The organism is Neochlamydia sp. AcF65, from assembly GCF_018342435.1.
Classification (GTDB): domain Bacteria; phylum Chlamydiota; class Chlamydiia; order Chlamydiales; family Parachlamydiaceae; genus Neochlamydia.
The window spans coordinates 57,672-115,342 of sequence record NZ_JAEMUE010000056.1; the positions used below are offsets into that span (position 1 = coordinate 57,672).

Below are 57,671 nucleotides of genomic sequence, written 5' to 3' on the forward strand. Positions count from 1 at the left end.
TACTTGCTGCCTAGTGATACTATCGATTTCATATTGAATACCCGTACACTTATCGACAAATGAATCTTTCTCGATCTCAAATTCCTTATCTTGCAGAATCATGCGTATTAATAAATTTTTGGCCTTATTATTATCTTTAATGGCCTCATAGTCTATTAATGCCCGCTCAATTATTTGCTGGCGCTCTTGGCTAGGGCATTTATATCTATATTTTTGTAAAGCTATCAACTCTAGCAATATAGCTAGTAAATTAATTTGAATAACCGCCTCTAAATCTTGAATGCAGGCCTTAACTATTTCTTTTTTAGAATAGCTACCCTCCTGCTCGACACCAAAAATGTTGATATATCTTTCAAAAGACAGGACATATTTAATAGAATGTTTTATATATACTTCCAGGTTTTTTTCGTAAGCTGCTTCGCTTTTCTCTATAGAAGGTGAAGGGATCTCATTAAAATTAAAAATTTGATAGATTTCATCATTAGTCTCTTCCTGGAACTGCGTTTGATAAGCAAGGTTATAGTTTGTTTTTTTTAAATTTTTATGTTTTAAAAAATTCTCTCCTTCTTTTAATCGAATAGGAAGGCGGAAATTTAGCTCTAGCATTTGTTCTAGTGTAAAGATAGGATTAGCAAATAAAAATGAAGCATATTGCTGATGCTTGCACAGCTGTAGGGTAATTAATTCTAAGAGTTCTTTTTGCTCATTCTTATCTTCCGGTATGTTAGCCAGCAGTTTTAAATGCTGCTGCGGGTTTATAAGTCCATTCTTGTCTTCCAAAAATTCTATAAATTCAAAGCGATCTATATCAGCAAGCTTTTGAGGATCAAATTCATTTCGCGCGACATCGCGGAGAATAGGCATATATTTCTTAGTCTTATTGATTAAGTCTGGTAAAGCTTCTACAGCTACTGCAAAACCATAAGCTTCGGAAGGTAAAAAATCTTCGATCATTTTGAAATCATCACTCATAAAATCAAAAGCTGCTCTTAGTGATTGAGCTATCTGGGCACTCTTAATTTTTTGGAAATGCTCATGCCTTATCCTATCATATTTGCCTAAATGATCAAGTTGAGAAATTAGTAAACAAGGACTTTGAATCATTAAAAAACTCTGGATACAAAATCCCCATGCCTGCACGGTATGATTTTGCAACAGTTCAGAGCGGCAAAATGATAAGAAATTTAAAGAGGTAAGAAAAATAGTATAGGCCAAAGCGGCTACAGTTTCAGCTAAAGCTAAAAGGCTAGTTGCCACACTACAAGTAATTGATCCTAAAGCAATAAGATTTATGCTGCGAGACTCTAGATAAAAATTCATTAACTTTTGACTAAGTCGATGCGTCTTACTGCTTAAAGGAGTGAAATGAAGGCGGCTAATCGAGTAATGATCTTCTGCGGTGGCTACAGTAAATATATCCATAAAAATTTTACTCCCGGATAAAATAAGCCAGATAGCCTATTTTAAGTGGCTTATCCATTCGTATTGCCATCAAACGCCCCATTTTTTTATGTCAGGTAAATAGAAGTTTGCAGATTAAATGTTTATAATTAAGGCAGATAGAGCGATCTGATCCTAGTAAGTGCTTAGTCGCAATATAATAGAAAATAAATTAAAAAAGCAATCTTTAGTTTCAATTGAGGGAATAAATAAATAAGGCTTCGGCTTATTATTTAGCTTACCTAATCCTCTATCATTTTAAAGATAATTTTTACATGTATCAAATTTGGATTTAAATATATTCAATTAACCTTTATAGTTTTTATAACCTTATTTATTCCTGGAGAATTTTATTCATGCTACCTATGATCCCCAAAGACAAAAAACCATTAGCTCTTAAATCGTGTTGTTCCGATGCAGCAGCATGTTGTGCAACCCCTTCTTCCCCTGACAGCCTCTTAGCTAATGATAAATTTGATAATTTAGCCTCTCAGGAAGGAACTTTTCATTTTGACTACGATGGAAATAAAATTCATTTTATCAGCCTTGGATGTCCTCGTAATTTGGTCGATAGTGAAGTAATGCTAGGTATTTTGTTGAAAGCAGGCTATGAAGTTACCCAGGAATTATCCCAAGCAGATTATTTGGTCATCAATACTTGCGGCTTTTTGGAAGCTTCTCGTAAAGAATCCATGGATACAGTTAAGCATACCTTACAACAGCGCAAAAAAAGTGCCAAGCTAGTGGTCACAGGTTGCATGGTACAAACTCATCACGAGGAAATGGAAAAACAATTCCCAGGGATCGATTATCTTCTAGGATCAGGGGACGTACAAGGTATATTGCAAGCTGTCCAGGCTACTCAAAAAGGTAAACTTGTCTCCAAGGGACGCAGTTTTTTGGAGAATGGGGAGATTCCTCGCCAATTATCCACTCCTAAACATTACGCTTATCTTAAAATTGCGGAGGGCTGCCGAAAGCGTTGTGCTTATTGTGTCATTCCTACCATCAAAGGACCTCTCAAGAGTAAAAGCAAAGAGCAGATTTTAAAAGAGTTTAATTTTTTGCTTAATGAAGGGGTGCATGAGATTATTCTTATTGCCCAAGATCTTGGAGATTATGGCAAAGATATGGGTTCGAGAAATCAAGCAGCCTTAATCGACTTATTACAATCCATGCTAGCCATAGATAAAAAGTTCTGGCTACGTTTACTTTACCTTTATCCCGATGAAATCACCGATGAATTGATTGCTCTTATCAAAAGTGATGCTCGCATTTGCCCTTATTTAGACATGCCAATCCAGCATATCAATAATGTGGTGTTAAAATCTATGCACCGCGCAACTTCAAAAGAAGACATTATTAAAACGATTACCAAGCTGCGTAATGAAATCCCTCATATCGTCATCCGTACAAGCTTAATTGTAGGCTTTCCGGGAGAAACAGCAGACCAATTTGAAGAGCTAGCTCAGTTTATCCAAGATTATCCTCTCGATAATATTGGGATTTTCAAATATTCCCGCGAACCAGGATCTTACTCTTTTGATCTACCTAATCAGATAGAGGAAGAGGTAAAAGAAAGACGTTATCGTAAATTAATGAAAATTCAGCAAAAAGTACTAAAAAAAGCTAATAGCAAGTATGTGGGAAAAAAGTTGAAGGTCATCGTCGAAGGGTATCATCCCGAAACCAATTTGTTAATGGTGGGTCGCTTCTATGGTCAATGTCCTGAAATTGATGGCCAAATTATTATCAATGATAGCCGCAAAGTTAAAGCATTTGGAGAATTATATTTAGTTGAGATCACGGAAGTTGCCGGCTATGATCTAATAGGAAGCGTACTATAGGTATTTACAAGCTATTAAGCTATTAAGGCTAGCATTATAAATTTTAGCCGGTGTCAAGTACGATAAGACAGTCGATTAAAAAGAACTTAAAAGATAAAGATTAAGCAAGCATGATTAGGAAAAGCTTTAAACAATCCTAGGAAAAGTGATTAAGACTTTTCCTTATTCAGCTAAAGCTGGTCTGACCTATTATTATAGGTGTTAGAGCCGATAGCAAGAAAATAACCTTGCTATCGTTAAGCTAAAGGGAAATCTCTTAAGATTCTTTCAAAGCCTAAAGCTATGCATTCACTGCCAGATAAATACAAAATTGTAGCAAAAAACTATTTAAGCAAGCGAATGAATAAAGCTAAAGTGCAAGAGAAGAAAAAAGCGTTCAATAATTAACCCTTACAGCCTGCAAAGACACTTAAACCAGCTTATCTTACTCGCCTCTTTATCTTTAATTGGGTAATAGATATATTGCCTACTTGTCAGTCCCAAATGCACGAGTCCCTCTTTAAAGAAAAAGCCATGAAATAAAAAGCCAAGCTTTCTTTTTTTATAACTAAGCAATAAAAATATAAACTAACGTTGAAAAAATATGAATCCTACTCAAGATAACATAACAACCTCTTCTCTTCCAGCTTATCAGCATCACGAAGAGTTTAAAAATCGTTCGCGTAAGCTCGCTGAGCTAAGAAGCCTTGGAATCGATCCCTACCCTCATCATTATGCACCAACTCACTCAACTCAGGCTGTTATTGAACAATATCAGCATGCAAATATTGGACATAGTGAAGATGCCATGGCAGCTAAGACACCTTCTGTGCGTATAGCAGGAAGATTGGTACTTTTTCGTGCAATGGGAAAAAATGCCTTTGCCCATATTCAAGACGAAACTGGACGTCTGCAAGTCATGTTTAATCGAGACCTTACTGAATTGTCCGGCTATCATCCTGAACTAAGTGAAGATGGCGCTGAACATCTTTCTGCCTATAAACTTATTGAGAAAAAAATAGATTTGGGTGATATCCTCGGCATTGAAGGATTTCTTTTCCATACGAATAAAGGTGAATTGACTATCTTTGTCCATAAAGCAACTTTACTTTGTAAAACACTTTTACCCTTAGCTGATAAATATGCAGGGCTTGCCGACAAAGAGCTTCGCTATCGCAAACGGTGGCTGGATTTGATCAGCAACATGGAAGTGCAAGAAACCTTTCGCATACGCAGCAAGATTTTACGTTTTATTCGCAACTATCTTGAAAGTCATAAATTTATGGAAGTTGAAACCCCTGTATTGCAAAGTATATATGGTGGGGCAGAAGCGCGTCCCTTTACTACTACTTTAAATGCCCTAGAGCAGGAGATGTTTTTACGCATCTCATTGGAAATCCCTCTTAAGAAACTGATCATTGGGGGAATGGATCGTGTATTTGAAATAGGAAAGGTTTTCCGCAATGAAGGGATCGATCGCAATCACAACCCTGAATTTACTTTACTAGAAGCTTATGCGGCTTATTGGGACTATAAAGATATGATGAGCCTCGTTGAGAACCTATTTGAAAAGCTAGCTATAGAATTGCATGGAACAACAAAAGTTGTAGCTACTCTACCAGATTCAAAAGAACAGATAACCATTGATTTTAAAGCCCCCTGGCCAAGAATGAAAATGAAAGAAAGTCTTTCTCATTATGCCCACATAGATGTTGAAAAGCTCTCAGAGAAGGAAATGAGGAGCATGCTACTTGAGAGTGGACACGTAGATCCAAAAAAACTTGCTAATATGTCTAAAGGTTTACTTATCGCCGCGCTATTTGCTGTACATGTTGAACCTCATCTGATCCAGCCCCATCACATCATCGACCACCCTATTGAAACCACCCCCTTATGTAAATTACATCGTGAGGCTGCAGAACGGGCAAATGGTATGGTGGAACGTTTTGAAAGTTTTGTGCTGGGGCAAGAGATCTGCAATGCTTACAGCGAACTTAATGATCCAGAGTTACAAAGAAGCTTGCTTGAACAGCAGTCCCAGCGTCGTGAGGCTGGTGATGAAGAAGCTTCTCCTTTAGATGAAGAATTCATTGAAGCTATTTGCCAAGGAATGCCTCCTACAGGGGGTGTAGGCATTGGCATAGATCGGCTTGTTATGTTGATGACCCACTCTCATTCTATAAGAGATGTGTTATTTTTCCCTTGGATGAAACCACAAGAATAATTTCTTTGCTTTTTAGAAGTGAGCTACTTAATAGATTGTAGCCTCACTTCTCGTAATTCATTAGAATATTAATATTCCTCTAAATATTTGTTTACACTTCTGCCTACTAAACCTCTGCCTCCCTATTTGTAAGTAAAGGAAGAAGAAGTCCTACCTTCTAAACCGACCTCCCCTTGCCTATTCCCCTTAAAGCCAGCACAATGTTTGATTAAGAAAAGTAAAAATTTCCCTTCTTTAAGCCTCTGAAAATGCATGTTAATCAAGCAAATAATAAACTTTGCTATAATTTTAGAAAAATAAATATTTTCTTGACGAGACAGCGAAAACTCATTTAAAAGCTTAAATCAGTGGCGACCAAGCTACTCGCTTGTGGGACGCCAATTTCACCAGATAGCAAGCGGATAGTTACCACTAACAGCCAAGGCGTCCGCCTTTGGGATACCCAAACAGGTGAATGTCTAAAAAGCTTTGAAGGACCCTAAAGTATCTTCCAGACGTATTTCTCTCTAAGCAGCCAATGGATTGCAATCTCCACCACCCACAACGTTCAACTTTAGGATGCTAAAACCGGAGAATGCCTTCATATTTTGGACACCTAGGTAGAATTACCAAGGATATCCTTATCTCCCGATGAAAGACAATTATTGATCTGCCAATTATTTTTGCAGTACTGCATAATCTCATATGACTCGGATTGACAAATTGTTGGAGAGCTTGTTCATTTCCTCCAGGAAGCCTTTGTGCCATAGGTTCGTTAGATTTTCTTTATCCCTCTCTTATAATCCTGAGGGGTATAATTTGCAGCCGCGGATCCTTCCTGATCTTCCTAGGGTGGCTTTGAAAACATTGATCTATTCATTAAGTTGCTCTCGAATAAAGTTTAATTATCTTAGATCCCCCTATCCCTCCTTTATTAATAAACCTTATCTCTATGGGTGCCAGAAAGGCACTTAACAGATTAGTACTAAATGAGGCTCCTAGGTATGGGAAAATCTTTTAAAAGCAACTATTTGATTAAAAAATTTTAATGCAAGCGGCAAGGATACTGTTGAATAAATGAGCGTAAGTAAGTGGTTACAGGATATAGAGGTTCTTTAAATCACAGTAGATAGGGTTGGCCTAGTGCAAGTGGCATATAGGCCATCAAAGGATCATTCTTCTAACAACCGCAGAGCAAGCTGTTCTCCATTTTGGGTAAGATAAATTTCTTCATCCGAAATTTTTTTTATAAAATTTGCTTGTATAAGCAATTTGCAGATAGCTTTAACTCCTTTATGCGTAATTCCTGCTTTTTCCCCCACTTTATAGAAATTTAAAGGGGCCTCTTTATCATTTAGGCCTTCAAGAGCTTGATAGGCGCATATGATAAATCGTTCATCCGCTGTATGAGCTTTACGTGTCATGTATTCCTCATCTATTTTCAATTTTTTTTAAACGGGCACCCTCTGGAGTATCTTCAATAAGATAACCTTTGCTTACAATAAAATCCCTTAGAGTATCTGCTTGTGCCCAGGCTTTATTTTCTCGAGCTTTTGTGCGATTAAGCAGAGCCTGTTGTAGCTCATCTGGAATATCTTCCTCAACTTTTTCGAAGTTAAGCACCCCTAAAACAGAGTCAAATTCGCGCATAGCCTGTAAGACCTCCTGAGCTTCAGTAACGCTCATATTTTGGGTATCGCTAATAGCATTTACTTCTCTAACCAACTCGAAAACAGCAGCTAAAGCTACAGAGATATTTAAGTCATCGGCTAATGCTTGGCTAAATGCGTGGTAAGCTTTTTGCACAAGGGGTCCGACTAAGCCCTTTTCATTACCCTTATTATAAGTTAAAAGTCTTTGAATGAAATCATTGAGTCTTTGCAAAGCAGCTTTAACACTTTCTAAACCAGGAAAAGAAAAATTAAGCTGAGTCTTATAATGCGTCTGCAATAGCATGTAACGCACTTGCTTTCCTGTGAAACCCTTTTCTAAAAGATCCCGCAAAGTATAAAAATTCCCTAAGCTTTTTGACATCTTTTTATTTTCTACCACTAAATGTTCTGCATGCATCCAGTATTTAACAAACATTTTATCGCTATAAGCTTCAGATTGAGCGATTTCATTTTCATGATGAGGAAATATATTGTCTACTCCTCCACAGTGAATATCGATGCTTTCTCCTAAAATTTTTATTGCCATGGCCGAACACTCTAGATGCCAACCTGGACGTCCAGGACCAAAAGGACTTTCCCAAAAAATTTTTCCATCTCGCTCAGCATTATAATGCTTCCAGAGAACAAAATCTGAGGCGTTTTCCTTGTCATATTCATCTGCTGTAAGGCGCTCCGAAGCTCCTGTTTGCAATTCCTCTAATTTGAGGTGGGATAAACATCCATAGCGAGGAAACTTGCGGATAGCATAATAAATACTTCCATCACCTCCTCTATAAGCAACTCCTTTATCTAATAAAGTTTGTATCATTTGGATCATCTCTTCCAAATAATCGGTAGCCGCCGGATAGTGTTCAGCAGGTTCAATGTTAAGGCTTTTTAAGTCCTCAAAAAATGCTTGAATATAAGGCTTTGTGTACTCTTGTAAAGTTATATTATGAGCAATAGCTCCTTTGATAGTTTTATCGTCTACATCGGTGAGATTCATAACCTGCATGACTTTATAGCCGAAAAATTTTAAAGTACGTCTTAGCACGTCCTCAAAAATATAGGTTCTAAAATTGCCGATATGAGCAAAATTATAAACTGTCGGGCCGCATGTATACATACGAACCATTCGATCGTTAAAAGGCTTAAATATTTCTTTGGATCGTTTTTCAGTATTAAAGAATTTAAGAGAAGGTTTGCTTTTCTCGGCTTGTTCTATCATTATTTGCTATGCTCATTTAAGTAACTATTTTTCAAAATCTTATTTTCTAATCATCTTTGCAAGTTTTATCCTAACAAACTGTTAACCCTCTTATGCTTTATTCAAATATTGGTTCTCTAGCTGCCGATAATTGACCTTACCTGTACCCATGATAGGAATGGAATCAATTTTATAGACAGCATTGACTTTGACTAGATTGCTAAATCCTCCTTCTTTTAAAGTCTTGTTCACTTCATCGACCGTAGTCTCAAAACGGGTAAATAGGTAAAGCTTGGTTTTTTCTCCGTCCACTTCATTAGCGCACATGGCCAGTAAAGGTCCCTCGTCTTCTAAACTATCCCAGCCTTTTTCCTCTTTCACATGTAAAAGCACATTTTCAACTGAAGCTAAGCTTATCATTTCGCCTCCTATCTTCACAAAACGCTTCATACGCCCAGAAATTGTTAAAGCATTGTTAGCATCCAAAAACCCTAAATCCCCCGTCTTATACCATTCTTTACCATCTACCATTACAAAAGGATTAGACACTCCTGGATTGAGATATCCAGAAAAAACATTGGGCCCTCGTGCTAGAATTAATCCTTGGGTATCTGGAGGAAGGATTTCGAGGGTTTCAGGGTGAACAATCATTAGCTCTACATTACTTAGGGGCTGGCCTACACCTTTATGGGGCTGATTAGGTCTATTAATAGTTAGTACGGGGGAACACTCCGTAATTCCATAACCTTCGAGAAGGTGATTCTTTTTCCCTATTTTTTCTATTTGCTGAAACAAATCAAGGGGAGCTTTCTCTGCGCCCGTTACACATAAACGCAGTTTCTTCAAGTTTTCAGCTTTAGCCACTTTTAGCATCCCTTTTATAAAAGTAGGTGCCCCACAAATAAGGGTAGCTCCCCATCGTTCAAAAGCAGAAGCAAGCCCTTTTCCATCGGTCGGATTGGGATAAAAGGTGGTTCTAAAGCCCGAAAGAACTCCTAATAAACTACTCACAGTAAATCCAAAAGAATGAAATGGAGGGAGCATGGCGAGAAATACATCATCACTAAAAATTTCTACATCGTTTAGAGAAGCTCTTAAATTAGAAAGAATATTGGCATGCTTTAAAGGAACCCCTTTAGGCATACTTTCCGTACCACTTGTAAATAGAAGAACGGCTACATTTTCAGGATTATTACTAAAGCCTAATTTTTTAAATATTTTCTTATTGCTTTGTTTTGAACGCCATAAGGCCTTGAGCTTTTGCTTAATTCCTAGATGAGGACGTACGTCTTCAAGCATTAAAAGTTTTTCTTCAATACCATTCAACTCTACATTCTCTAAACGATCTAAAAAGGCCCATGAAGTTAGGACCACCTGAATCTTAGAAAGAGAAATTACGGACTCTAAATGACGGGAACCTACTGTCCAATTAATCATTAAAGGAACTTTCCCGGCTAGCTGTACAGCCATTATAAGGATAGCAGTACCTGCAGAGGAAGGAAGAAGGATTCCAATATACTCGCCTGGCAGTTTCCGAATGTATTCGGCAAGGAGAATAGCACGTAGCTTCATTTGAGAATATGTTAGAATGCCTGTACGGTCGTCGCTACAAGCCGGTTGCTTACCCTTCTTTGAACATACATTAAAAAAAGCTTCCGGAATAGTATGACCGGGAGCAATGTAACAACGTGTACGAAATCCATTCACTTCCCATTTAGCAGAAGCTTTTGCATGGGTCTCTGTTATAAGCGGAGTAGTAATTTTTTTTGCGGCATATCCCATGAACTTATTGACCGTGGTTAAATCCGCCACGGTTACTCCCTTAACATCAAACTTTTCATCTAGATAAACTACCAACTCAGCCATATCCAAAGAATCCAATCCTAGATCTGAGGATAAAAGCATGGTAGGTTTTATCTCTTTTGCCTCTATATCAGCCACTTCTGATAACTTATTAATGATTAGATCCTGGATTTCTGTAGAAATAGAGTCTAAAGGGATAACATCTTCAGCAAGAGCTTTTAGTTCGTCTATTTTAGGAATTTTATTATTCCATATACTATAAGGAACGAGCACGAGTGTATCACCAGGAGCTTTGTTATTTTCTTTAGAAAGGCCATCTGGCTGATTATACCAAGCTTCTAAATATTTATTTATTTCAATACGTGTTCCTTTATAAGGAAAATCTTCAGGTGCCACCTCAAAAGAAATGATTATATCTCGTCGAGGGGTAAATAAAATTAAATTTTTGAAGACATGCTTGATTCCCTTTATAATCGTAGGAAACATAAGAGGAGAAGAGCCTGGTGTAAAAGCTCTTGAAAAGCTACTACCCCATAATCCTTTTGTTCTAACCAGCACGACATTTAGAGTAGGAGCTCCTTGTATGATTTTATGAGCCCCTGAAGCCCCTCCAATGATCTCAAGATTAGTATCCTTGGTCTTACCCGCCGGATAAACAAGAAAATTTTGCTTGTTATTAAGGCCGTCTATCACAGCCTGAAAAACCTCTTCATTTTTCTTGCGCTTTAAGCTGTTAGTGGTAGTATGAAAATTGGGCACTGGTAAAGCGTCTACAAGACGAGCAAATCTATTAATCGCCGGATGATAATACATATAGTCTGTAATCATAGGGCGAATGGGAAATTTTTTTATTACAGCCATAGAAACAGCTATTGGATCAACAAAAATGGCAGGATGGCTGGGAAGAAATAAAACCCCTCCTGACCTTTTAAGAGTTTGGGAATTGATGTTTTCGAGCCCTTCTATTTTGATGCGATACCTAAACCATAGCATGCACTTCAATAAATAATAGGTAATAATAAACAAAATTTTTTTCATCATGTGGAAATTCCTTATAAGCTTTTATAGCCGAGCATTTTCATTTAATGGATTAAAATTTACAAGAAGAATTCTAGCTCTTTCCACGCTCTATTAATAGACCAGCCTTCTCTCCTAGCCTAACTCTTCGTTATTGATTAAAGGGGACTAGTTTATATAAAGGAAAAGCCTATACATGCTCAGATTAAGAGATAAGCTTCTTTTTTTCCCAATAGGCATCAAGAAAAAGTTCATAAATAAAAAGTAAACAGGCAATCTAAAAAAATTAGTAACAGTAAATTTCATCCCTCGCATGCTAATTTGCATAAAAATTAATCAACCATTGAGAAACATTCTGATTGACCACTTTTAGCCTAAGGGCATCATCAATATATAAAAAATGGTTAAGTTAAAAAAAATTTATTCCCTCTATCTTACCTATTTCCTACATTTTTTTCTTGCAAAAGAGAAAAAGTATAAATAAACTGCATTCTTATCTTTGTGAAGGAGAAATTACTGATGCAGCTAGCAATACCCTCTAGTTTTACACTTACAGACTCCTGGCTATGCAGGCTTTTGATAAGTTTAGCAGGCTCTTTTTTAATAGCGCTAGGTGCTAAGGTTAGTCTTACCCTCCCCTTTTCCCCCGTTCCATTTACCTGTCAAACTTTAGCCGTTCTTTTTCTAGGAGTAACTTTAGGCTCTAGGCAAGCTGCTGCTGCCACTCTTCTCTACTTACTACAAGGCTCATGCGGATTGCCAGTTTTTAGTCCTTTAATTGCTCAACCTCTTATTTTGATAGGCCCTAAAGCGGGCTACCTTTTGGCTATGCCTTTGCAAGCTTATATAGCAGGCAAAGCCTCTTCCCAGCAATCCATACGGAATAATTTAGTAATTCTTGCTCTTGCATGTTTACTTGTTTTAATCCTAGGGGCTAGTATTTTAGCAATTTTTGTAGGGGGAAAAAATGCAATTTACATGGGAGCATATCCTTTTTTATTTAGCGAGGCTTTAAAAATATTTATCACGATGGGTTATCTAACTTCTCGCAAAATTCAAAGATGAAATTTTTATCTCTTGGTAAAGTTAAGGAAGAGAATCTCAGAAAAGAAATTATTATTTAGCTTGTATCAGATATCCCTTTTTAAATTAATGGGCCTAGCTTCTTTTAAAAATACTCTACACAAAAGTCTTTTGTGTCTTAACCCCCGCCCTGATAAAATGAAAAGCTTTCAACTAATTAAACTTCCGTTCTTATCCCATCCTTGCTTAAAAATCTTAACATATGCCATTCCAAAGTATAAACTCGGTTTCCTTCCTTAAAAAATTTATACAAACTACCGGCGATTCCGCCTTTATAGAGGTATAATAATTTTACTTATCTTTAAAATAGCTCGGAGACTTTGAGAATATCCCTTAAGCCCAGCGAGGTTTGAAAATACTTTATGGCTAACCCTTCTCTACTTTTTTTTCTTATTTTTCTTATAGGCATTTATTCTCTTAAATCTTCACGAACGTCTTTCAAACAAATCATATCGCTATATTCGTTCGCAAACTATAATGGAAAACGCTGCTTTATTTTTTCTGCCATATCTTTCAAAGGATTTTCCGCTAATTCAAGCTCAGTAAGCTGAGACAGCTGCCCGATTTCTGCAGGCAGGCTCGTGAGCTGGTTTTGATTTAATTCAAGCCCTTGCAGCTGAGACAGCTGCCCGATTTCTGCAGGCAGGCTGGTGAGCTGGTTTTGGTTCAAGTAAAGCCGCCTCAGCCGAGACAATTGCCCAATTCCTGCAGGCAGACTGGTGAGCTGGTTTTGATTTAAGCCAAGAGCTCGCAGCTGAGATAATTGCCCGATTTCTGTAGGCAAAGCGGTGAGCTGGTTTTGATGTAAGTAAAGTATTTGTAGCTGAGGCAGTTGCCCGATTTCTGTAGGCAGACTGGTGAGCTGGTTTTGACCTAAGCAAAGCCATTTTAGCTGAGACAATTGTCCGCTTTCTGCAGGAAGGCTAGAGAGCTGGTTTTGGTCTAAGTAAAGCTCTTGCAGCTGAGACAATTGCCCGATTTCTGTAGGAAGGTTGGTGAGTTGGTTTTGATTTAAGTCAAGCCTTTGCAGCTTAGATAACTGGCATATTTCTGGGGGTAAATAAGTCAAGCCTACTCCAGATAAATTTAAAGCCGTGGTATTTTTACAATTTTCTTCAATCCAATCTCTAAGTAACTTTCCTTGTTTTTCTAAAGGTAAATGTTTAATTTCTTCTCGGCTCAAGTATTCTTCCCCACCAGGAAGTTTTTTCCAAGGTAAAAGACGATTAATATTTAAGAGATAAGAAGAGTAATTAGCCAGCGTTAAGCCTCTTTTTTCTTCTGTTTTCTCTTTAAACTCTAAAGGAGAAATAGAGTTAGCTAAGGCAAAAACTTGTTTAAAAACTTGATAAACTTTTTCAGTAGAGATAAGTACAGGATTGAGTTGATAAACTCTAACTAACATAAGAGTTCGCGGGGTAGTGGCATCTCCCCTGGGAAAATGAAGCTGGGCTATTTTTTTATAAAGAGAAGGCATCACTTCAGAAGCCAGCAGATGATGCCATCTTTTACAGACGCTAAATAAGGAAGGACATGCGCAAGCCTCTAAGATAGGAAGCAGCAATTCATTGGGCAAGCTTTCAATAGATACAGAAGAGATAGGATGCATTTTATTTCCTTGGATAGTGATGACTTTTCAGCATTTTATTTATTAAAGGCAATATAAAAAAATTAAAAAAGCAAGTCAAACCAATTTGTATCCTTATCACCAAAGGGGTATTGGCTAACTTGTTAAGCAAAGAGCAAGCTACTATGCCTTATAGGCGATAGCTAGAGATAGAAGATTTTTGCTCAGCTTTGGGCCGACCAGATGTAGTATACTTTTGAGTTGTTATAACTGGAGGTTCGATAATCTGTATATATTTAAGTTTTTTTACAAGCTTATCTAATTGACGTTTAGCATCGTTTGAACATAAAAACTTTTATTGCATGAGCTTAATAAAGGCTTTGGCTTCTTTTGCATTGCCCTTAAGTCATGTTTAGATAAAGTAGGGTATTCTCTTTGATAGGCCGCTTGGCTAAAGATGACTACCCATCTTTGTTCAAGGCCTGCATGGCAAGAGGTAGTCTTAAAAGCCCGACAGCCTTCTACTATCTCTACAGTTTTGGCGTAAGGCGCTTCAGATATGAGTTCTTTGGGAGAAATTTTGATTTTTTTTATTCCTTCGCGAATTATCTCTTTGCTTTTAAGCTGATAATCTTCTCGATATCCGCCATATCTCGTAGGCTCTCGGTCTACGCTGTAGTTTGGAAATATATTATTCATTAACCCTCCTAGCTAAAAAAACAACAAAGTAATTAATAGCTATTTAAATTTAAAAGAATCCTAGTATCTTCCTTAAATCTTTAGATATAAAGAATTGAAAATTAACGATTAGGCAGGAACCTTCAATAAAGATCTGATAAGCAAATGGATCTTAAAAAGAAACGGTTGAAAAAGTTGGATATGCTAGCCTAAAAAAGTGGGTATAATAATTAGAGTCAACAAAGTGCACAGCAAAAAGCTTAAGGTTGTGAGCGATTGGTATTAACAGGGTAAGAAATAGTTTGTCTTTTTTAAAGAAATAGAATAATGGGATCTAAAGGACGATTTGAAGCGATCTGTCAGTAAGCTTAGGAGTGAGCAACTGATATGAAAAGAGGACATTTTTTTCTTGGCCGAATGCAAAGATAAAAAGATTAGCTAAGATTACCTTTAATAAAGAGGGTGTAGATCACCTGCCGTTGGCCGCTTAAATGTAAATTTTATTAGGAATAGCTCTCTTATGCCTCTCTAGGAGGTGAAGAGAGCACATTATCTGCCAGCATACTTTAGTTCATAACAAAATAAAAATTAATTAAGGAATAAAAAAAATGTGTCTTAGGTTAAAACCTAAGACACATTAAAGAAACAATACTCTAAGATGTTTAAGCTTAGAAGTAATATTTTAAGTTTACACCAACGTCGTGGTTGTAATTGCTTCTTTCATGACGACGAGTTGTCGTATCAAAGAAACGATATTCAACAGCTAAATCCACATTGTAGTAGATTGGGTATGCAACGCCAGCAACTGCTTGCCATGCAAACTGATTATCGTTTTTATGGTATCTATGGTGTGCATTACCAGCATAGTTATAATGACGCTCATTTTTAATGTGAGCATAACCAATACCAATACCAACATAAGGAGCCATAGTCCAGTGCGTGTCGAAATCGTATAGGACATTAACCATTGCTGCCCAAGTATCGCGGTGTCCACGATGACGATGGCTAGTTACTAGGTCACCATTGTGATGATGATGGCGTTTTTTACCTTTGTTATATCTGTATGCAACTTCAGCTTCTAAATGGAAGCGATTGCACCAGCGGTATCCCAGATCTACAGTGCCGAAATAGCCTGTATCAAATTTGCCTCTATGTTTTTTAGCATTTTGGAGAAAGTTTGCTGCTCCAGTTGCACCTACATAAAAGCCTTCCATGTCTACTGCTTTCACGCACTGCGGCACGAGAAACGCGGCAAACAATATTGTTAATAGAACAAATTTTTTCATAACGAGTTCCTTGGTTACGTTGTTTTAAGGATGTCTCAACAACTGGTGAACATACCCTATGTTATTAAATTTTTCAATAGAGAAAATTAGTTTTTTTTCCTGAAGTACAATCTTTTCTTAAAAAAATTCTATTTTTTTATAAAGAAAATGTCATTTAATTTTTTTTAGAAGGCTTAAATCTTATTAACAATCAAAGAGATAAAATATTTTTATCTTGCTACCTTCTCTTCATAAGATTTTTTCTTGGCGAAGATAAAACTTTATTACTGATGAAACTTTCTATAGCTATCAATAAAATTGAGGGTATAAGATAGGGATTGAATCGAGATCCTTAAGATCTAAGTTAGCCTCTAAAGTGCAAGCTAAATTCATTGGCTTAAGTTTTAAAAGGAATTATGCAAAAGAACATAGGCACTGCTGATCGAATTATAAGATTTACCTTAGCATTTTTATTGGGCGGATTAGCCTTTCAATTTAAAAGCTGGCTTTTAGGCGTCATGGCACTGTTTACCCTTTATGAAGCATTAGCAAGTTGGTGCCTACTCTATCATTTGATAGGAAAAAACAGTTGCTTTCTGCCTACAAAACCTGAAGGCAAATAAACCCTCTTGCTATTTTGGGGCACCTTTAAAAAGCATTATGGGGATATTTAAAATTAGAAAGCTTTTTTATTTTAGACATGTTAAAAGTTCATATTCTGACACCATACAGATCTCGCTTTAGCATGACGATCACTTTATATGACAAATAAAAGCGAGAAATGAGAAATTTTTGCCCTAAGTATTTTTAAGAAAAAAGCCATTTGAATTAACGACTTAAGATAAAAAGCGACTTAACAATAAGGTTTCAAAGGCTTTTCTTGAGTTGTAGGAAGCATAAAACTTTATAATGCAATTCCTGGCATGGTAACAATTTTTATCTTCTATGCTGCATATAATCAAAACAAGCTTTGATTTTTCTCAATTTGACTATAGATTTTTGTCATGTAAAAATTATTATAAAATCAGTAAGCTCTCAAATTTAGCTTATAAAGAGACTTTTTGGTATGTATGCTCTTTTAGGAATTTCAGCTATACGATTTAAAAATTTTTATGAAAGATTAGGGATAGCTTAATTTAAAAATTTTAAAGTTGTTTTTAATAAGCAAGAAGAGCTGCCTTAGATCTTATTTTGCATTAAATTTGATAATGAATTGTGCTAATTTTCTGCCTACATTTAGTACATCCTCTTGATCTTGGGTGTTTTTTAAATTTCCTTCTTCATTAAATGCTGTATGTGCTTGTGAGATGGATTTCTGTTGAGGGATTATATAACAAAAAATATTGCTAAACATGGAACGTACATGCACAAGTCCCCGCATACCACCAAGGTGTCCGGGCGAGGCACTCAAAAGAGCAACTGGCTTTTCAAAAAAACAAGATAGGAAAGCCTCGTTTTTCTCCGCTTTTCTAGAAGTCCAATCGATGACATTTTTCAAAACCGCAGGTATTGAGCTATTATATTCAGGTGAAGCAATAAGGAAGCCATCATGCTGAACCATTAGGTTTTTAAGTTTTAAAGCATTTTCTGGCAAACCCTGTAGATCTTCAATATCCTGATCATAAAGAGGTAAGGGATAATCTTTTAAATCTATAAGAGTCACTTCGGCTTCAGCCTGCTGAGCGCCAGTTGCTGCAATTTTAATCAGTTTCTTATTTAGAGAGTCTTTGCGTAAACTGCCCGCGAAAGCTAAAATTTTAGGTTTTTTAGACATGACCATCACCTTTTATAATTTTCATTAGCATCATGCTTAGTCGATTAACATATAGAATGTTTAAAAAGCTGTCATCAGATTAATCTAATGACAGCTATGAAAAGAATCAAACAGCAAACTTAATTAACGCGGACAGGGAGTGGGGCAACCTGATTTTCCGCATATATGCTTGTAGTAATATTTGGGCACATATTTAACATGACGATCTGAAACCCATTTTTTGCTTGGTATGCATTCTTGAACATCATAGCATTCGGTTTCATATTTGCAAACAGTCTCGGTATAATACTGGGGAACCATTCTACATTTCTGAACTTCGTAGTATTTTGGTACTTGGCGAGTGCATTTTTTTGTACGATATTTATTCTCCGTTACACAACGTTTGGTATAATAATAACAAGGCTCATAATGAACATATTTACACCAGCATTCGCCAGTAGGAGCATCTGCTGCTCTATCTGCGCAAGGATGATCTTCTCCCTCAATAGAGCAGGCGCCTGGATGCCAACGACGGCCATCATGGCTCCAATAATGCTCTTCGGTAGTATTCTGATTGTTCTGATTCCATTCTTGACCTTTTTGAGAGCTAGAAGCTTGGCTCTGAGCAAAGGCTGCGCCAGCAGAAGCAGCTCCGGACGTCTCTTGTGCATAGCTATGTGAAGCAACAAAGAGACCACACATTGCCAAACCTGTGAGCAAAAATTTCTTCATATTATAATCCTCCAAACATTTTTGAATGTTTACGTCTACAGAATTTATCCTTTCTGTGAACGAATAATAATCTTTTCGCTTGGGCTGCACTTCGCAGCTTTTCGCGGCTAAAGTTTTATCAAACCTCACTTTCAATTTTTTTAAGTTTTGTGTAAATAATTTTTTTAACAATTTAAAAAATATTATTTATGTGATTGCTTTTATATCATTTGAAGAAAACAGTTGATTCCACAGCCATCCCCTTGTTAAGAGATTAGGATAGAATTAACTTTTTTAGACTATAGATATAACTTCAGCCATACAGGGAAAGGATTGGATAATTTAGTAGTAATACGCTTTAAAAAGCTTAGTCTGCCTACCTAACGCTCTGAAATATGCCTCTCTGCTTAACAAAAGGAATTTCATAAATTACGGAGCTGCATAAGAAGGACCTCTAAAGCGAGTAACAGCTAATTAAGAGCTGCTGGCGAGTTTAAAAGCCCTTAACTTGGACATTCTCTACTGAATGATTGGTTTTGATCGGGAGAAAATTAGCAGCTTTTTTATCATTACTCCTTCTATCTTTTAAAAATTAAGAGCCTATCGGAACATTAGAAGTAAGAGACCTAGCACTTGAGAAAACCTTAATAGGCAGCTTAAGCAGGCTATTCACGGAGCAGAATTTAATAGAATTGGTAACATCATTCCCGATAGGCAATTTACCCTGATATCTTGGGGTGATTAGCTAAATTTTTGATTCTCAAATTATTAATAACACTCAAGAAAAACCTTATAAGCCTTAATAATTTGAAGGTAAAGCTCTAGTCAAGCAGATCATCTAAAGGAAAGAGACCCATTTTTATTAGGATAGGAGCAAAGAGTTAAGATGATCTAGCCTTTAATCGCTTGAATTAAATAGTACTTTGTGAGTAGGCAATCATGCAGCTAATCACCCTATCTAACGAGATTCTCGTGTTTCCCATTTCGAAATTTTTAAAAAAAAGTTTTCAATTTTAAAATTATTATTTCAATCCATTTTATTCCGGTAGGCTGCATTCATTTTTTTCTCATGAGCCAAGTTAACGATTACTATCCAGGCCATCAATGCCTAAATGGCTGGGGCTCTTTTTATCCTCCCCGTTAATCTCCTATAAGCTGCAAATAATTGAATTTCAGCTTAAATATATTTCTAAAATAAAAAAATGCAATTAATCAAAATACATAAAAATTTTCTAAAAATTTTGTTAAAATAGATATCAATTATTTAAGGCTTCTGCTATGATAATTGCTTAAACCTAACCAAAAGTTGAAGTACATGACATTTAGCGAATTAAATTTACATGCTGGGATTTTAAAAACTCTTGAAAATGAAGGGCTTACAACTCCCACCCCTATCCAATTAAAAGCTATCCCGAAAGTATTAGCCGGCTACGACTTGCGCGCATCCGCTCAAACGGGTACCGGCAAAACCGCCGCTTTCCTTTTACCTGCTCTAAACCGCTTAACTACCCCCTCTGCGCTTGCTGGGCAAGGACCACGCATATTAATTTTAGTGCCTACGCGCGAGCTAGCCATGCAAGTGGCCGAAGAAGCTAGACGCTTTAGTGCAAATTTATCAAGAGTAAAAACAGTATGCATTTACGGAGGAGCTCCTTATCCTCTACAAAACCGTGAGCTTTCGCGTCCTTATGAAATTTTAGTGGCAACGCCTGGAAGACTTATTGACCATATGAGCCGTGGTCGTATTAATTTTAATCGGATCGAAATGCTTGTTCTTGATGAGGCAGATCGTATGCTTGATATGGGATTTATCGAACCTGTGGAGAAAATAGCGGCAGCTATTCCTAAACAAAGGCAAACCCTTCTTTTCTCTGCTACTCTTAAAGGAAATGTATTAAATCTTTCCAATCGTTTAATGAATAATCCTATAGAAATTAGCGTGATTTCTGAAAATTCTCGCCATGAAAACATTGAACAAAGACTTCATTTCGTCGACGACATGCATCATAAAAGCCGCCTTTTGGATCACTTATTAAATGATCCATCCGTTAACCAAGCTATCATTTTTACGGCAACCAAGCGTTTTGCAGACCAGCTTGTTGATATTCTCTATGAAAATGGACACCCTGCTGCAGCCCTGCATGGAGACATGAATCAAAGGCAGCGTTCAAAGACAATCATGCGTTTGCGTGATGGCGAGATAAGAGTGTTGGTTGCTACCGATGTAGCAGCACGCGGTATCGATGTACAAACAATTAGCCATGTCATTAATTTTGACCTTCCTACTAATGCAGAAGATTATGTGCACCGTATAGGGAGGACAGGAAGAGCAGGGGCCAAAGGTATTGCACTTTCATTTGCAGCTTCTAAAGACATGCGTCTTGTTCGCCAAATTGAGCAATTTACTGGTTATACAATTACGCCTTCAGTGATAGCTGGCATGGAGCCTAAATCAAAGCCTAGCAAGCCTTCTTCATCGTTTAAGCAAAAAAGGCCATTCAAACCGCATTTTAAGCGTGCTCAGCGCTATTAAAGAAGCTAGAAGTGAGGGTTTCCTAGCGTAACCCTTCCTTTTTAAAAAGCTTTTCCTCTCTATAGTTCATCCTACTTTATTGCTAACCTAGGCTCTATCAAGCAATAAATATCTTTTTATACAAGCCTAAAATTAAAGAAATTATACGCTTTAGAAAAAACTTCGCCTGCCTACTCCATCCTCTGAAAGATGTTTCTCTGTTTAACAAAAGGGATTTTATGAAGTATAGGAGTAGATAGGAGTAGCTCAAAAGCGTATTATTAATAGCTAACTACGCAAAGATTGTTTAAAACTCTTGGCCATTTCATAAGTTTAAGAATGTAGTTTTCTTTGCCTTTGTGGCGTTAACAATCTAGTAGCATGTCTTTTAAGGGAAAAGCTATGCTAAGTTTTATTATCTTGGTTAGCGCCCATCATGCTTGGGCCATTCCCTGTTTTTTCTCCACTTCAAAGCCTACAATTTAGCCTATAATTCTACTTACTTATATAAATTAGCTTCCTAAAGCAACAACCTCTTCTTAAGCTTCTTTTAAAATGGTACATCACCTTTCGGCAGGCCATCTTATGCAATAGCCGCCATACTTCTTTTAAAGCTGCCTACCTTCATCGTTTTCTCAAAAGCCTTGAATAACTTTTGAAGCATTCTTTTATTCTTTCGTGTAAAGCTTGTCTCTGTCCTTGCTTTAGCTTTTGTTCTCTCCTAGGAGGCTTTGCAAAAGCTCTAGCTTGCACCTAACGATCCGTTGAAAACTCGTCTGTTCTGCATGCCATCCTCATAAGCAGCACTTACACTTTTTAATAGCTTAAAAAATCATCCAGCTAGCCGCTAAAACATTGGGTTTTAGGCTTTTTGCTAACTCCCTAATCCCCCTGTGGGCTAGGTGAACCCCTCTCCAAGTTCTTCGATTGCCATTGCTATGCTACCGCACTTTCTACTTTCCTTTGCCATCAGTCTTTACGCTATAGGAATCACAAGAGCTATGCCTCTTAAGTGCTTTTTAGGAGCCTAAGCTTTATAGCTCTTAAAGGTTGAAAAGCAATTCTTGCTTACACTTTTTATCATTTAAGCTGCCACGCCCCTTTTTATTTAAATAAAGCCACCCCGATTAAGAATTACTTGCAAATAATTTTTTAAGATCGTATAAGCTTATTATTTATTAAATTTCTTTAAAACCTTATTAGTTTTTATTATGGTTACCATGCTTTTATTATTGATTGGAAGTTTGCTGTCTTTGCCTTTGCAAGCGAGTCAAACTCTCCATAAGGAGATTGATCAAAAAGAATGGCAGGGAAGAAACATTGAATGGGAACAAACAGGCCTTACTCCCTTTAATGAACTCATCGTCTCCTGGGACGCTCAACGACCTAAATATGGCTATTATTTAATTAAGGTTAGCTTATTAACAGACAATAAATGGTCCCCCTGGCTCAACTATGCTTATTGGGGATCCTCTCACCAATACACCTTTAACTGTCATCCTAGAAATTCTTCATGTAAAACTTATCAGGATGTGGCTGAGCCATTAGGCAAGAAAAAAGCTACAGGCTTTAAAATTAGAGTGGATTGCAGCGAAAGCTCTCTACTGAAAAACATGCGTACGCTACATGCCAGTTTCACTAATATTCAAGAGCATAAGGTTAGTTTTGATTTAGCCGCACATCATTCTATTAATCTAAATGTTAAGGGATTGTCTCAAGTTACATTGCCTGATGAACGCCATATGAGACTTTGTTCGCCTACCTCAACAACAGCTGTAATTAATTATTTGTCACCAGGTCTCCATCTATCCGCTCTAACTTTTGCCGATCATGTTAAAGACTCAGCGTTTGATATTTATGGAAATTGGCTCTTGAATACTGCTGAGGCATCTAATCTTCTCGGCCCCTCATGGCATAGCTATGTCGCCAGGCTAAATAATTTTAATCAAATTATGGAGAATCTTAGCAGAGGCTTTCCCGTGGTAGTGAGTATAAAAGGCCCTTTAATGGGTAGTGCCTCCCCCTATAGCTCGGGCCATTTAATTGTGGTCAAAGGTTATGAAGCAGAAAAGCAGCAAGTACTATGCATGGACCCAGCTTTTCCTACTGATCAAAGCACCCTGGTAAGCTATAATCTCAAAGATTTTCTAGTAGCCTGGAACAGAAGAAAAGGAATAGCTTATTTATTTTATAGATAAACAAGCGATCTAATAAGCCACTTCTTCTAAAATCAATCACCTTATCTACTCATTCAAACATTCTCAGAAAAATAATAATAGGCTTTAAAAAAACTTAGCCTGCATGCCTCACCTTCTGAAAGATCCCCCTATGCTTAGCAAAAAGGGCTTTATAAAGTATGTAAGTGCATAAAGAGTAGATGAAAAACGTATAAATTCGATAAAACCCTTAACCTTTCAAACATACATTAAAAGCTCATTCACGCATTTTCATGGAAAATCGCGCCTACGTTCGTCCGCCCAATGATTTTATTTTCAATTATTTTTCTTGTGAATAATGTAAGTTTATTTCTAATATTTCCTAATATTTTAAGGTCATTTCTAATTGCATGGAATATTATGATGCTTATCTTCAAGGTGCTTGTATGCTATTTACTCGTAACATTTTCTTCTATATATGGTACTTTAACGCTTGAAGAATGTTGTGATCTAGCCCTAAACCATAGCGAGACGCTAACGGTTGCCGAGCTTAAAGCTCTGATTGAGAAAGACCGTACCCGCGAAGCTTACGGCCTACACCTTCCCCAGATGACCGCACAAATAGACTTTCTTACAAAGGGAAATTTGAAGAGGGTGCGGCATCAAGAACGCACGAAAAATGCTCGAGTTTCTCTTGTTATTCCTCTCTACAGCTTTGGGCATTCAACCCACACTATTAATGCTCAGAAAAGTAGAGAAGAGTCATCTTTTATTAAGATGACTACAGCTCGCCAAAAGATTTTACACGCTACCAATCATGCCTATTTTACTTTAGCAGAAGCACAAAAAATTATCTTAATCATTAAAGAATCCATCCGATCTTTAAAAGGTCAATTACGGATCAGCAAAGATTTTGCAGAACAAGGTCTTATTCATGAAAATGAAATTTTAGTAGTAGAATTAGAATTAGCTCTCAGGCAGCAAGATTTATTACAAGCTCAGAGTAACGTATCAATAGCAGCTACCCAACTAAATCGCTTAATTGGATACCCTTTAGATCGGCAAACGGTAGTTATAGATCTACTTGAGCCGATGCCTTACTATGCAAACCTTAACCAGCTATTAGAAGAAGCACGCAGCAATCATCCTCATTTAAAAGCTCTACAAGCAGATATTAAAGCCGCTCGCTCTATCCTTACAGCCGAGAAAGGAAAGCTCTACCCTTCCATTTATGGCTATACGAATTATAGCACCTCCGATAACTATGCTCTCCCCTATAGGCATGGTTTCGATGCGGGCATAGGTATCCACTTATCTCTCTATGATGGGGGAGCTACATGGGCAAAGCTTAGACGCTTAAGAAAAGAGATGCTTGAACTGGAACAGCAATATATCGCTGCAGAAAAAGATATGGAATTATACATACGTACAGCTTTTTTTAGCGTTGAGAATGCCATTCAAAAGATTCCTCTTGCTATGAAAGCTATCCAGGTTGCTGAATACAATCTAAATCTGGTAAAGAACCACTTTGCTGAAGGCCTTATCACCAATGAAGATCTTATGATAGATGAAGAAAAACTGCTACACGCACGCCATAATTATTATCAAACGCTCTGCCAATATTATAAAGCTAAAGCCGATCTGGCTTATGCTGTCGGCCTCAATTTTTTATAAGCAAGGAAGTAAGCATGATGAGAAATAAATTTGTTCATTTTCTTTTTGTGACGTTAATAATTCAAGGTGCCTTAAGAGGAGAAGAAATCTGCGCGATAGGACATATACAGCCTTCTTCTAAAAGCTTAATAGGAGCCCAGGTATCAGGAAGAGTGGAAAAAGTTTTAGTCGAAGTGGGAGACAAAGTAGTAAAAAACCAGCCTCTAGTTCAACTAGATAGAAATTATTACGAGATAGAATTAGCGCTAAAAACAGCGGCATTAGAAGGAGCTAAAGTGGAGCTTTCTGATGCCGAGAAAAATTTTCTCCGCATGCAAAAGCTATGGGAAAGACCAGATGGACAATTACCTTCTATCCCTTTAAAAAAATATGAAGAAGCCAAAAGCAAATACGATCATTCTCTTATCCATGTAAAACAATTTCAAGAAGACTTAAAGCGTACTCAGTTATATTGGGAAGAAACTACCATTAAGGCTCCTTTTGAAGGAATTATTACAAAAAAACTTGTAGATGTAGGGGAATACATTACCGTGCAACCCGTCACCAGCATGGTTGAAATCCAAGCTTTAAATCCTCTTTATCTTGAATTTTCTATTCCGCAAGTGTATGCATCCACCCTAAGCTTGGGTACTCCCGTTAGCTTTGAAATTGATGGAACCCATCTAGATTACCCTCACGCTCAAATAGACCTTTTTTATCCAAACCTAGACGAAACTACACATTCATTGCGGTGTCGCGCCATCATTGATAACCGTGATTATAAAATTCGTCCCGGATCTCTTGCCCGAGTAATCATTAAAGCAGGTCAAGTAGCAAATAACCTTTAATTTGAGGAAAACAAACCGTGATTTTGTCTGACCTATCGATCAAGCGACCCACTTTTATTTCTATGATTACCTTTGGCTTAGTAATTTTTGGGTTACTTGCCTATAAAGAGCTGGGCGTGGATCTTTATCCTAAAATCGACTTTCCCATCATCACCATTATCTCATCTCTTCCCGGTGCCGACCCTGAAAGCATAGAAAAAACAGTAACCGAGGTTATCGAAGAAGGCGTCGCTACCCTTAACTCTATTAAGCATCTTCGTTCAACTAGCGCTGAAGGGGTATCCCAGATAGTGGTAGAATTCGATTTAGAAAAAAATATTGATATTGCCTATCAAGAAATACAAGCTAAGTTAGGGGCAATTAGAAAAGAGCTACCAAGCGATCTTCAAGAGATAGTGATAGGAAAATTTGATATTAATTCCGCTCCTATTATGGCTCTCCTTGTTTCTGGAGATTTACCTATTCAGCAATTATCTTACCTTGCAGATAAGAGCATAAAAGATAGGCTTCAACAAGTTTCCGGAGTAGGTCAAATTAAACTTATTGGTAAACAAGAACGTACCATTTGGATCTCCTTGGACCCTTATAAAATGGAAGGATTTTCTGTCACCGTGCAAGATATTTCTAATGCCCTTAAAGCCCAACATATTGAGCTGCCAGGCGGGCGTATATCTTCTTCTTCGCACGAATTGGCTGTTAAAACAAAGGCTGAGTGGGAAGAGATAAAAAATTTGAAGGATATTGTTGTTGCTTACCGCCATGGTTATCCTGTGACACTTACTGATATAGGACATATTGAAGATGGGTGGGAAGAGCCAAGAACTTTAGCTAGATTAAATCATCAACAAGCTATTGCTCTTCTTATTACAAGGCAATCTGGCACAAATACAGTGAATGTAGCCCAGGCTCTTAAAAAAACTATTGAAGAGATCCGGCAAGAGCTAAGACCCCAAGGCATTAATGTAGAGATTGCGCAAGATCTGTCCATCTTTATTGAACATTCTATGGAAGATATTAATTTTCACCTAATATTTGGAGGCCTATTAGCAGTCATCATCGTTTTCTTATTCCTAAGAGACTTAAAGATTACAATGATTAGCGCTTTAGCAATTCCCATCAGCGTTATTTCAACTTTTATTCTTTTACGTATGGTAGGCTTTACACTAAACAATATGACCATGCTAGCTCTGTCTTTATCGATTGGAATTTTAATAGATGATGCTATCGTAGTCGTAGAAAATATCTATCGCCATTTAAAAAGGGGGAAATCTGCTAAAGAAGCTGCAGCGATAGGTACTCAAGAGATTGGATTAGCTGCTTTTGCTATTACAATGTCTATCGTTGCTGTATTTTTGCCTGTGGCCTTTATGAAAGGCATTATTGGCCGCTTTTTCTACCAATTTGGTATCACCGTAACCTTTGCTGTTTTAATTAGCCTTTTTGTTGCCTTCACTCTCACCCCCATGCTTGCCTCTCGTTTTCTTACCCTACACATATCTACAGGCAAGCTAGCATTAGGGATAGAAAGAGCTCTTGATAGCTTAGACAGAGTTTATACAAACCTTTTATCGAAAGCTCTCAAGTACAGTAAGACCACTCTTCTGCTAGCCATTAGCTTACTTATAGGCACTTTATTTTTAGGAAAATACCTTCGCTCTGAATTTATTCCTTTAGAAGATCGCAGTGAGTTTTTTATCAAAGTTAACGTTCCTTTAGGTTCCTCATTAGCCGTGACGGATGAGGCCATAAGAAAAATCCTTCAAGATATTTCTCCGCAACCATGGGTTAAATATACTTTCACTACTATAGGAAGCGATAGTTTCAATAGAGTAAATGAAGGCACTGTATATGTCAAAATGACCGATAAAGAAAGCCGCTCTTTAAGCCAAGCAGAAGCGATGAAGTTTGCTCGTGAGAAATTGTCTTCTTTACCTCATATTATAACAAGTATAGAACCTGTTCCCGCTATAGCGGGGGGTGGTCGAAGAAATGCTGCCATTCAACTAGATATCAAAGGGGCAAACCTTGAAAAGATTGACCAGATTGCTAATCAGATCAAAAATCATTTAGAAGAAACTCCTGGTTATGTGGATGTAGACACATCCTATGAAAAAGGCAAACCTGAAATCGAAATTTCTATTAAGCGTGATGAAGCAACTGCTCTAGGGGTCCTACCTATCTTTATCGCCCAGGAAATTAAAGCTCTCGTTGGCGGCTTAGAGATCAGCAAATTCCGTAGCAATGGAGAGCGTTATAATATCAGCTTGCGGCTAAATGAAGAATTCCGTAGCAAACCTCAAGATATCCTCCAGCTTTCTGTAAAAAATAGTAAAGGAAATTTAATCAAACTAAGCAGCCTAGTCAATATTAAAGAAAAGCGCGGGCCTGTCCAGATTAATCGTTATAATCGGGCAAGATTTATTTCGGTTTTTAGTAACCTACAAGAAGGAAAAAAAGTTCTTGGCGAGGCCATTAACGAAATAAATAGTTTTATATCCCAGATAAAAATGCCTTTAGGCTACCGTACAAGTTTTTCAGGCGCTGCAGAATCGATGAAAGAATCTTTTCAGCATTTAATTTTGGCTTTGCTGCTGGCCGTAGTCATTACCTATATGGTTCTCGCTTCCCAATTTGAGAGTTTTGTACAACCCTTAGTTATCATGCTATCGCTTCCCTTCTCTATCATAGGAGCCTTAGGAATACTGCTCATAACGGATATGACCCTAAGCATCTTTACAATTATAGGCATTATCATGTTGCTAGGATTGGTAACAAAAAATGCCATTTTACTTGTTGACTATATCAACACTTTAAGAACACGCGATGGTATGGATAGAAAAGAAGCTATAATGCTAGCGGGCCCTACTCGTTTACGCCCTATTCTAATGACAACTTTGGCCATGATTTTTGGAATGCTACCTATTGCTTTTGGCCATGGGCCTGGCTCTGAATCTCAAGCTCCTATGGCGATGGCTATCATCGGCGGCCTTTCAACCTCTATGCTACTCACCCTGATTATAGTGCCCATTGCTTATTTGATTGCCGAAGATCTACCTGAAAAGACAAGCCAGCTTTTTAAGAAACTTTGTAAACGCAAAACTCGCTCAGCAAAAAGCTCTTAAACAAGGATCTATGTATACTTACTCCTTTAATACTACTTAGGAAAATAAAATCTACCTTACTCCCATATCTTATCTCTGCAGAAAGATTGATAAGCTGGTGTATGCTTTAAAAAAACCGCTATGGATTGATGTCTAGAACAACGTGAATTAGCGGATAAGGAAATAGCTGAAAAAACATTTTCCTATGGTTTAAAGTTTTTTTAAAAATTTTAAGTATGGCAGGGGTGCTGTGGCATAGATGTTAAGAAGCATATGCAATATGAGTACTTTTTAACACATATGAACTACAAAATATAGTTTGCAAAACAAAATTATACTCAACCGATCAAAAAAGCTTGTTTACCACACCCATAATTGATCCGATTATAACAAAGCTTTAATGCAAAAAAGAAAGCATAGCTTCTTGTCGAATGTAGCTATTAAAGGATGGGAGAGAAAATAAAAGTACAGGAAAGAAGGGACTTTCAAAATCCCCCCCTTGAAGCTAGCTTATGCGCATGGATAATTAAAGCTGCTTATGATTTATCCATTTCACGCTCTTCTAATGATACCCAAGCTGCCAAAGAGTGTAAAAGCTGCTTGTGGGGATGGCCCTCATGATAAACAAGCTTTCTATTGATCATCTTATGGTCGGCTATAGGCTTTATTACCTATCCGATTTAAACCTTGTATCTTGCACATCCCCCCTACCTTTTCACTCTAAGGACCTGTTTATTCCCCTGTAGGAGATAATATGACCAGCAGGCTATCATCGGTTTTTGCTACGTTTTTAGGATCCCTAATTTGCTGCCTTACCTTTTCTAATTTTTCCTCTAGCTCTTTTAGCTGGGCTTTCCAAGCATTAGCGTTTTCTTCCTCTGAAGAACTGTTTATCTTATTGTGAATTTCTATTATCTGCTGCTGCAAATCGTTCGCTTGTGTAACCAATTGATGCTGAGGATCCGTGATAAACTTAATATAATTATTTAGACGCTGGGCAATTTTCTCGTTATCGATAGAGGTGTCTATTACCTCATCTTTTGTAAATTCCTTTAAATCCTCTGCTGTTGGCAAAGTAGGAGGATCTTTATCTAGCCAGGGCTGCCCCTCACTTTTTAACTCTTCTAAAGATTGGTCAAATTTCGAACTAAAGATAATGAGAGGGAGAATCACTTCTAGTTGCCTTTTTACCTCTGCTGCCCCCTCTTCAGGAGAAAGCCCTTCTAGGTTTCCTGCATAAATATTATCTGCAAGGCCATCGCTGGCTAAGATAACGACATCATCATGATTTACTTCTGCCGAAAAAGTTGAAATTTTCTCCAAATCACTTTTTTGCATTTCCCCTACTTGAAGGGCCCCTCCCGAATCTGCATGATCCATAGGATTCTGTTTAGTAATCGTGTTGAGCTGCTTTGCGGTGCCTTGAGCACGATTGACACTAACAGCTATTGTGTCCCCAATGGCCCCTCCATTGACTAGATAAATATCCCTACGATCAGGAATATCCGAAAAAGTTGCAAATACAGCTGTAGCTGCCTTTGCATAAGTATTATCATCTACCTTGACAGATTTTGAGGCGTTTACAAAAACTTCTTTCGTTAGCTCTTCTAATGCAGTTGGCTCAAGGTTTTTGTTAAAGCTGCCCTTTCTTATGAATGCTTCCATGCTTTTAGTAAAAGCTTGGGCCGCTTTCATTACATATTCACCTGAGGAAGAACCATCACAAACTATCCCGTAATTTTTTCCATCCACCTGCCCTGCTGCCCCTCTATCCATGTTTCTAAAAATTTGTTCAGTTGGGGAGCCTTTAATCTTATATTCATTAACAGGAACTGTACTCTCATGATACATCACCCGTGACTTATCTGAGGATATCTTTAACCCTTGCGAGCCGTTATCCTCATTTGTACCTATTTTTTTAAAATAAATGTCTTGTGTGTATTCTTGATCTTTTGCACTCAGGCTATTGAAAAAATTTTCATACGCCTGTTCAGCTTTAACGGTTATAGAAAATCCAAAAGTTTTACTAAAAAGATGTTGGATCTGTCTTAGAATTCCTCCTTTTTTGATTTCTTGGCGATGCTGCTCAATCGCTGTCTTTAAATCAGCTAAAATTTTTGGATGCTTCTCTTTATCTTCGGTACGGATAGAAAGATTAGCTCGATTAAGAACTTCTCTAAGCTTTTCACGATTAGGGTGTTGTTCTGATACTGTTGTTCGGATTACTGCTGTGTTAATAGAACTTCTTTGATCCGTAGCTTTTGGTGTTACTTCTATATTTTTTTGCAACTGACTAGTTCTTACTATCACTTGAGGATGGGTAAGAGAAGTGCCGGGAATTGCTTGAGGATTAGAAGAGGAGCTTTTCTGAACCTCTTGTTGATTATAGAGACGATTGGTTTGCCAATTATTATGGATAGGGGATTTTTCTTTATTGAAGATATTCATATTCTCCTCCTAAATGCTATCACTTAATCATCTTACAAGTAAAATTTTTTAATGATTATGCAATAACCATGCCATCCCTTAATAATTCTATTAATCAGGAAGAAGCTTAAGTAAAAAAACCTGGTAGAAAGCTTCGGATTTCATTTTTTTATTATTTGAAGGAAGTTTACTAGCATATTTTTGTCTGATTATTTAGGATGAATTTTATAACTAATACTTGCGAGGTTTGCTGTGCTTGAAATAGCTGATATTGAAAGATTTCTTGGAGCTGAAGCTGATTCTTTACTCCACTACCAATGTAAAAAAGTTTCCAAAGAGGCACTTCATTTGCCTGGGCCAGAATGGCTAAGTAAAATTCATGGTGTTAGCGATCGTCCCATACGCGTGCTTGCTAGCCTTCAAGTGCTCTTTAATCATGGGCGCTTAGGAGGAACAGGATATCTTTCTATCCTTCCTGTTGATCAGGGTATCGAACATTCAGCAGGCGCTACTTTTGCTCCTAACCCTATCTATTTTGATCCACAAAATATTATGAAATTAGCTTTAGAAAGCGGCTGTAATGCGGTAGCCTCCACCTTAGAAACATTAGGGCTTGTCGCACGAAAATATGCACATCGCCTTCCTTTTATAGCAAAAATCAATCATAATGAGCTTCTTAGCTACCCAAACCGTTATGATCAAATTCTTTTCGGAAATGTTAAGCAAGCCTGGAATATGGGAGCCATGGCCGTAGGTGCCACCATTTATTTTGGTGCCCCAGAAAGCCATCGTCAGATTAAGGAAATTAGCGAGGCTTTTTCACAGGCGCATGAGTTAGGAATGGCTACCATTCTTTGGTGTTATCTACGTAACCCAGCTTTTAAAGTCGATGGTATAGATTACCATGAGAGTGCTGATCTCACAGGCCAGGCCAATCACCTAGGAGCAACCATTGGAGCAGATATTGTAAAACAAAAACTACCTCTTAATAATGGTGGCTATAAAGCTCTAAATAAAGATAGGAAAGGCAGCTACGGTAAATATGCTGAAGCTATGTATACAGACCTTTGTACTGACCACCCTATCGATCTTTGCCGTTATCAAGTATTAAATGGCTATAGTGGTCGCGTGGGGCTTATTAACTCAGGAGGAGCTTCTCTAGGGCAAAAAAACTTGGAAGAAGCGGTTCGTACAGCTGTCATTAACAAAAGAGCCGGAGGAATGGGCCTAATCAGTGGACGTAAAACCTTTCAATGCCCTCTTGACGAAGGCATAAAAATCTTCCATGCCATACAAGATGTCTATCTAAACAAAGCTATTACTATTGCCTAGCAAAGAGTTTAAAAGAGATCATAAAAAATTTAAGTTATCGAAAAGGTTAAAAGATATCCAACAGTTTGCACCCTCATAAATTTTAAAGAGATAAGCACCACAGAAGATTAGTAAAGGATTATATGAAACCAAATTTGCGCTAGGAAAAATTTTTCAGCGATTTGGCTTTCAATAAGCACTGCTTATTAATGGAGAGTCTATTGCTTTTTATGCATGGACTTCTCCAACATTTTCTGATAGGCAAGTAGATTAGTAGAACCTAATTTGATTACAAATGTCTGAGTTTTTTCAGCTTTTTATCCGCTCTTTAAGTAAATCTACATGATAAATAAAGAGCTTTTAAGAGGAAAAAAGCCTTTATTATATAGTCTGGTGCGGTAAAAAAATTATGCCCACCCTTTTGATCTCCTTACTCATCTCCTCTTTACTTTGCAATCTAGTTTTTAAAATCCATCACGCATAAAAAACTAGCCAAAAGCTTAAAAAACTACATTTCTCTCAAAAGCTTAAAGGTTGGATCTATATCTAGTTTTATCGACCCTCGATGCTTAAGCTCATTAGCAAGAAGAGCTGTAGCCTAATAAAATTATTAGTGAATTGCCTTCAAAGAGTAAAAGAATTTAGAGTTAGAATATGTGATTAAATGCCTATTAACGCAGATTTTCGATCTAATTTATCTACTTTTATAATCATTAAGTTTTTACGCATTAATATCTTAAGTATTTAATCTTGCACAATTGAGCTTTAAAATGCAAAATGCAGTTTTATGGAGAGAAGGGAGAAGGTATGAAGCTTGCGCAGATAGCATGGATAGCTTTTTTCTGGATGGGTGTAGTATGGAGTGAAGTGAATGTCAGTGATGCCTCGAAGATGGATTTTTTGGCCGAGCCTCAAAAACTTACCCTTCCTTATGGGTTACCTGAAATTCCTTGGCCTAAAGATAATCCATACCATGCAAAAAAAGCAGAATTAGGACGGCTTTTATATTTTGATACTAGGCTCTCTTCAGATGGAACTGTTTCCTGTGCAAGCTGCCATGCGCCCTCTGAATGTTTTTCAGACCGCAGACCTGTATCCATAGGAATTAAAGGACGGTACGGCAGCCGCCACTCCATGACCATTATCAATTCAGCCTATCAACCTTTACTATTTTGGGACGGTAGAGCTAAAACGCTTGAAGAACAAAGTAAAGGGCCTATTGCCAATCCTAAAGAAATGACTTTAGCAGATAACCCTCATGAGGCCCATTGGCAATGCCAAGAACGTGTAAAAAACATTGCAGGCTATCGCCTTCTGTTTAAAGAAGTCTTCAACAATGAAGAGTGTACAATAGATGATATTGCCAAAGCTCTTTCTACATTTGAACGTACCCTCTTATCGGGAAATTCGCCTTATGACCGCTACATTAAAGGTGACAAATCAGCCATGAGTACTGAGCAAGTGAATGGTTATCAAGTATTCTTATCAAAAGGATGCATTGATTGTCATCATGGGGTTAATTTTAGCAGCGGAGATTTTGCTAACATTGGGATAGGGATGGCTTCTTCTAAGCCAGACTTAGGACGGTATGAAATAACAAAAAAAGATAAAGATTGGGGCGCTTTTAAAGTGCCTATCCTCAGAGAAATAGTTAGTAATCACCCTTATATGCACGATGGAAGCCTCAAGACCCTAGAGGAAGTGATTGAGTATTATGATAAAGGAGGCACGCCTAATCCTAACCTGCATCCTTTGATGAAGCCCTTGCAGCTTAAAGAAGAAGAAAAGAAAGCTCTCCTTAGTTTCTTAAAAGCCCTCGATGGTGAAGGTTGGCAACACATTCAAGCGCCTTCGACTTTTCCTCAATAATAATGTTTCTATTGGTCTACTTAAGAGGTTCAGCAGGATAAAAATATTAGAGAAATTTAGTTGATTTATTCGGTCCTCCAATAATAAAAAATGATTAAAAAGGTTATAAGCATGAGCAAGCCAAAAGTTGTAATTGTGGGAGGAGGATTTGGTGGCCTTAATGCTGCTAAAGCTTTAAAAAAAGCAGCAGTAGATGTCTTACTACTTGATAAAACTAATCACCACCTTTTCCAACCCCTTTTATACCAAGTGGCCAGCGCTGCACTATCGCCAGCTAATATTGCTTCCCCTATTCGTACCATCTTCTCTAAACAAGAGAACGTAACAGTGCTTTTAGCCAACATTACCGCCGTAGATAAAGAAAAAAAGATAGTAATAGCAGAGAATGGGGAAATCTACAATTATGATTATTTAATCCTTGCTCCAGGCTCTCAGCACACCTATTTTGGACATGCAGAATGGGAAGCATTTGCTCCTGGCTTAAAAACTTTGCAAGATGCCATAAGAATCAGAGAACGCATTCTTTTAAGCTTTGAAAGAGCCGAACGATGCACCAAACCTGAGGAAACCTTAAAATTTTTACAATTCGTTATTGTAGGTGCCGGTCCTACCGGGGTAGAAATGGCAGGAGCTATTGCTGAAATTGCTCATACCACTTTGATCCATAATTTTCGTCATATTAACCCTGAGCACGCACGTGTTTATTTGATTGAAGGCTCTGAACAAATACTCTCTAGCTTCCCTAAAGATTTAGCCGAAAAAGCAGCTAAAGATTTAAGAAAGCTGGGAGTAGAAATAATTTTAAAAACCAGGGTAACAGAAATAACTTCTGAAGGAGTAAGAATAGGAGATAAGTTTATCGACAGCCGTAATGTCATTTGGGCGGCTGGTAACCAAACTTCTCCTTTATTGGATACATTAGAAGCCATGCAAGATCATACCGGACGAATACATGTCGCCAATGATTTATCCGTTCCTGGTTATCCCGAGATATTTGTGATTGGCGATGCTGCTCTTCTCTTAGATGCAGCAGGTCTTCCCTTGCCAGGTATAGCTCCTGTTGCTATTCAACAAAGCCATTACGTGGCTAAGCTAATAAGAAAGAATATTTGCGGCAAACAGAGAAAACCTTTCAAGTACTTCGATAAAGGAATGATGGCAACCATTGGAAAAGCAAAAGCCGTAGCCGTAGTAAGAAAATTAAAAATCACAGGCTTTATTGCCTGGCTAGCATGGTGCTTTATCCATATCCATTTCCTTATCAGCTTCGCCAATCGATTAGTGGTCATGCTCAACTGGTTTTATCTATATTGCCGTAATCAGCGGTGCATACGGCTTATTACTCGTCCCCTAACTGATAAAGATGAACCAATCCGTTAATAAAAACTTTAAATTTTAAATAAACCTGAAGGAAGAAATAGAAGCACAATTATTATCGTTTTAGAAGCAATGGTGCCAGACAGAGTTGTGCTGTGTTACAGGCCTACTAAAAAGCTTCCTTAAACAGTAATTCCATAAGTGTTTTATGCACTATGATGCATTTCAGTAGACGGCTAGCTTTTTGCAAGAGATGCCTTTCAAAAAGTTCATATTTTTAAAAGCTTTTACATACAAAATATGAAGTTTTGCCTCTTTTAATTTATGACATAGTAAAGAGAAAAAAGTTAGAACTACCAAAAAATCATTATATGTTAATGTCAGCTTCGCTAAGAACTTAATTTCAAGAGTCATGTATTCCTTCTTTTAAGGCATCCCAGCATTCGCCGATTAACTACCTAATCGCTGCAACCTCTGCTATTTTTTCTAAGGTAGTTTATCGGCCTAAAAGCTATATAATACGCGAGCAAGCTGGCATTTCCCACTTAACAGAAGCCAGAATGTCTATTCTTTGCAATGGCTAGGAGGATCTTCAAAGTAAAGCTAAAATCTCATTTTTAAATTAGCTCAACCACTTGCCTTTTCCTTGTGCTATCAAGCCATTTTAAGAGAATCAGCTTACTTTCATACGACATCTCGAACAAGCAATTTAAGAGCTTTGAGTACGTTATTAATTTCAATGGTTGTAGGGTGGTGGATACCATATGTCACAATACTACTACGTAGTGCTTTCTTTGCATACTCTGCTGCTAGTTTTAAGTTTCCTTGCTTGTGGTAGATCGCACAGAGATTATTGTAATTACTTATCACATTTGGATGATTTTCGCCATCTATCTCGAGATCAATTCTAAGCACTTTCTCTGCACACTCTGCCGCTAGCTGAAAGTTTCCTTGCTGTTGGTAGATCGTTCCTAGGTTATTGTAATCGATTGCTACAGCTTCATGAGTTTCACCAAATATAGTAAGGTCAATTTCAAGCGCTTTCTTTGCATACTCTGCTGCTAGTTTTAACTTTCCTAACTCTCTATATATCGTTCCCAGGTTACCATAGCATGTTGCTGCAGTCGCATCATAGCTTTCACCCAGCACCTTCTCATTAATCTCACAAGCCTTTTTGGTATACTTAGCTGCCTGCTCTAAAAGCCCTTGATCTTGGAGAATCTGAGCTAAATTAGTGTATGAAACAGCAATTTCACGATGCTTCTCCCCATAAAACCTAAGTTTAATTTTAAGGTCTTTTTCAGCATATGTAGCGGCCATTTCTAGAGATTCTTTATCTTTATAGATTTTTATTAACTTTTCATAGATTTTTACTAGCTGGTTGTAATTAGTTCTTGCACTATGTTGAAATTCACCATGTAGATTGTAGTGGACCTCAAGGCCATTTCCAATGTATTCAGCTGCTTGTACTAAATTCTTCTGTAATTCAAAATAGAGGCCCAAATGATAGTAATCTCTTTCAACGTTTGGATGATTTTCCCCTGAAATTTTTTTATCAATTTCGAGGGCTTGTTTAGCATAATCAACAGCTTGATTTAAGTGTCCTTGTTCTTTGTAGAGTGTTGCTAGGTTATTGTAACCTACTGCTACGTTACAATGATCTTCTCCATGTAGCCTGCGATGGAGCACAAGAGCCTTCATGTAGTGCTCAGCTGCTTGTCCTAAGATTCCTTGCTCCTGATAAATCTTTCCTAGATTATTATAATTCATTGCCACAGACGGATGAATTTCTCCATATAGCTTAAAGTTAATTTCTAAAGCTTTTTTCACTAGCTTGATTGCTGTCTCAAAATCTTTTTGTTCATGGCAGATCATTCCTAAATTTTCGTATTCGATTGCTACTTGTGAGTGATTTTCTCCATACAGCTTGATATCTATTTCTAACGCCTTTTTGATTAAGTGAGTAGCTTCTTCCAAATTTCCTTGTTCTTGGTAGGCCATTCCCAGATTAGTATAATCCCTTGCCAATCGTGGGTGATTCTCACCAAAACACTCAAGTTCAATTGTTAGCACTTTCTTAGCATACTTCACTGCTTTATCTAAATTTCCTTTTTGTTGGTAAATTGCTCCTAAAATATTGTAACCGTCTGCTAGGCTCCAATGATTCTTTCCCAACAACTCACGGGAAATTTTAATTCCCTGCCTGGCATTCTCCTCAGCTTTCTTTAAATTACCTTTGTTTTTGTTGATTGATGCTAAGCTATAATAACTTCTTACTAGATTTGCATTTTGACAATAATAATCCATTAAGTTAAGACAATTTTTATTCAAGCAATCATGATTAATTTCGATTGCTTGGCTAATGTATGCAGCCGCCTTTTCTAAATTGCCTTGCTCATGATAAAGGGCTCCTAAAGCATTTAGTATTTGAGGATTTTCCGAATCTTCTTGTACTGCTTTATTATACCACTCTAAGGCTTCCTTATGCTGAAAAAACCTTAAAGCTATGTTTCCTTGGGTCTGAGATGAGTTATCATCTAATGTGGAAGATTTAAGCCTTTCTTTCCGGCCATCTAAATATTCGTCGATAGCTTGATAAAATGGAATAAAGATGCGATAAATTTTTTTTAGGTCTTCTAGTGCTTGAGATTCTAAAGCAAACTGCTTTTTAATAAGGTCTGGATCATCAAAGCCAAAAGGTATAATCAGCGGATTCATCATCTCTTTTTGCGCTTCATAGTGGGAATAGGTCTTAAGGCGCATAAATAGCGCTGTACTCATCCAATCCTTTAACTTTTCAGCTGCGCTATCCGTTATAATCCCTTGCTTGTATAGCTGTTCGATCCTACCGAAAGTATCAGAGGCTACTATTTTTTTAAGAAGAGCTAGTCGATCCATGGCTAGATGAGGAAATCGATACAAATCATTTTTAACCTTAAAAAGCATACCTTGTTTTTCTAAATGACCCATACCTGGGTCAAAAGATGCCATATCCTCTTTAACTAAATGAACCTTAGCTAAGTATTGACGAAGATTACGGCATTGTTGGTAAGGCGTATTGAGCTTTTCTTGAATTTTTTGCTTATATTGAGCAGTTAATTCGGAATTACCTAACAGATGGGTAAAGTTCAGAAGCTCCATGGGAAGATGAGGCTCTTTGTCATGCCACCATTTACCGTATTCATCCTGCGCAATATATTGAGCCATCTTCTCGGGAGCTTGAATAAGCTTAAATGTTTGACGATTGCCAAAGGGAGTTTTACAACCTTTTCCTTTCGCTCCTTCACCATCAAAAGCAAAACCTCTAGGGGTGACACTATCAAAAAAGCCAGCCTTTATTATACAGGGAATATTTAAAGCAGGAAGAATCGTCTCTCCTAAGTTAATAACCCTCAGGTGAATTAGATTGGTCAGGCGCTTAAAGTACTCTCTGTTGTCTTCACTATCCCCCTGGATAAGAATACCAAATTCTAAATCGGAATAAGGAGTCATTTCTTCTCTAGCCAGGGAACCAAAGCCTATCATAGCATATTCGCAGGGAGCAGCTCCTAAAGTATCAATACTCTGTTCGACCAGAATTTTAAAGAAATCTTTCATCCCTTGAGTAATTTCCTTGTAAAGATCTCTTACTTCCTCAGATGAGGGATTTGAGCCAAGAGCTTGAATTTTTTTCTCTATTTCCTCTCTAAGCTTTTTTAATACTTGGCGATTAGCTTCAAATTGCTTCCTCATTTGCTCAAGGCTTATAGGTTTTCCATTGCATAGTTCAGTAAGTAGGCTTTGAACCTTAAAAAGCTTTTTTTTAATTATTTCCTGTCTATCTTCTGAAAATAGTTGTAAAGCGTAATTGTAAAGACCCGCAGCTTGAAGAAATGTCTCTGACGTTCTTTTTGCAGCATAAATATCGCCTAATTTTTCTATAAAAGAAGCTACTTTTATAAGTTCTTCCTTTTGAATAGCGCGTTTTAAAGCTTGCGTGTAAGCTTCTTCCTCATCTAAGAAACTGCCTTTAATTTGCTGTTTCCATTCTTTACATACTAACTTGGCTTGGCACAAATCTAGTAGTTCTAATTCTTTGAATATCTTTAAGGCAATTTCCGCATAGGTTGAACGTGTTCTTTTATGATTAAGTCCTCTATCTTCTATCTGTTCAAATGTAGGAAAAATATAAGGGTATTCAAGAGAAATTTTTGAACTCATAAATTCATCCTTTTTAGCTAATTTTGAAGGTGCATCCTGATATAACACGAAACTTGCAAATAGGAATACAAAATTTCCAGCTCTTGCAGCGTTCAATGGGCTAAAAATTTATTAAAAGAAAAAATTTATTCTTGTATTCTATAAATTTTTAGAATTTATAAAACATTATGCCTTTCATTGAATAAGCTAGAGCTTGGGACTAACCAGATAGTAAAAATTTTCCTGGGATTTTTAGAAAACATGGAAAAAAAATTATATATAAAAATTTTTAAGATGATGCATTGCATCCTCCATAAAAGCATCTAAATGGTTAAATTGCGAAGTTAACATTTGTTGGCGATAGCTTGATAGCTGCGGGTTGGCTTTGTATAGAAAACTTAGTAATTGCTTCATTTTATTAATTTTATTGCGAACGGGGCTTGTTAAAGGTATTTCCGATAAGTAAGTTCTGAGATAAATATTTAAAGAATCCCATGTGGGTATAAAAGCCTTCCCTGAAAAATAAGCACGTATTTGATGAAAGATAAATGGGTTAATTACGCTTCCTCGCCCCACCATGAGGGCATCACAGTGGGTTGCTTTCAACATGCGCACAGCATCTTCTACACACAAAATATCTCCATTACCCACTACGGGAATTTTCAAAATAGATTTGGCTTCTGCAATCAAATCCCACCGCGCAGGAGGTCCATATCCCTCTACTTTAGTGCGAGGATGTAAAGTAATAAAACACGCCCCACTTTCTTGTGCGGCAAGTAAATTTTCTTTAAAAAGAGAAGTGTCTTCATATCCTGAACGCATTTTAACCGTCACGGGAACCTTTACAGCTTTTACTAAAGCCCTTGCAACTTCATAAAGATGCCGAGGTTCTTTTAGTAGACTTGAACCTGCACCTCTGCCTGTCACTTTATTAGAAGGGCACCCACAGTTTAAATCTATGCGAGGTGCTCCCCTGCGAGCTATCTCTAGCGCCATTTCTGCCATTAAGTTAGGTTCTGATCCCATCAATTGAGCTGCTAAAGGAATAGGAGAGATTTCATGAGAGTCATAAACTTTAGCTAAGCTTGGCGCATGAGCATTGCTCGGCACCCGAATAAATTCAGTAACACCCTCATCGAATCCCCCTATGGTCGCCATTGCTTTACGAAAGCAGCGGTCTCCTACTCCTTCCATGGGAGCAAGAAAAAGATAAGGACACCCAAAGGCGTCTTTCGAAAGTAAATGCATGATGGTTGATGCCTTTAGCTTGCTTAATTGCAGAGTCTATATTTTTTAGATATCAAAGCTTAAGCGTTAGGCTTATTTATCTATAGTTAGTAAGATTTTTTCTTATATTTAATAATTTTTCTAAGCATTAAACGAGTGACTGCAACCTAATTTTCAAGGAACAAGGCCAAAAGCAATAAAAAAGATTCTCGTAATCACAGGCAAATAAACCTGCTACCTAGAATTAAAAGTAGGGATTAAAAATGCACATTTGGTAGTAAAATTTCTAGAGAATTTACAAGAAAGATGCCTAGCTATGAAAAGCAGGTAAGATTTATTCCTACCAACACGTAAACTTTATGAATATTTCTCCTTAATTAAACCCAAAGTTTAGTGCTCTAATGAAAAAAATTTAAGAGTAAAAAAGAGATCTTGCTTGCTGAAGAACGGCATGATGCCGCTCTTCTATTCATCAATTATTTTTCTTCTTCATCCTCTTCAATATCTTCTAATTCATCCTCATCTAATTCCTCAAAGTCTGCTTCTCCGAATAAAGAATTAAATAAATTGATATAAGCCAAAAATTTTACATTGCTAGCAAGATCTTTTTTCTCTGGATTACTCTTACGTTTAACGATTTCTTCCTGGATCACTTTAATGACCTCTAGGATAACATCATCCTCATCTTCTCCAGCTTCTTCAGTAATTATCTCCTGCTTGAGTTCTTCTAAATCAGCTGAAAATTGGTCTAAATCCAACAAATTTAAAGATTCTATATCTGTAATCATAATTTTTAATCCTTTTGGGTTAAGGGGTAGAATAACATTATGACAGTATCGGCTTCATCTACGCAAGCAAGATTTTCATCTTAAAAGAAATTCCTTCTCCTAGTAATATAGGTTCCTTATAAATATTTTTGGAGACATCTTATGTCACATCCTCAGCACTCTAGCAAAGTAGTTTTTAAAGGTGCCAATTTTCTACCTCTTCTTATTGCTTGCACAGTGGGTGCATGTATAAGATTTGCTCCCTCGCCTGTAGGAGTTGAGCCTAAAGCTTGGCAACTGTTAGCCATTTTTTCCGCTCTGATTGTAGGATTAATAGGAAAAGCACTGCCCATGGGAGCCATTTCTTTCTTAGCTCTGGCTACTCTTATTGTCACTCAGACACTTACTTTGAAGGAGGCTTTAAGCGGGTTTTCCCATCCTATCATTTGGCTTGTTGTAGCTGCCTTCCTTATCTCCAAAAGTTTTATTAAAACAAAACTGGGCATGCGTTTAGCCTACCTATTGGTGGCTTTTTTAGGAAAAAAAACTTTAGGGTTAGGATATGGGGTAGCTTTTACCGAACTTATCTTGGCTCCTGCTATTCCTAGTAATACAGCACGGGCGGGAGGCATCATTTTTCCTATCGTTAGAGCGTTAGCTGTTAGTTTTGGAAGCTCGCCTGAGCGCCATTCTCAACGCCTCATAGGAAGCTATCTTATCCTTACCGCCTACTATTGCAATTTAATCACTAGCACCATGTTTATTACCGCCATGGCAGCAAATCCTCTCATCGTAGCAGTACTGCTTAACCATAATATCCCCATTACCTGGGGCCAATGGGCCTTAGCCGCCAGCCTCCCAGGAGTATTAAGTTTAATTGCCATTCCCTATCTTGTGCATAAATTATATCCTCCAGAAATTAAAGAAACCCCTGAAGCTAAAGATTTAGCTATCAGGAATCTTCAGCAAATGGGTCCTATGTCAAAATATGAATGGATTACTTTAGTGGTGTTTTTCTTGTTAATTGTTTTATGGATTTGCGGAGAAGCCTATCTTAGCATAGATAGTACGACAGTGGCCTTCTTAGGAATATGCATTTTACTTTTAACAGGTGTACTTACTTGGGAAGATATTAAGAGAGAACATGAGGCTTGGGATACGCTGATTTGGTTTTCTACGCTAGTGATGATAGCCACTTATTTAAATAACTTTGGATTAATTGGTTGGATGAGCAGCCACCTTCGTGCCATGATGACAAACACTTCCTGGTACTGGGCATGGCCCATTTTGGTGCTTTCCTATTTTTATAGTCATTATCTTTTTGCTAGCAATACCGCTCATGTTAGCTCTATGTATGCGGCTTTTCTGACTGTCGGCCTTCATCTACATATTCCCCCTTATCTTATAGCTCTTTCACTTGCCTTTTCTAGCAGCTTGTTCGCCTGCCTTACCCATTATGGAACGGGATCAGCACCTATTTTATTTGGATCTGAATATGTAAATCTTAAAACTTGGTGGAAAATGGGATTTGTAATGAGTTTTATCTTTTTGATTATCTGGATAGGCATAGGGTGTCTGTGGTGGAAAATTCTGCACCTATGGTAGGCACACTTACCTTCACCTTGCTTTGCTTCCTCCTTATGATGTTAAGGCGGGAAGCATAGTGATTGGTAATTGCAAGAAAAGGCATAGTTAAAAACGTTTGACACGTGCATGGCAATAAGGCTCTTTACCGACTTTGTCATAGTAATCTTGATGATATTCTTCGGCAGAATAAAAAAAACTTGCTGGCAAAAGGCGGGTAGCTACTTTAATCCCCTTCTTTTCCAATTTTATCACCAAATTTTCGGCTATCTTCTTTTGCGCTTCCGAGAGATAAAAGATTGCCGAGCGATATTGTTCACCCTTATCAGGTCCCTGGCGGTTGTGCTGCGAGGGATCGTGAATCTCGAAAAATAATTTAGCCAATGTTTCATAATCTACAATATCAGGGTCAAATATAATTTCCACGCTTTCTGCATGGCCACTCATTCCCGTACAGACCTCTTTATAGTTTGGATGTACTGTCGAGCCTCCTGTATAACCTACGGTAGTGCTAACTACCCCTTCAACTTTTTTAAAAAGATGTTCAACGCCCCAGAAACAACCGGCAGCAAAAATAGCTCTGGCATAGCCCTCTTGAGTAAATGCAGGGTTAAATGTTAGCGAGGTTGAATTTACACAATGGCGCTGATTCTTTCTTGTCAGCCTTTCTCCAATAAAAAGATGTCCTAGATGCCCGCTGCAGCGTCGACAAAGAATTTCTATACGCTCCCCATCTGCGTCGAGCTTGCGCTCCACAGCACCCTTAATTTCATCATCAAAACTAGGCCATCCGCATTGAGAAGGAAATTTATCGGAGGACATATATAAAGGAGCATCACAATAACGGCATAGATAAATACCTCCTTCAGCAAAGTGGTAGTATTTACCCGTGCCACGCTTTTCAGTCCCTTTTTTTAAAATGATAGATTCCTCGTAAGGATCTAAGGCATGATATCTTTCCATATAAACCCTAATGTAAGAATGTTAATAGCTCAGAGACAGAATTAAATAGTATTTCAGGTGTTTTTCTGAGTGAGGTTAGATCTATACAGCTTTCTTCCCTTATGCAGCATTAATCAAAAAATATGGGGAAAATTCTTACTACTATTTGCTTATCTATTTAAGTTCTCCTCAAAAAAAAACCTCTCTTGTTATTCTTCCCTTTTTCCTATCTATGCAAGAGATCATTATAATATTTAAGAGCAAAAAGCCTCAAGTCATCATCCATTTAAGTTTACAATCATTCTATCATTAAACTGTTAGACCCCGCTTCATCCTTATGGTTTTATTTAAGATGCTTACTACATTTTTCACTCGTCTACCTTTTTCCTTAAGCACTTTGATAGACAAAGGGATCCTTGCAATTAGAAAAGCTGGATTAACAAAAGGCATTTAAAGCAAAAAACAGCATAAATGAAAGTTTTCGATCCACTAGCAAGACATAAACCACCCAAATGTTTTACCAAGGCTAGCCCTATTTCCTGCTAGGTGGTCTTATGTCCCTTAATTTTTTTGCACCTATATTGATATTAATTATTTTAATATTATATAATAAAATTAATCAGGAGGGAAAATTATGGGTGCTCCTATCAATAATAGTTTTCGAGATCTTTATGAAGATGGTAATCTTATCGTTAGTAATAATCCTTTTGCCTCTACTCCCAAGCCTTTTGATATAAATGCTACCGAGCGAGCAGAAAAAGCCAAAAAAGATTTTAAAAAAAATCGAGAAGGCAAAAAAGATAAAAATGAAAAGGATAGTGAGGAAGAGGAAGATAAGCCTTTACCACGTCCTATGGGTCTTTAAGGTACCCTTTAAGATGCTAGGTATTATTCATTGAGAACTCCTAATTCTTTATAATGCTGTTTATTTTTTGGTCCTCTCAAGGCTATTTACCTATTTAAGGAGCTTTACAATTTTATACTAAGAGTCTTGATCTATTTATTTTTGATAGCCACACTAAAGGTTGAAACAAATTTAACGTCAAAAAAAGCTTTTGCATATTAAAAATATTTATTAAATAAAGTACCATTTATCTTAGAGACATTCTCTGAATTATTAAAATCGTTTAAAATATAGGCTGTTTAACCAGGAGCCTAATATGATAAGAAAACCTTATCCTAGCGATTTAAACAATCAAGAATGGCAAGTGCTTGAACCTATAATATGCAAGAAAAAAGCTGGCAAGCCACCTAAGCACGCTAGACGAGAGATGCTTAATGCCATCTTTTATGTTTTAAGGACAGGTTGCCAATGGACAGATCTTCCGCATGATCTACCTCCTTGGAAATCAGTCTACTCTCAATTTTTAAGATGGAAGCAGAGTAATTTATTCGAGCAAATTAATACTTATTTAAGGCGATCGCTTCGCCAAAGCTTAGGCAAGTTAGCGGAACCTAGCGCAGCTATAGTTGATAGTCAAAGTGTCAAAACAACTGAAAAAAAGGGCTCTGCGGATACGACGGCGGCAAGAAAATTAAAGGTAGGAAAAGGCACATAGTGGTGGATCACTTAGGACTGTTAATAGCAGTGGTAGTAAGTAGCGCAGCTTGTAGCGACAGAGATGGGCTAAAAGCACTATTTTATTATTTCCAAGGAAAAGCTTTATGGCCAAAAAAAATGTTTGCCGATACAGGATATAGCGGGGAAGAGATGAAACTAGAAGCAGCTTTACATGGCATTGATTTAACAATCATTAAAAGATCTAAGCTAAAAGGATTTCATCTACAAGCAAAAAGATGGATAGTAGAAAGAACATTTGCCTGGTTTGGCAAATGCCGCAGATTAAGTAAGGATTATGAGGCCTTGCCAAACACCAGCCAAGCGTTCCTCTACTTAGCCATGATACGTCTAATGGTAAGAAGAATAGCGCAATAAATTAATTCAGAGAATGTCTCTTAAGAATTTAAAGGTTGAACCTATAAAAGCTAAAGGGTTTTGCTAAGTACTATAATGGTAAAGCTCTCTTATCCTATCTATCCACTTTATCCTCTAAAAGAGTGTAATTTTTTAGAAGCTTAAAAATTTATAAGCTCCCTTTTTCTTTTGGCACATTTTTAATAAAGAGCCCTTCGTTTTTGTACCTCTTGCTACATATGATAAACATTTTAGCTAGCATTTGAACCTAAAGGCTAATTAGCTCTCATGCTTCTGCAATAAAAGATAGGAATAGCTAAAGCTACTGTCTAATAGAAACTCCTTCCTTCATAGCTTAAGTACGAGAGCTTCAAGATCTACAAGATTAATGGAGCATCATTTTTAAAAGCTTCTTTTATTTTCTCTGCTTCGTAGAAGCCTTTAGGATGGATCTTAGTTAATCCTTTCCCCCCTACTTTGTTAAATAAGTGAATTGACTCGTTAATAGCCTTAAAAGCTTGATGGGAAAGGCCTTTTTCCAAATAAAGCCTGGCTAGGTAGTATTTGGACTTTGCACCAATCATAAGATCGGTTTTTGATAGTTGCGAAGCCTTTTCAAAATAGTCTTGAGCTTTTCCAAGATCTCCAAAAGGACAGTCTTTATCTAAGTATAACTCTCCTAACATCAGGCAAATTTCTCCCGATCTTACATATTGCTGCATCATCTGGATGGCGCCTTGAAAAGGCACGCCATTTTCAATTCCTCCTACTTCAAGTCTCTCGCGTGCTTTATTATAATATTCCTCTTTTTTTTCTTTATCCGCTTCTTGCTGCGCTAACTTTAAGTAGACTCTGCTCAATTGAATATTACAATATCTTTCATTAAACAGATCACGTTGCCCTGCAGGCATGCAAGGGTTTTGTTTAAAGAGATTAAGATATAATTTTTCCGCTTGTAACAAATCATCCTTATCGCCCTCTAAGAGAGCCCAACCTTTGCCTTGGCGTTGAAAAACTATAAAGTCAAAAGGATTGGGATTGTCATACACATCTCGCCGAGTTGTTATTACTTCCTGGATATCAATAGCTTTTTGAAAATATTTTTTTGCCTGATCTATCCCCTGCGTATGAAAATAGACTTTTCCTAAGTAGTGAAGAGCCTGAGCACATAAAGCTGGAAGTTCTTTATGCGCTTTTAAATTATCACAGATTTGCTCAGCTGTTGTGTGATCTATTTGAACTTTCACAAGCTCTAAGCTTTTCTTAAAAGCTTGCCGCGCCTCGAAGAAATTATTGGATTGTAAATAATAATTACCTAAAACATTGTAAAGGTGAACGAAACAAGGCTTTAACTCTTCTTGCAAATCAAATTTTTCTGCATGTTTTAAAAGAGTCTCTAGCTGATTTTCAATGGCTTTTGTTTTATTTAATCCATCGGCAAAACGCATATCTAATTTAAAATTGTTTCTAAAAAAAATAAGAATCTCTTTTAAAGTTTCTGAAGGCTTTATTCCTTGCTTTTCTGCTTTTTCAATTAGCAACTCTTGTAGAGATGGGTGAACTTCCCATCCCTTTTTTCCATCTACAGCGATTAAAGAGTATTTTTCCAACAGATCCAGTATGGTGTTAAACAAACTAGCGTTATTGGCATGCTTATCAAAAAACCACAGCCGCAAAATCGATCGATCAATAAAGTAAGGATTCAAAAAGGGTATAATAGAAAGAAGGGTTTTGCTCTCGCTTTGCTCTTGCTCGCATTTTTCTACACTTAAAGAATGTACAACTTTTATGACCATGATAGCATTATTAAGATTGATAGAACGCAATGAAAATTTCTCGTCTATTCCTGCCCTCTCTTTTAGTCTTTTGATATAGAATTCTATTAAGGCATCAAAGCTATTATCTTGTGGCGCCTCTTTTAAATAGATAGCTGCTTGCTTAATAGCCAAGGGTAAGTAGAAAAGTTCATCCGCTAGTTCGCGTTTTGAGTTATTCGCTTTCTCAACAGCCCAATGATCTTTACCAAGATTATGATTAAAAATCTGGAGAGCTTCCTCCATGCTAAGCGTATTGTCTTGTATATCAAAAGATACGGCCCCCTCTAACTTTTCCTTTGCAACAAGTAAAATTTCTCCTTTTTTATTATTTGGAAAAAACTTTTGCAACTTTTCGTAACTTTTGGCATCAACATTGTCCACTACAAAAAGCCAATAAGGCCTTCTTGCAAGCTTTTTATTAACTTTTTTGATAATGATTTCTTCTTGAGCTGCAAGCGGGACATGAACTCCTAAATCCTCTGCAAGTTTTCTATACGCACGCAAAAATGTGTCTTCGTCTCTCATGTCAGCAAAGAAGACAGTTCTTATTCTATCAGGTTGTTCTTTCATTTTCTTTTCGTAATGTACTGCATATCGTTTAGCTAAAGTTGTTCTACCTGACCCAGCCATGCCTACAATTGCTACCTTTTGTCTATTAGATTCTGGTTCTTTAAAAAGTTCTTCTAATTTATCCAAATTTTTTGTTTGAATCCAGGTTCCCTGCTGAGATAAAATTTCATCCGAAAGTCCAACATGCACAGTTTCTTTTTTGAATGCTCTTTTTACGTAGTCGGTAATTAAAGGACGCAAGACATATAATACTAAAACACCGCAAGAAGTCCTTATAAATAGCTGTTGTTTTTCAAAAGAGGTCATATTTTTAAAATGTTCCTGCTTTTGACTGATATATTCTCGCACATTTTTAATTCTCTCTTCCTTCCCGCCATTTTCTTTTATTTCTGTATGTAATCTTCTTTGCCCTTTGAAAACCCTCACAGCACTTGGTTGCAACTTATCCTTGAACTTGGGGCTGCAAAAATATTTTCTTTTAGTCCAATAAGATCGCAGGCCTTGATTCTCAGAAACTGCTGACAAGGTTACGTAATTTATCCTATGCCCTTTAAGTAGGGAGATAGGGGAATGATTTTTATAAAGATTATGAAAGGCAGTAGATATGGATCTGGAATAGAAGAGAGGGCAGGAGATAGCTTTAGTATCTGTAGGGAAAGAAGGAAGACTTCTTAATTTAGAATAAAGCCCTCTACTTAGAGGAAAAGATGATTTTGAAGAAGAAATTGACATATTGTTCACCTTAAGTTATGTAAAAAAACATGTTTAAAAGCAGTTTAGAAAGCGATTAGCCTGACTTGAAATTTTAATTTGCTTATAGATTAAGCTAGGCCTCTTTGGATATTGGCTAATCCCGCATTATAAGTCAAAAGCTTATCAAAAAGATCTCCATAAGCTTAAATATTTTTTATCCAAGTTAATCAAGCTTCACGAATTTTTTTCCTTGTGCTTAAGCTGAGCTTAAGGAAGAGGTTTAAATAAAGAATAAACTATAAAGTAAAACTTTTTCGTGTGCATACTAAAAAGTCATCTTCACATAAGAATCCAGGAGGCATACAAGCTTCAAATGCGATTTTGCCGGCCTATAAAGCCAAAATATTTTCAAATAGCTATAATATTTATTTAATAATTTTTTTATTTATATTATTCATTATCAAAATTTAAGCGGATTTGTCTCTTATGATCGCTTACTGTTCCCCCCTTAGTACTTTTCCTCAATGAAGTGATTTACCAAGAGGGATAAACTAGTGCGAGTTCTAGCTTATATCTTTACCATTTTTGCCCATATTACCTAGCGAGGAGAAGGTTTTTCTATCTTTTAACTGCTTTTCCCTTAAATAAAAGACAGATTAAACTCCTTTCAAGAAAAAAAGTTAAATAATAAGTGTTAAAATAATCTGAAATATCAGCTAAATGATCGAAAACTTAAGGTTATGAAACGGCTATATATTGGCCATTCATCTATCTGTTAAGAATGATTTAAAATATTTTGTAAATTGCAATCGAGAGGAAAAGGTTATAAAAAGAGGAAACATCGCTCTAAAGCCCTCAATGTAGGTAAATTAAAAAGCAGAGCTTCGAGTGTGCGGAGGATAAATAATATAAAGACCGACACATGCAAGATTCATCTATTTGATAAAGATTTGAAATAACTTGTAAAGTTAAAAAAAGAAGGATTAATCTTGGCTAAGACAAAGGAGAGTAGATAACAACTCTAGCATAGATAAACAAACTTTAGTATTTATTAAAAAAATAAATACTTAACCTTCCATTTCCCGAACCGTACTTTACCTTTCGATGAATAAGAGATTGATAAGAAATTTTTATTTAAAAATGCTTTTTATCTTATCCAAAAAGGATTTACTTTTAGGTAAATTGGCGGGACCTTGCAAGGTAGAAAACTCTTTCAGCAATTTTATTTGCTTTTCGGAAAGCTGTGTAGGTGTTTCCACAAATATTTTAACTAGCAAATCTCCTTTTCCTTGTCCATGCACACCGGGAAAGCCTTCATTCCTTAGGCGGAATACTTTCCCATTTTGGGTACCTTCTGGGATAGTAATACGACAGGTATGGCCATAGAGACCGGGTACATCTTTTTTACATCCTAAAGCAGCTTCTGTAAAGCTAATCGGTAGATCTAGCAACACATCATTCCCTTCACGTTCAAAAATTTCATGCGGCTCGACGTTAATAAAGACATACAGATCTCCTGCTGGCCCACCACCATGCCCTGCATCTCCATAACCGCTCATCTTAAGGCGCATGCCACTATCCACACCTGCTGGTATATGAATTTTAACATGCTGCTTTTCTTTAATTAAACCCTCTCCTCGACAATCTTTACAGGGCTCAGTGATAATTTCCCCTTCTCCATGGCATTGAGGACAAGCCATAGACATGCTAAAAAAGCCTTTCTGCTCATATACTTGTCCGGCGCCATGGCAACGCGGACACTTTTTCTTGCCCTTAGACGAGGGGGTACCTTTACCGTGGCAAGTTTTACAAGTCACATAGTTATTGATGGCTAATTCCTTATCAACACCCTTAGCTGCTTCTAGAAAGGAAATAGTGATATTGGCACGTTTGCTAGCTCCTTGGCGGCGCATTTGAGCTGAGCCTCCCCCAAAGTCATTTCCACCAAAATAACTTTCAAATATAGACTCCCCACCCATTCCACCAAAAGCACCCATAAAAGTCCGTAAAGCTTCATCGACTGAAGAGAATCCTGAAAATCCTCCTCCAGCAGCTCCTGCCGTTGCTCCTAAGCCTTCTTTACCATACCGATCGTAAGTTTGGCGTTTTTTATCATTGCTCAATACTTCATAGGCTTCTGAAATTTCTTTAAAGCGTTTTTCAGCTTCAGCATTGCCGGGATTTTTGTCAGGATGGTATTTGATGGCTTTTTTTCGATAAGCCTTTTTAATTTCGTCTGCTGTGGCAGTTCGTGGAATTTCCAATGTTTCGTAATAGTCAGCCATAATGCTCACATAGATGTCTTGAGAGTGTATGTCTTTTAACTGAAAAAACATAACCACTCGGTGGAATTCAAAAAATTTAGCCTAAAGGGTAGAGGTATTTATTGTAATAATAAATGTGAACACCCTTTGGGAACTTATATTAAATCATCAGCTTGTTACTTAAACAAGCCTATCTGGTTCTAGCGCTGTCTTTTGTATTTTAAAGCAGCCTTGGATTTTGCACGCTTTTTAACCGATGGTTTAGCATAAAAGCGATGGGCTTTAACAGATTTCATTACACCTTCTTTATCTAATCTTTTTTTCAAGGCGCGAAGGGCCTTATCGATGGGTTCGCCAATACGGACTTTTACTAATGACATTTCGCTAAATTCCTAATTTTATAAGTTTAGTAATCACGGCAACAATTTTGCCAGTTTTCTAATGATAGAAGCATCATACACAATCGATGGGTAATTTATCAATACTGAATACTCTTTTGCAATTCTTTCTCTATTTCCGCTTGGGTTTTACGCAAATATAAAATTTCAAGAGGCTCTTTTTGCATGATCTCTCCCCTTCTCCATTTATCTTCCGATAAACGACTTAAATAAAGCGCATCAGGGCCTTTTTCTTCCCATATCCACTGCTGGTTAGGATAGATATTTTCTATCTTTTGTTTTAGTATGCGACTATTAGGGGTAAGTAAATAGCTTACATTTTGTAGATATACACCCACTGCGCTTAAGGGAAGAAGTCGTACTTTTCCCTCCTGCTTATAAGCTCCTCGGCTAGCATGGCCTTTTAGTACATACACGCCCCCTATCTTTGCATCAAAAAGTACAGCATACGAGCCTTCCTGAGAAGGGAGAAATCCTTCCAAACTACAAAAAGTAACCAATGGCTTTCTTAGGGAAAAAGCGACTGCTTTAGCAACCACCACCCCTACCCTTATACCCGTATAAGAACCCGGACCAATTCCTACTGCTACATAGCTTAAGTCTGCCGCTTTTCTTCCTAAATGTTGCAAGCCCCGTTCAATTTCGGGCAAAAGGGATTGAGAAGTATTAAATCCAAAGGGAAAATTGCCTTGAAAAATTACTTCTATCCCATCAAAGAAGGCTGCGCAACCGCGCTCACTACTGGTATCAATTACTAATGAAAACATTCTCTTAAGTCAATCCTATGGGGAAGGGTGAGTTTTTCTAAGGTACGTATAAAAAAGCTGTCGGTCATTCCAGAAATATAATCAACCACCATTTGCACTAAAGAAGTAGAATTTTTGTAATCTTCATTTTTATTAAAGGTATAATTTTTCCACAGATAACTTTCTTCGTGTAAATGATTAAGATCTTCTAGTAATAATTCAAATAAAAGACGATACGCTCGCTTGATCTTGCTAGATTCCACTTTAAGTTGAGGATGAACATAGATATGGGTAAAATTAAAATCGCGTAAAAACTTTAGGGCTTCAAAAGCTTCCATAGAAATACCTATGTAAGCTTGCTCATAACTTATTCTAATAATTTCTTTAGCAAGAGTAGCCAGAATTTCTTGATTTGTAGTACCTAGAAATGTTTTGGGCACCTGCTCTTTAGATATGATTCCTAAACGAATAGCATCTTCAATATCTTTGCCTATGTAACTCATGGTATCACATAGCTTCACTAAGCATCCCTCTAAGGTTCCTGGAATTATGTTAGACTCCGGTTCCCTTGCTTTCTGCTTTTTATCATTCAAGTGATCTTCCCATGTTTTATTAAAACAAGGATGGATGATAGAGCTGTGCATGGCGCCATCGTGACAAAGGAAACCATCATAGACAGCAAGTCCAAGATTAAGAGGCTCTATGTCAGTAAAAAGCCGACATGATTGCAAAGGATGGGCGAACGCTCCATTTTCAAACATCTTTGAGAGTTCGGATAAATACTCCTCACCTTCGTGACCAAAAGGAGGATGTCCCACATCATGACCTAAAGAGATAGCCTCTACTAGATCAAGATTCAGGCGTAAAATTTCTGCTATTCCCCTAGCAAAGCTACTAACAAATTGTACATGTAAGCCACGATGGGTAATGTGATCATTATCGACTAAGTATACGACCTGAGTTTTATCATTATAGCGAGCATACGCTCTAGAGTGAATGATTTTATCTACATCGCGTTTATAGGGTAAACGATAATCTTCCTCATTACCAGCCTGCCGACTATGTTCCGATGTACGGGCGGCTAAAGGATGCAAATAAGCTTTTTCCTGTTTCATTAATGCATGACGATAAAAGGAAAGAGTTTCACTAAAAGGGATGGTCATGTATTTACACTCATTCTTTTAAAATTCCTCATAGTAAATCTTAGTGAAAAATAATTTATAAAACAAGTCGTTTGAGTGATAAACCAAGAATAATAGTGGATAGAAAAAAGTTTTTTCGATGGTATTCAAAAACAGCCTAACTGACCCCCTATTAATGATTAAATATTTTTTTAGAAAATTAACTTTCTTGTTATTCTTAATAGACTAGCTTAGAATAAAGTTTATCTAATAAAACTTTAATAAGAACACCTTTGGCAGGATCTCTGCTGCCTTAAGGAAAAAGCGCTTTCTTAATTGAATGTTTATTCTTTATCCTCCATAATATTATCACTCATATAATTTAAATGGTAAGAGGCCAAGTTTGAATCTAGAAGATATTGAAGATAGTTCTTTTACTCAGCAGCTGGAAAATGCTGTGATCAAGACCCTTGAAAATCAACAAAAAACAGAGAAGAGAAACTCCTTTCCGAATGAGCTATGTATATTTCCTCTTTTGAAAAGACCTTTCTTTCCTGGGATGGCAGCTCCTATAGTTATTGAACCTGGACCTTTCTTTGAAACTTTAAAAATAGTGGCTAAAACTGATCATAAGTCCATCGGTTTGATTTTAACCAGGCAAGAAGATGTTGATATCTATAAAGCTAGCTTTGAAGATCTTTATCAAGTGGGGGTTATCGCTCGTCTGTTGCGAATTATTCCTTTAGAGCAAGGAGGCGCACAAGTTATACTTAACATGGAAAGGCGACTGCGTGTTTTACGTCCTCTTTCTAACTCTAAAGTTTTAAAAGCCAAAGTTTCTTATTTTGAAGATAGCCCTACGCTTACCGCTGAGCTTAAAGCCTATGCTATTAGCATTATTTCTACCATTAAAGAATTACTCAAATTAAACCCTCTTTTTAAAGAAGAATTACAAATTTTTCTTGGTCATTCTGATTTTACCGAGCCAGGGAAACTTGCAGATTTTGCTGTAGCTTTAACGACCGCTTCCCGAGAAGAGCTGCAAGAAGTATTAGAAACGTTTGACATCCAAAAACGCATTGATCGAGCTCTTTTATTGCTTAAAAAAGAATTAGACTTAAGTGTGTTACAAAATAATATCAATCAAAAGATTGAATCCACCATCTCTAAAAGCCAGAAAGATTTTTTTCTGCGAGAGCAGCTAAAAACCATAAAAAAAGAATTGGGGATTGAAAAAGACGACAAAGCTCTTGACAGAGAAAAATTTGAAGGGCGTATCAGAGAACGTAAAATACCCGCGGATGTATTAAAAGTTATAAAAGATGAAATGGAAAAGCTCTCTGTACTAGAGACGCAATCTGCTGAATACGCTGTATGCCGAGGATATCTAGATTGGTTGACCAATTTACCTTGGGGCATTCAAAGTGAAGAGTGCCAGGATATTATGAAAGCTGAAAAGATCCTTGCACACGATCATTATGGCCTAGAAGATATTAAGCAGCGCATCCTGGAATTTATAGGAGTAGGCAAGCTTGTTGGAGGAGTAAAAGGCAGTATATTGTGCTTAGTAGGCCCTCCCGGAGTCGGCAAAACCAGCATCGGTAAAAGTATAGCTCGTGCTTTAAATAGAAAATTTTATCGCTTCTCTGTAGGCGGTATGAGAGATGAAGCAGAAATTAAAGGACATCGCCGCACCTATATTGGAGCGATGCCAGGAAAATTAATTCAAGCACTCAAGTTTTGTCAGACCATGAATCCCGTGATCATGCTCGATGAAGTGGATAAGATGGGAAGTAGCTATCATGGAGATCCAGCATCGGCATTGTTAGAAGTTCTCGACCCCGAACAAAATCGTGAATTTTTGGATCATTACTTAGATGTTCACTGTGATTTATCTAATATTCTCTTCATTGTGACTGCAAATGTTTTAGACACAATCCCCGAACCTCTTAAAGACCGCATGGATATTTTGCGCCTTTCCGGCTATATCATGCAGGAAAAAATAGAGATTGCCAAAAAGTATTTACTTCCTCGCAACCGTAAATTAATGGGGTTAAAAGCTAAAGATATCGCCTTTACGACTGAAGGTTTAAGAGCCATTATCAATGGTTATGCGCGTGAGGCTGGAGTAAGAAGCCTTGAAAATAATATTAAAAAGATCATGCGTAAGGTTGCTTTACGCATTGTTCGAGAAGCATCCATAGCTGTAGAAAAACCTCGTAAAAATAACAAGCAAAAGCCTACCCAAGTTTCAACTCCTTCTTATCGTGTTACTCCCACGAGTTTACATGAATATCTTGGTAAGCCTATATTTACCTCAGATCGTTTTTATGAACATAATCCTATCGGGGTTAGCACAGGCTTAGCATGGACTTCAATGGGTGGAGCCACCCTCTACATTGAAGCAATTAAAGTAGCCGCGGAAAAAACGGAGATGAAGCTAACGGGCCAAGCGGGCCAGGTCATGAAAGAATCTTCTGAGATTGCCTGGAGCTATTTACATAGCGCCTTAAACAAATATGCCCCCAGCTATAGTTTTTTTGAAAAAGCGCAAGTTCATATTCATATCCCTGAAGGTGCTACTCCTAAAGATGGCCCATCGGCGGGCATCACCATGGTTACAGCCTTATTATCTTTGTTAACCAATACCCCTGTGCTTAACAATTTAGGAATGACAGGAGAGCTAACTTTAACCGGCCGCATTTTGCCTATAGGGGGAGTAAAAGAAAAGCTAGTGGCAGCTAGACGCTCGGGTCTAAAAACTCTTATCTTTCCTAAAGATAATTTAAGAGACTACGAGGAACTTCCTGAGTACATTAAAAAGGGAATAGACATCCATTTCGTCCAACATTATGATGAAGTCTTTCATATTGCCTTTCCTGATCTTGGGCAAGCTCTAGAAGTTAAGCTGGAAAAATAGAAATTTAAAAAAGTTCTCCGTAATAGCTGACTTTGCGGGAATGCATGCATATAAACTATTTAAATATCTAAGAAAATATTAATAGCCTATATTCCCGCATTTTTTTATAAGCCTTTCGGTATGAGTAATTTATAAAATCTAAATTTAAGGATTAACTTTTACAAGCATTTAGCAATCAGTAATTTAAACTAAAAAAAGCATGCGGGTAATAGAGTATAGAAAAACTTTGTCTTTTGTTTAGGCAAGCTTTTATTAATAAAGATCAAATTCAAGCAAGCGACTATCGACGCTACTATTAGTAATAACATGGCGACGACTCGCTGATAATCCAATTTCTTTAACCAAAGGTGTATTAGCCGTAAAAACAAATCCTCGCGCAGGTTTAGAAACTTTATGCTTCATAAAGTCTCCCAGCGCTCTGTATAGTGGAATAAGCGTATCTACACTGTCTAATCTTTTTCCATGAGGAGGGTTTGTTAAAATCATGGTAGGCAAGATTGAAGGGCTAAACTCTCTGAAGTCAGCTTGCTTGACTAAGACATCCTTTAAAAACCCTGCAGCCCGCAAGTTACCCTGGCAGATACGCGCTACATTTTTATTGATATCTATCCCAAATAAATGATTTTTGGGGATCGCTTGCCGTAAAGCATCTATTTCCGTTTTTACTTTCAACCATTCTTCAAAAGAAAAATGAGGTAAGAGCATAAATCCCCACTTTTGACGCAAATAGCCAGGCGCCGTGCGCGAAGCGATTAATGCAGCTTCTATTAATAACGTTCCTCCCCCGCAACAAGGATCTAGTAAAATTTCATGAGGTTGATAATCAGCTAGGCGTAGCAAGGCTGCAGCTAAAGATTCCTGCAAAGGGGCTTCTGCCGACTCTTGCCGATAACCTCGTTTATGCAAGGGAGTTCCAGAAGTATCTACGCTAATAGTCGCTTGATTATCATGAATAAATAAATTTAATTGCACATCAGGATTTTTAACATTTACACTTGGGCGATTGCCGGTCTTTGCCCGTATTTGATCACAAATAGCATCTTTAAGAACCTGCGCTGCAAATAAGCTATTCTTTAGCTGACGATGGGAAACATTAGCATCTATGGCAAAATTTTTTCCTGAAGGTAAG

At 37.3% G+C, this 57,671-nt stretch carries 36 protein-coding genes (2 of these 36 cut by a window edge); 16 read left to right on the top strand and 20 right to left on the bottom strand.

Going from position 1 to position 57,671, the window contains the following annotated elements; all coding sequences use genetic code 11:
* Positions 1-1,422 carry the 5' portion of a hypothetical protein gene (locus NEOC65_RS06940; protein WP_213156116.1) on the bottom strand. Its footprint begins 120 nt before the window's first position, so only the first 1,422 of its 1,542 coding nucleotides appear in the window; the start codon lies at positions 1,420-1,422; the stop codon falls past the left edge of the window.
* Positions 1,423-1,796: 374 nt separating this feature from the next.
* Between NEOC65_RS06940 and rimO the strand changes: the two genes are divergently transcribed.
* Together rimO and lysS are read left to right on the top strand one after the other, a co-directional pair.
* Positions 1,797-3,287, top strand: coding sequence for a 30S ribosomal protein S12 methylthiotransferase RimO (gene rimO, locus NEOC65_RS06945; RefSeq protein ID WP_249299104.1), 1,491 nt, complete (start codon positions 1,797-1,799; stop codon positions 3,285-3,287).
* Between the two features lie 583 nt (positions 3,288-3,870).
* Positions 3,871-5,490, top strand: a complete 1,620-nt coding sequence (lysS, locus tag NEOC65_RS06950; protein WP_213152528.1) for a lysine--tRNA ligase — start codon at positions 3,871-3,873, stop codon at positions 5,488-5,490.
* Between the two features lie 1,151 nt (positions 5,491-6,641).
* Here the strand turns inward: lysS and NEOC65_RS06955 are convergent.
* The 3 genes from NEOC65_RS06955 to NEOC65_RS06965 form a co-directional block, all read right to left on the bottom strand.
* Positions 6,642-6,893 (bottom strand): hypothetical protein, encoded by a 252-nt coding sequence (locus NEOC65_RS06955; protein WP_166155684.1) that lies wholly within the window; start codon positions 6,891-6,893, stop codon positions 6,642-6,644.
* Between the two features lie 7 nt (positions 6,894-6,900).
* Complete coding sequence (gene cysS / locus NEOC65_RS06960; protein WP_349305275.1) at positions 6,901-8,346, bottom strand: cysteine--tRNA ligase; 1,446 nt, start codon at positions 8,344-8,346, stop codon at positions 6,901-6,903.
* A 93-nt stretch (positions 8,347-8,439) separates the two neighbouring features.
* The gene (locus tag NEOC65_RS06965; RefSeq protein WP_249270214.1) at positions 8,440-11,172 is read right to left on the bottom strand and encodes an AMP-binding protein; all 2,733 of its coding nucleotides are present in this window, start codon (positions 11,170-11,172) and stop codon (positions 8,440-8,442) included.
* A gap of 495 nt (positions 11,173-11,667) precedes the next feature.
* Here NEOC65_RS06965 and NEOC65_RS06970 point away from each other — a divergent pair, with 495 nt between their 5' ends.
* Positions 11,668-12,213, top strand: coding sequence for a biotin transporter BioY (locus tag NEOC65_RS06970; RefSeq protein ID WP_166155678.1), 546 nt, complete (start codon positions 11,668-11,670; stop codon positions 12,211-12,213).
* A 490-nt stretch (positions 12,214-12,703) separates the two neighbouring features.
* Here NEOC65_RS06970 and NEOC65_RS06975 read toward each other — a convergent pair whose 3' ends face one another.
* From NEOC65_RS06975 to NEOC65_RS06985, 3 genes are all read right to left on the bottom strand, one after another.
* A complete protein-coding gene (locus NEOC65_RS06975; protein WP_213156117.1) occupies positions 12,704-13,840 on the bottom strand; it encodes a leucine-rich repeat domain-containing protein in 1,137 nt (378 codons plus the stop codon).
* A 276-nt stretch (positions 13,841-14,116) separates the two neighbouring features.
* Positions 14,117-14,497, bottom strand: a complete 381-nt coding sequence (locus tag NEOC65_RS06980) for a hypothetical protein (protein WP_213152525.1) — start codon at positions 14,495-14,497, stop codon at positions 14,117-14,119.
* A 647-nt stretch (positions 14,498-15,144) separates the two neighbouring features.
* Entirely contained in the window at positions 15,145-15,762 is a 618-nt protein-coding gene (locus NEOC65_RS06985; protein ID WP_213156118.1) for an outer membrane protein, read from the bottom strand.
* 395 nt (positions 15,763-16,157) lie between these two features.
* Here NEOC65_RS06985 and NEOC65_RS06990 point away from each other — a divergent pair, with 395 nt between their 5' ends.
* Positions 16,158-16,364, top strand: a complete 207-nt coding sequence (locus NEOC65_RS06990; RefSeq protein ID WP_213152524.1) for a YgaP family membrane protein — start codon at positions 16,158-16,160, stop codon at positions 16,362-16,364.
* A gap of 563 nt (positions 16,365-16,927) precedes the next feature.
* On the opposite strand, the gene NEOC65_RS06995 is transcribed toward NEOC65_RS06990, so the two are convergent.
* Both NEOC65_RS06995 and NEOC65_RS07000 read right to left on the bottom strand, forming a co-directional pair.
* Positions 16,928-17,515, bottom strand: coding sequence for an NADPH-dependent FMN reductase (locus tag NEOC65_RS06995; protein ID WP_213156119.1), 588 nt, complete (start codon positions 17,513-17,515; stop codon positions 16,928-16,930).
* A gap of 123 nt (positions 17,516-17,638) precedes the next feature.
* Positions 17,639-18,226 (bottom strand): hypothetical protein, encoded by a 588-nt coding sequence (locus NEOC65_RS07000; RefSeq protein WP_166155657.1) that lies wholly within the window; start codon positions 18,224-18,226, stop codon positions 17,639-17,641.
* 1,294 nt (positions 18,227-19,520) lie between these two features.
* Between NEOC65_RS07000 and NEOC65_RS07005 the strand changes: the two genes are divergently transcribed.
* The 5 genes from NEOC65_RS07005 to NEOC65_RS07025 all read left to right on the top strand — a co-directional run bounded on the left by NEOC65_RS07005 (position 19,521) and on the right by NEOC65_RS07025 (position 28,496).
* Positions 19,521-20,738 carry a DEAD/DEAH box helicase gene (locus tag NEOC65_RS07005; protein WP_166155654.1) on the top strand — a complete coding sequence of 406 codons (1,218 nt, stop codon included), beginning with the start codon at positions 19,521-19,523 and terminating at the stop codon, positions 20,736-20,738.
* Between the two features lie 1,190 nt (positions 20,739-21,928).
* Positions 21,929-22,915, top strand: coding sequence for a C39 family peptidase (locus NEOC65_RS07010; protein WP_213152522.1), 987 nt, complete (start codon positions 21,929-21,931; stop codon positions 22,913-22,915).
* A 378-nt stretch (positions 22,916-23,293) separates the two neighbouring features.
* Positions 23,294-24,547: a TolC family protein gene (locus NEOC65_RS07015; RefSeq protein ID WP_213152521.1), complete on the top strand. Its 1,254-nt coding sequence runs from the start codon at positions 23,294-23,296 to the stop codon at positions 24,545-24,547.
* Between the two features lie 14 nt (positions 24,548-24,561).
* Entirely contained in the window at positions 24,562-25,374 is an 813-nt protein-coding gene (locus NEOC65_RS07020; protein WP_213152520.1) for an efflux RND transporter periplasmic adaptor subunit, read from the top strand.
* Positions 25,375-25,391: 17 nt separating this feature from the next.
* Positions 25,392-28,496, top strand: a complete 3,105-nt coding sequence (locus NEOC65_RS07025) for an efflux RND transporter permease subunit (protein ID WP_213156120.1) — start codon at positions 25,392-25,394, stop codon at positions 28,494-28,496.
* A 711-nt stretch (positions 28,497-29,207) separates the two neighbouring features.
* Here NEOC65_RS07025 and NEOC65_RS07030 read toward each other — a convergent pair.
* Positions 29,208-30,923 (bottom strand): PP2C family serine/threonine-protein phosphatase, encoded by a 1,716-nt coding sequence (locus NEOC65_RS07030; protein ID WP_213156121.1) that lies wholly within the window; start codon positions 30,921-30,923, stop codon positions 29,208-29,210.
* Between the two features lie 231 nt (positions 30,924-31,154).
* On the opposite strand from NEOC65_RS07030, the gene NEOC65_RS07035 reads away from it, so the two are divergent.
* The 3 genes from NEOC65_RS07035 (at position 31,155) to NEOC65_RS07045 (ending at position 35,462) form a co-directional block, all read left to right on the top strand.
* Positions 31,155-32,234, top strand: a complete 1,080-nt coding sequence (locus tag NEOC65_RS07035) for a class I fructose-bisphosphate aldolase (RefSeq protein WP_213156122.1) — start codon at positions 31,155-31,157, stop codon at positions 32,232-32,234.
* 786 nt (positions 32,235-33,020) lie between these two features.
* Positions 33,021-34,082, top strand: coding sequence for a cytochrome-c peroxidase (locus tag NEOC65_RS07040; protein WP_213156123.1), 1,062 nt, complete (start codon positions 33,021-33,023; stop codon positions 34,080-34,082).
* Positions 34,083-34,193: 111 nt separating this feature from the next.
* On the top strand, positions 34,194-35,462 hold the full coding sequence (locus tag NEOC65_RS07045) for an NAD(P)/FAD-dependent oxidoreductase (RefSeq protein ID WP_213156124.1): 1,269 nt from the start codon (positions 34,194-34,196) through the stop codon (positions 35,460-35,462).
* Between the two features lie 621 nt (positions 35,463-36,083).
* Here the strand turns inward: NEOC65_RS07045 and NEOC65_RS07050 are convergent.
* The 3 genes from NEOC65_RS07050 to NEOC65_RS07060 all read right to left on the bottom strand — a co-directional run bounded on the left by NEOC65_RS07050 (position 36,084) and on the right by NEOC65_RS07060 (position 41,593).
* Positions 36,084-39,599, bottom strand: a complete 3,516-nt coding sequence (locus tag NEOC65_RS07050; protein WP_213156125.1) for a tetratricopeptide repeat protein — start codon at positions 39,597-39,599, stop codon at positions 36,084-36,086.
* A gap of 252 nt (positions 39,600-39,851) precedes the next feature.
* Positions 39,852-40,826, bottom strand: a complete 975-nt coding sequence (locus tag NEOC65_RS07055; RefSeq protein ID WP_213156126.1) for a tRNA dihydrouridine synthase — start codon at positions 40,824-40,826, stop codon at positions 39,852-39,854.
* A gap of 455 nt (positions 40,827-41,281) precedes the next feature.
* On the bottom strand, positions 41,282-41,593 hold the full coding sequence (locus NEOC65_RS07060; RefSeq protein ID WP_166155618.1) for a hypothetical protein: 312 nt from the start codon (positions 41,591-41,593) through the stop codon (positions 41,282-41,284).
* A gap of 141 nt (positions 41,594-41,734) precedes the next feature.
* Between NEOC65_RS07060 and NEOC65_RS07065 the strand changes: the two genes are divergently transcribed.
* Positions 41,735-43,177, top strand: a complete 1,443-nt coding sequence (locus NEOC65_RS07065) for an anion permease (RefSeq protein WP_213152511.1) — start codon at positions 41,735-41,737, stop codon at positions 43,175-43,177.
* Positions 43,178-43,264: 87 nt separating this feature from the next.
* Here the strand turns inward: NEOC65_RS07065 and NEOC65_RS07070 are convergent, their stop codons facing one another.
* Positions 43,265-44,119, bottom strand: a complete 855-nt coding sequence (locus NEOC65_RS07070; protein WP_213152510.1) for a bifunctional methionine sulfoxide reductase B/A protein — start codon at positions 44,117-44,119, stop codon at positions 43,265-43,267.
* Between the two features lie 613 nt (positions 44,120-44,732).
* On the opposite strand from NEOC65_RS07070, the gene NEOC65_RS07075 reads away from it, so the two are divergent.
* Both NEOC65_RS07075 and NEOC65_RS09635 read left to right on the top strand, forming a co-directional pair.
* Positions 44,733-44,963 (top strand): hypothetical protein, encoded by a 231-nt coding sequence (locus NEOC65_RS07075; RefSeq protein WP_213152509.1) that lies wholly within the window; start codon positions 44,733-44,735, stop codon positions 44,961-44,963.
* Positions 44,964-45,258: 295 nt separating this feature from the next.
* A protein-coding gene (locus NEOC65_RS09635) for an IS5 family transposase (protein ID WP_349305274.1) occupies positions 45,259-46,034 on the top strand; the annotation gives its coding sequence in 2 pieces (ribosomal slippage) (positions 45,259-45,601 and positions 45,601-46,034; 777 coding nt in all).
* A gap of 356 nt (positions 46,035-46,390) precedes the next feature.
* Here the strand turns inward: NEOC65_RS09635 and NEOC65_RS07090 are convergent.
* From NEOC65_RS07090 to NEOC65_RS07110, 5 genes are all read right to left on the bottom strand, one after another.
* Positions 46,391-49,132, bottom strand: a complete 2,742-nt coding sequence (locus NEOC65_RS07090) for a tetratricopeptide repeat protein (RefSeq protein ID WP_213152507.1) — start codon at positions 49,130-49,132, stop codon at positions 46,391-46,393.
* Between the two features lie 1,091 nt (positions 49,133-50,223).
* Positions 50,224-51,378 (bottom strand): molecular chaperone DnaJ, encoded by a 1,155-nt coding sequence (gene dnaJ, locus NEOC65_RS07095; RefSeq protein WP_213152551.1) that lies wholly within the window; start codon positions 51,376-51,378, stop codon positions 50,224-50,226.
* 179 nt (positions 51,379-51,557) lie between these two features.
* Entirely contained in the window at positions 51,558-51,737 is a 180-nt protein-coding gene (gene rpsU / locus NEOC65_RS07100) for a 30S ribosomal protein S21 (RefSeq protein WP_039384980.1), read from the bottom strand.
* Between the two features lie 98 nt (positions 51,738-51,835).
* Positions 51,836-52,522 carry a tRNA (adenosine(37)-N6)-threonylcarbamoyltransferase complex dimerization subunit type 1 TsaB gene (gene tsaB, locus NEOC65_RS07105; protein WP_213152506.1) on the bottom strand — a complete coding sequence of 229 codons (687 nt, stop codon included), beginning with the start codon at positions 52,520-52,522 and terminating at the stop codon, positions 51,836-51,838.
* Positions 52,510-53,664 (bottom strand): deoxyguanosinetriphosphate triphosphohydrolase family protein, encoded by a 1,155-nt coding sequence (locus tag NEOC65_RS07110; RefSeq protein WP_166155383.1) that lies wholly within the window; start codon positions 53,662-53,664, stop codon positions 52,510-52,512. The genes tsaB and NEOC65_RS07110 overlap by 13 nt, the downstream gene beginning before the upstream one ends.
* A gap of 415 nt (positions 53,665-54,079) precedes the next feature.
* Here NEOC65_RS07110 and lon point away from each other — a divergent pair, with 415 nt between their 5' ends.
* Positions 54,080-56,542, top strand: coding sequence for an endopeptidase La (lon, locus tag NEOC65_RS07115; RefSeq protein ID WP_502710356.1), 2,463 nt, complete (start codon positions 54,080-54,082; stop codon positions 56,540-56,542).
* Positions 56,543-56,794: 252 nt separating this feature from the next.
* Here lon and NEOC65_RS07120 read toward each other — a convergent pair whose 3' ends face one another.
* Positions 56,795-57,671: the 3' portion of a THUMP domain-containing protein gene (locus NEOC65_RS07120; protein ID WP_213152504.1), read on the bottom strand. Its footprint extends 266 nt past the window's final position; 877 of the gene's 1,143 nt are visible here — the last part of the coding sequence; its start codon lies beyond the right edge, outside the window; it ends in the stop codon at positions 56,795-56,797.

Bases quoted from the DNA above. Each gene is read 5' to 3' on its own strand.
- NEOC65_RS07010 (WP_213152522.1), top strand. From the start codon at position 21,929: ATGGTTACCATGCTTTTATTATTGATTGGAAGTTTGCTGTCTTTGCCT.
- rimO (WP_249299104.1), top strand. From the start codon at position 1,797: ATGCTACCTATGATCCCCAAAGACAAAAAACCATTAGCTCTTAAATCG.
- NEOC65_RS07005 (WP_166155654.1), top strand. From the start codon at position 19,521: ATGACATTTAGCGAATTAAATTTACATGCTGGGATTTTAAAAACTCTT.
- NEOC65_RS07045 (WP_213156124.1), top strand. From the start codon at position 34,194: ATGAGCAAGCCAAAAGTTGTAATTGTGGGAGGAGGATTTGGTGGCCTT.
- NEOC65_RS06965 (WP_249270214.1), bottom strand. From the start codon at position 11,172: ATGATGAAAAAAATTTTGTTTATTATTACCTATTATTTATTGAAGTGC.
- NEOC65_RS07040 (WP_213156123.1), top strand. From the start codon at position 33,021: ATGAAGCTTGCGCAGATAGCATGGATAGCTTTTTTCTGGATGGGTGTA.
- NEOC65_RS07090 (WP_213152507.1), bottom strand. From the start codon at position 49,132: ATGTCAATTTCTTCTTCAAAATCATCTTTTCCTCTAAGTAGAGGGCTT.
- NEOC65_RS07110 (WP_166155383.1), bottom strand. From the start codon at position 53,664: ATGACCATCCCTTTTAGTGAAACTCTTTCCTTTTATCGTCATGCATTA.
- NEOC65_RS06985 (WP_213156118.1), bottom strand. From the start codon at position 15,762: ATGAAAAAATTTGTTCTATTAACAATATTGTTTGCCGCGTTTCTCGTG.
- NEOC65_RS07075 (WP_213152509.1), top strand. From the start codon at position 44,733: ATGGGTGCTCCTATCAATAATAGTTTTCGAGATCTTTATGAAGATGGT.
- rpsU (WP_039384980.1), bottom strand. From the start codon at position 51,737: ATGTCATTAGTAAAAGTCCGTATTGGCGAACCCATCGATAAGGCCCTT.
- NEOC65_RS06990 (WP_213152524.1), top strand. From the start codon at position 16,158: ATGCAAAAGAACATAGGCACTGCTGATCGAATTATAAGATTTACCTTA.
- NEOC65_RS06955 (WP_166155684.1), bottom strand. From the start codon at position 6,893: ATGACACGTAAAGCTCATACAGCGGATGAACGATTTATCATATGCGCC.
- dnaJ (WP_213152551.1), bottom strand. From the start codon at position 51,378: ATGGCTGACTATTACGAAACATTGGAAATTCCACGAACTGCCACAGCA.
- NEOC65_RS07020 (WP_213152520.1), top strand. From the start codon at position 24,562: ATGATGAGAAATAAATTTGTTCATTTTCTTTTTGTGACGTTAATAATT.
- NEOC65_RS06995 (WP_213156119.1), bottom strand. From the start codon at position 17,515: ATGTCTAAAAAACCTAAAATTTTAGCTTTCGCGGGCAGTTTACGCAAA.
- NEOC65_RS06970 (WP_166155678.1), top strand. From the start codon at position 11,668: ATGCAGCTAGCAATACCCTCTAGTTTTACACTTACAGACTCCTGGCTA.
- lysS (WP_213152528.1), top strand. From the start codon at position 3,871: ATGAATCCTACTCAAGATAACATAACAACCTCTTCTCTTCCAGCTTAT.
- NEOC65_RS06980 (WP_213152525.1), bottom strand. From the start codon at position 14,497: ATGAATAATATATTTCCAAACTACAGCGTAGACCGAGAGCCTACGAGA.
- NEOC65_RS07065 (WP_213152511.1), top strand. From the start codon at position 41,735: ATGTCACATCCTCAGCACTCTAGCAAAGTAGTTTTTAAAGGTGCCAAT.
- NEOC65_RS07015 (WP_213152521.1), top strand. From the start codon at position 23,294: ATGATGCTTATCTTCAAGGTGCTTGTATGCTATTTACTCGTAACATTT.
- NEOC65_RS07060 (WP_166155618.1), bottom strand. From the start codon at position 41,593: ATGATTACAGATATAGAATCTTTAAATTTGTTGGATTTAGACCAATTT.
- NEOC65_RS07000 (WP_166155657.1), bottom strand. From the start codon at position 18,226: ATGAAGAAATTTTTGCTCACAGGTTTGGCAATGTGTGGTCTCTTTGTT.
- NEOC65_RS07070 (WP_213152510.1), bottom strand. From the start codon at position 44,119: ATGGAAAGATATCATGCCTTAGATCCTTACGAGGAATCTATCATTTTA.
- NEOC65_RS07050 (WP_213156125.1), bottom strand. From the start codon at position 39,599: ATGAGTTCAAAAATTTCTCTTGAATACCCTTATATTTTTCCTACATTT.
- NEOC65_RS07055 (WP_213156126.1), bottom strand. From the start codon at position 40,826: ATGCATTTACTTTCGAAAGACGCCTTTGGGTGTCCTTATCTTTTTCTT.
- NEOC65_RS06975 (WP_213156117.1), bottom strand. From the start codon at position 13,840: ATGCATCCTATCTCTTCTGTATCTATTGAAAGCTTGCCCAATGAATTG.
- NEOC65_RS07030 (WP_213156121.1), bottom strand. From the start codon at position 30,923: ATGAATATCTTCAATAAAGAAAAATCCCCTATCCATAATAATTGGCAA.
- tsaB (WP_213152506.1), bottom strand. From the start codon at position 52,522: ATGTTTTCATTAGTAATTGATACCAGTAGTGAGCGCGGTTGCGCAGCC.